We start from the raw sequence: 57671 nt of genomic DNA on the forward strand, positions 1-57671 counted from the left end.
TACTGAGATCAGAGGTGCAGCCAGCAAGTAGCGTAACGAATGGCAGTGATCCACAAAGGAGGGAACGGCGGTTCATAGTTGAATTATTCAAGATGAGATTATTATTGTTATGGTTTATTTGTATTGGTACTAATCATAAACGGTTACTGCTTCCCGATAGCCACGATTCTTCTCTAGAACAAATAACTTAGATCAATATTGTAATTATATTTACTAAGTAGTCAATATAATAGTCAAAAGCTTCGACGCAAGCTGAATTAATCAAATATCGTTTATATGGCGATACATACCCGTACATTATTAGTACCGTTAGTTTAGTTTAAATATATGCCCGATATCTACGCGCAAAATCTCGAAGGAAAAAGAGTTGCAGACACCAATGGAGCAGCAATAGGCTATTTACGAACTATCACAGCAAACCTTGCGACTGGTGAACTCAAACAGCTCGTCATCGATCCAATTGAGCAACCTAACAGGAATATTGATGACTTTCGTAACGACGGTGAAGACGTTGTCCGTCTCCCTATTGAGCAAGTAAAAGCAGTGAGAGATTATATCGTCGTTGAAGAGTGATAGGGTTCAATCTCGAAGACACTTGCACACCGTCTCCGTGAGCTGCCTCGGGGTTACGCCCCGAGGCACTCGCCCTGCTCTGCCTGTAGATCATTGCTCTTCCTCCGGAATACCAAGTTCGATATTGGAATCGGTCTCCATGATAAAGATACGAGCGCATACCCCTGTCTTTAGGCAGGGGTCAAGCGGACAATAGCCTACACTCCCACCAACGACGCCACGGCTGGATTTCCCACCGTTCTATCGGTAATATTAAGACGCCGACGAGCCATAGTGTGCAACACGGATGAAGACCACACGGCACGCGACCTACAACCTCAACTACCACATAGTGTGGGTGCCGAAGGACCGACAGTCGGTACTCGTCGACGAGGTCGCCAGTCGTGTCCGGTCCATCCTCCACGAAATCGCCGACGACAAAGGCGTCGAAATACTCGACCTCACCGTACAGCCCGACCACGTTCACCTGTTCGTCAGTAGCCCGCCCAAGAACGAACCGGCATTGCTCGCCAACTGGTTCAAGGGGATCTCCTCGCGCAAGTACAACCACAGATACGCCGACCACGATGGCGAGAAAATCGGATGGGAGCGAGGGTACTACGCAGGGACCGCCGGGCACGTTTCGAATGAGACAGTCGAGAACTACATTCAAGAACACAAGGAGGGCGATTCGTGACCGAACTCACGAAGACTCTGGAACTCAAACTTGTGGACCCGAACGCCCACAAGCGGAAGAAACTCCGAGAGACGCGAGAAGCGTACCAGAACGCCCTCCAAGACGCCTTCGACGCCCGATGTACCACGCAGACCGAAGCGAACGACATGGTGGTCAACTACGACCTGAGCGGGTACGCAAAGAACGCGCTCAAGAAGTACGTCCCGCAGTTGACGACGACCCACAACGTGGGCGAACTTCACGACGACCATCCTGTCCGCTTCACCAACGAGGGGCTACGGCTCGACCACAAGCCCGAGAACGCTATCGAGTGGTACGTCAAAATCCCGCACCACGAGGACTACCACCTCTGGATGCCAGCACAACCGAACCCCGAGCAACGGGACTGGCTGGAAGCGTTGAACGCGGGAGACGCCACGATGGGCGAGAGTCGGCTGTTCGAGCGGGACGGGACGTGGTATCTCCACGTCACCGCCACCCGCGACGTGGAGGAACGCTCCGAGGTGTCCGCCGAAGAACGGACGCCTATCGGAGTGGACATCGGGGAAGCGTCACTCATCACGGTGTGTCACCGCGACGACTACGGTTCTCCGACCGCGCCTGAACTGTGGGCCGACGAGGGCAGGACCGTCCGTCGGCTCCGCAAGACCTACTTCACCGCCAAGCACCGACTCCAGACGCGCGGAAGCGAGCGTATCGCGGAGTCCTTCGGAAACGACGTGTGGAACCAGATAGACGACGTGTTCCACACCGTCACCCGCGAAGTCGTGGAGTACGCTGAGTCCGTCGAGAATCCTGTTCTTGTTCTGGAAGACCTGACGTACATACGGGAGTCGATGGACTACGGCGACTTCATGAACCGGCGTCTCCACGGCTGGGGGTTCGCCAAACTCCACGCGCAGATACGCTACAAGGCCGTCGAAAAGGGTATCCCGGTCGAGACGGTGAACCCGCGCAACACGTCGAAGGAGTGCCACGCTTGCGGTGAGGTAGGATACCGCCCGCGACAGGCGACGTTCAAGTGTACGAACGACGCTTGCTGGATGGGCGAGTACCAAGCGGACGTGAACGGCGTGATAAACATAGCGGACCGCTACCTCAGTGGAGAGAGTCCTTCCAGAGAACACCCGAACGACAATGACTCGGCTGAGGATGGGGGGCGTTTGACCACCCCACAAGACAGCCAAGCCGATGCTACCCAGCAGGAGACGCTTGGAACGTATGCGTCTTGAAACCATAGGGCCACGCTCGGCCTGACATCCCGTGGTGGGATTCCCGCGTCTTTAGGCGCGGGAGGAGGTCAATGTCTGTGGCGGATACTTGAAAACGAAGAGGGCGAGGAGGAGTAGAAGAGCTGGGATAGCTGCTGCATTGCCGGCTTGGAGGGCCTGGGAGGGGGGACGTGTCCCTGGGGGTGTCGTCAGTATTGTTATGGCGAGCGTCAGCGAAGAAATGGCGAGAAGGAGCAGTCCAAGGCCTGCACTGATACGGAGAATGAGTGGCATTGACTGGGATTTCTTTCTCATATTATAATCTAATTTAGAAGGTTATAATAAATCATTGGTTGCCCAACAAATCTTATAGCGCTTCTGTACCAGGTGATGAATTGACATCCTCCCCGCCCTCAAGGGCGAGGCTTTCTCGCCTGAATTTACGTAAACTACCCTACCCCGACTTCGCTCACCCCATACGGGGTTCGCTCGTTGAGGGTAGGGCTTTGATGTGGACTCCCGGCAATCAGTCGCCAGCAATCGGCTGGTGACTCTCGCCGTTCACCATCCCACCATTCACACGCACGTTTACCCTACCTCACTCTTGTGAATATTTCTGCACGTCTGCCCTAGACTACTGAAGAGCGTGATCGCTTGAGTAACCATTTGTTACTCGTTAAAATTGCTATTCAATCACATCATAACGAAGTAAATCTATATTGTATTCTTCTTGCTATGAGAGAAACCAATTGCAAACAGGATACAGTAATTCGTAGAAAGGTTAGGAAACAAATAACGGCAACTGGAATCGACATCGGTGCTTCTGGAGGCCAGAGCATATGGTAGGATTGTTTGGGGCCTTTGGAGCAGGAAAGAATGGCTTAAGTGAGCTTCCAAGTGTACAAAACGGACCTGGGGAGCGAATCGATTCGTTCGCAGATGATCACGTCAGGGTCACAACCGCAGTCCACCCACCACTAGCCGAGAAACAACCAGTGCGGACCACCCGCGACACGTTGGTCTGGATTCAGGGTGATGTATACGGATTCGAACGTAACGGCTCGTACCGCTCTCGACAGGCAAACCTCGACGCTCCAACGTTCTGTGCAAACCTCTACGAGTCGTATGGCATCGACTTCGTCGAGGGAGTGAACGGACAGTTCGCCGGAATCATCTACGATCAAGACGAGCAAACCGTCTTCCTGATAACCGACCGACTCGGGTCGGTCCCGCTCTTTCACACTACCAGTTCTGAAACCGTGCTGTGTTCGACTGATATTCAGGCAGTTCCGGAATATCCAGGCGTCGAAGGAGAGTTCGACGACGAGTATCTCGCCGAGTACCTCGCATTCAAGCGGTCATTCGGGGTGACGACACCATTGGACGGCATAGAGAAACTCCGGCCTGCGACGGTCATGACCATCGACCTTGACACCATGACTAGTCAGTCTCGCTCGTACTGGCAGCCAACGTATACGCCGATAGATAAACCGTTCGGGTATTTTGTCGACCGATTCGTCGACCTGTTTCAGTGTGTCATTGACGAGTGGACGCACGAGGATCTTGAGTACGGGCTCCTGTTGAGCGGTGGGAGTGACTCCCGGCTGATTATGGCCGCCATGGATCAATCGCTCGTTGGCTTCCACATGAACGACTGGTCGAACCGGGAGGCAAGTGTCGCCCGCCGAGTCGCCACCGCCGCCGGAAACGAATTCGTCTCCCTGCGTCGAGACGACGCGTATCGACGGCGAACCCTCGACCGAAATCCCTCGCTCTCGAACTTCGACGGGTGGTACACACAGGGATATCCAACGGGATTCGCGGACAAAATCACGTCGTCCGTGGACGTTCTGCTGTCCGGATTGTACTCAGACACGCTGTTCAAGGGTAATACACTTCCGTCACCGACGGTATCGCTCGGTCCGCTCGGGAAAGTGACACTCCCACTCGAGTCGTCCATTGAGACGGTCGATGACTACATTGACAAACTGGCCGTGGAGACGCCGGCGTATCTTAATGCCGACGTAGACCTCGAAGCCGTTCTTCGTGAGAACATCACAGTGGGAGACGAGACCATCAACCATCACGGGGTTGAATACCCTTCGCTTCGAGAACTCGTCCTCTGTGGCGATTACTATCCGTTGTCGAACGACACCGAACTCATCTACACAAACAGCCTCCGGCAACTTTGTCCGTACCGAACGCCGTTTCTCGACAATCGTCTCATCGATCTTCACCTGACGATGCCGGTCAAATATCAACTCCGACGCAATATCATTCACCGAGCCATCGAACGACTCGACCTGGGTCTCGCGTCCATTCCTCATTCGGAATCGGGCGTCCCGATCAAATACTCCTTTCCGCTTGAATACGTAGGCAAACATCTCAACGCGCTTCGACGCAAGTTCTTCGATCAAAACCAGCCCCCGAAACCGTGGTTCACACACGGACCATGGTCTAACGAGGAAGCATTCATCAGAGAGAACGAGTTCGTCCGGGACACACTCGTCAGAAACCGGGATCTCGTCGAGGCCCTCCCGTCCCTCGACTGGGACGGTGTGAGGCGATGTTACCGTGATCATCTAGACGGCGCGGATAACACCGTCGAGCTCTACACGCTTCTGACCCTGCTTGAAATGCCTGTCACAGAACAATTTCGTGAAACTGAGCTGGCTGATAGTAGTAAACCAGGCGCCAATAAATTTGATCTGACCGCTTTCTCGGGCGATCATGACGCAATCACTACTGAGTATCCAGTACAGCTAGCATCGATTTTCAACGAAGGTGATGCATAGTGAGCGAAGGTGTGGAGAGAAACATGAGAAGCAAACGCGATAGACGACATCCGCAAGGCGACTGCAATGAACAGTCCACGTCAGCCGATTCAGATGGAATTCAGACACTGGTGATCGGTCTCGATGGTGCCTGTCTGCCCATCCTCGAATCGCTATTCGAGGATGTGGGGTTGCCACACATTCAGTCGATTTTCGACAGCGGCGTCACTGGAGCACTGGAGTCGCAGATTCCGCCGTGGACACCTAGTGCGTGGCCCTCTCTGTACACAGGGGTCAATCCCGGTAAACACGGTGTGTTCAGTTTTCTGGACTACAAGGGCTACGACTGGAGCGTAGTCAACGGAACGAACGTTCACGCCGACACCCTCTGGGAGCACCTCTCTCGACAGGGAATTACAAGCGTCGTGGTCAACGTTCCCGTCACACACCCGCCGCGCGAATTCAATGGAGCGCTCATTCCGGGCTACATGGCCCCCGAATCCCCGCGCTGTCATCCGTCCGGGCTCCTCACCGACCTTCAAGACACCATCGGCGAGTATCGCATCTATCCTGACACAACCGCGGCAAACGCGACGGAGGCTGTCACTGAGTATGGTGACGTCATTCAAATGCGAGGGGACGCATTCTGCTATCTCGTGGATCGATTTGACCCCGACTTCGGATTCGTGCAGTTCCAGCAGACCGATACCATCTTCCATGAATTCCCGGGCGATTGGGAGATAGTTCGAGCGGTGTACGAGGCAGTGGATGAACAGATCGGCCGAATCCTCGACAAGACCAATCCGGACACCGTCCTCGTCGTCAGCGATCACGGAATCGGCGAGATGAATAGTTCTGGGTTCTACGTCAACGAGTTTCTTGCAGAGCACGGTTACACGGTGGTTTCGCAGGGCGGTAGCGGAATGCCGTCATGGGTTCCCGTTCGCGAGTCGCAGCTGCGAAAGGGCGACGATTCGACGGAAAGTGAGAACTCATCCGAAGATACCGACCTGTTACGACGCTTGACCGCCGTCGCCGCACGATTTGGTCTCACGACGCATCGGGCAGGTACCCTGCTCGCGGCAGTCGGACTCCGCGATTTCGTGGCAGCGCACGTCCCTGGAAGCATCGTCCGGGCGAGCAATAGACAGGTCGATTTCCCAGCCTCGCAGGCGTACATGCGCGCTAGAATAGAGTGTGGCGTCCGCATCAATCTCGAAGGTCGGGATCCAGAGGGTGTCGTCCCGCCAGAGCGATACGAGGACGTTCGGTCGGACATCATCGACCTCCTTCGTGAGGTCGAGACGCCAGACGGAAAACCAGTGTTTGAGAAGGTCGCACGTCGCGAGAAGTACTTCGACGGGCCCGACGCCGAGGAAGCAGTCGACATCGTCACGGTTCCAACCGACTTCGACCACTTCCTCTCGGCCGAACTCGCCGGACAGATGTTCGCCGACCCCGGCCAACCGTGGAACCACAAACGTAACGGCGTGGTCGCATTGGCCGGCACCGGCGTCGACGGCTCACTCTCGGACGCCCACATCTTCGACGTGACACCGACCATTCTCTCGCTGTTCGATATCCCGAAGAGCGTCGAGATGGACGGCAACGTTTTCTCCTGCGTCGAATCGGTCGGCGAACGGGCGTACTCGACCCGACGCCAGGACACGGGTGATGAACCGACCGACATGGTGAATGAGCCGAACGAGTCTAACGACGAATCGATAGTGAACCGGCTGACAGCACTTGGATACTTGGAGTGAACTAAATGGCAATAGACGTACAAGAAGCGGACGATAACACGCTCGAACAATGGAACTCATTCGTGGACGATTCGGAACACACAACACCGTTCCATCGACGTGAAGCAATTACGCACCTTGCACAAACCGCCGACGCCGAGGTACGATTCCTCGTCGGCTACAAGGGACAGGAACCGGTCGGGATCTTCCCGGTTTTTGAGACAACAACCGGCCCCTTTCGGATGGTCTACTCGCCGCCCCCCCATCTCGAAGTGTACTACCTCGGACCTGCCCTGCTCAACTTCTCGAAGCTCAAACAACGGAAGGCGGAACGACGGCATCGAAAATTCATCGACGGCTGTCTTTCGTGGATCGAGGAGGAAATCGACCCAGATTGCGTCGACGTTCGAACCGTCAACGAGTACACCGACCTCCGGCCTTTTTCGTGGAACGGGTTCAACGTATCGCCATCGTATACGTATGTCCTCGACCTTACTGCGGACGACCTTCTCATGCAGTTTAGCCGCGATGCTAGAAGCAACGTCCGGAACCGTGACGACGACTGTACGATTCGGGAGACAGGTGTCGAAGGTATTGATGCGATCATCACGCAGATTCAACGGCGTCACGAAGAACAGGGAAAGGAGTATCGACTCGATCCAGCGTTCGTGACCGAACTGTACGAACGCCTTCCTGATGGATGTGTCAGGACGTACGTTTGTGAACACAACAGCGAAATTACTGGCGGAATCGTCACGCTCGAACACGGGAACACGATCTATCGTTGGCAAGGTGGCGCGAAGCAGGACGTTGATTGCCCTATCAATGATCTGTTGGACTGGCATATCATCCAGGATGCCCAGTCCCGTGGCCTATCGCGCTACGACCTCGTGGGCGCGAACCTCCCACGACTCTGTCGCTATAAATCAAAGTTCGGCCCGAAACCGGTCGCGTATCACACGGCCCGGTGGAAGACGACTCGCATGCAGGCGGTGACAGGCATCTATCGACGGCTCCCAGACGCACTCAGGGTGGTGTCCGAATGACACAGACCGATAGCGCATACCTCCGTCTTCAGGCGGAGGTCAAGCGATAGGCATAGTGTGTCAATCCACGAGTCCCGCCATTATTGGATTTCCCACGCTTCACTGAAGGTATTAAGACGCTGGCTCTCCATAATGTGCAGCACGGATGAAGACCACACGGCACGCGACCTACCCCCTCAACTACCACATAGTGTGGGTGCCGAAGGACCGCAACTCGGTACTCAAAGGCGAGGTCGCCGACCGTGTGCGAGACATCCTCCACGAAATCGCCGACGACAAGGGCTTAGAGATAATCGACCTCACCGTTCAGCCCGACCACATCCACCTGTTCGTTAGTAGCCCACCGAAGCACGCTCCGTCCCTTCTTGCCAACTGGTTCAAGGGCATTTCCTCGCGGAAGTACAACCACCGCTACGCCGGCCACGACGGCGAGAAAATTGGATGGGCACGGGGCTACTACGCAGGGACGGCGGACCACGTTTCCAGGAAACGGTACAGGACTACATCCAGCGTCACGAGGAGGGCGACACATGACCGAACTCACCAAGACGTTGGAACTGAAACTGGTAGACCCGAACGCGCATAAACGGCGGAAACTCCGTGAGACAAGGGACGCCTACCAGCAGGCCCTTCAGGAGGCGTTCGACGCTGGTTGCACCACCCAAACCGAAGCGAACGACGTGGTGGTCAACTACGAGTTGTCTTACCTCCCCATCATAACGTAATGACTCGTAGCTGACGTATATTGTTGAACGACAGGACAACAGTAGGGATTGACATCCTCCCCGCCCCGAAGGGCGAGGATTCCCACGGCACCGCACCGCTGGGGTGGGATGTTTACGGTTTGTAGCCACCGCGTTGGACGGCTACTGGCTGTGCCAACCAGCCGTTACTCCTCTCCCGGCAGGGGATTCGGAGGTACTTTTGCTGACTGCACCCCGAAGTCCCACCACAGAAAGAGGGTGCTTTCTGAGTGGAATCAGGGAATCCCGATATTGTCCGAGTAAGTGGGCGGGCAGGCCGCCTCGGTCGACTAATAGTACGGGATTGGGTGACTTAAAACAGCCGTCCTGCACATCGAACGTGGTCTGTGGTGGGGGTGAGGATTCATCCCCGCCGTAAACGGCGGGGCGTTCTCCTCGCACTTCCGTAACTTGAAACACCCCCGACCGGTGATGCTGGCGGTGGGGGTTTGTCGAATGCGGAATGAAGCGATGGTCTGCCCCTCAACGATTGAAATTGCCATGGAAGGAGCTATGAAATTTCCTAGGAAGGGGAGGGGAGAGAATGCCTCTTTCAGCTGTGGAGACGGTCACAGGCGCAGTAGCCTGCGAGGCCTCGCCAGATAACGCAGGTCGAGTATCTCGGCAGGTCTTCGAGGCGGTACACGCTCGTGTACCCGAACTTATTTTTTGGTCGAGTGAGTGAGAGCTACTTGTCGGGTGTCTCCTTTCCGGTGACTATCCCGGCATCCCAATCAGGATGGCGCATCCATTCAGGGAGCGTGGTGCTACCTACCCTACGTTCCTTGCCAATCGACGTGACATCCTGTCATAGTTTGTTAAGGTGGTCCTTTCCGGACTACCTTTCGAGAGAGAATAGGAGAGTCCGTGATATCTCGAATACTTCCATAATGGCGTTCGAAATGTAATTCAGCAGCTAGATAGCCCGACGTGCCATCTGTCTTGAGGTCAGTCAAGAAGTACAAATAGTCCAAGAGGGTTTTGACGGATTGTACAGACAAACCAATAATATATCTAATATACCTATTCTGTGATAGACAGAGGAGGCCTCTTGGTCGGTACTCACGCATGATCGCGAACTTCAGGCTTGTCTCGCCGGTTGAGGAGAGACAGTGCGTGCTATTCATCCGCGGTGGGCAGCGAGGCTTCCCTAGCGAGGCGTCAGACATATATAACTAGATAGAGCTTTAACCTAGGCCATTCTATATGATAGTATGGCTGAATTCAAGGACATTGTTACTGAAAGTGAGTTCGAAGAAGCCCTGGAAGAAATCAGTCAAGAAGAGCAAATAGAAGAATCAAGCCGAACAGAGCACGGAAACGATACCGATGAGAACGTTTCTACGGCCCCGTCCAAACATTAGTATTTCGCGTCATGACGACATGTTATCAAACATTCAGATAGTGGATCTCACCTACAAGAATAGAGAGAAATAAACGTTGCTTCATCAGGAACAGACGAGCGAACGCCGTTTGATAGATCATCAGCAGCCATCTGTGATCCAACCAGTCCTGCACCACCGGTTACTAGCACTTGTTTCCCGGAAAGTTCCATTCCACGTGCTATTTGTGATAAATACAAGTGTACTCCGAAATCACTCGTGCTCTTCTCTCCTGCACCCAGAGAATTGTAGGGCTCTGTCCATCTCAGTTACTGTCCTAGACTGACAAGCAGATACCCTCTATGTCGATTTCCTACTAGCATGCTCGAAGCCATGCATGAAGAAGTCGTCCGTCTCAGTGCGGCTAGCAAAGGAGCGTAGGCTTTCCCTACACCGTTCATCTATGCTAATTGTGAACTCGTAACAAAGGAGGTGGCAATATAGTACGTTTGTATGAGGGGAACAGACCCTACGAGCGAACAGATTTCCTCAAAGAAGGGAAATAATAGTACACTGAATGAGCCAAAAATAGATGCCGACAACGAACACCGGATCGCCACATTCTGGACGCGTCTCCTCTTCGCAGCAGTCTTCGGTCTCATTCTCTGGCTTGGTCTCGTAAGTGCACTATTAGGACTCGAAGGGATAAGCCTCTTACTCGGGGGAATTACAATCGTCCTTACTGTATCCACGCGCCGGTTACTGCCACTCTCCAACAGCTAACGACTTCGCCGTACGTTCTCCTCCCGTTTCCGTCCAACCATTCGTTTGAACCCCAGCGACCATACCTCGTTATCACCACACCCAAACACTCTCGCACCCCAATTCATAGCAGCCCCACCGCCAATCACGGCCGTCCAGCAACTGGTGGACACTTAATACTGTTCTAATTTTTGTTTGGAATTTGTATAGCCGATTTTAGATGGAGTATTTATTCTTTCTTTGATGGTATGAATACGAGGATACGCTAGGATCGAATAGCTACGATGTTCAGTAACCGCATATGGGAGAATCACCTCATTTATTCCCACTCAATTGGTCGATTTTCCAATTAATTTTCTCCGCTAGTTTTCCATGTAGATCCGACGCTACAGTAGTAGGATGCATCTAACGGTATTCAGGAAGTGTCTACGGTTAGTTCAAGCGCCAGATAACAAAGATGTATAGACGGGTTAACCTGGGTTGTCGATGACAGACAAGAAATCAAGTCCAGAGAAAGGCAACCAAAATGCCGAACTGACTGAAGACGATATAAGAACGTCACGTCGCTCGTTTATGGCGGGAAGCGGTGCGCTCGCTACGGGAGCGGCACTCGGTAATCCGAACCTATCCGATTCGACCCCCTCAGAAGAAGTAACTGATAGTGTTCCAGACGAACCTAAAAAGGGTGGTCAGGTGCGAAAATTCACGGTGCATGCGATTTGCGTGGACATTCCATACAACCGGTTCGGTCTCCACCAGCCCGAGGGCGTGATGTACGTCCTTGAGGAAGATCTCGAGGCCGCCCGTAAGGCATCTGGAACGTTCCCGGACGAGGCCTTTGAGGCAGCTGATTGTGATGAAGAACGCTTCGACTTCTACTCGAGCATCAAGAGAGGGAAGAAAAAGAAGAAAGGGAAGCGGAAGAGGAAGGAGAAGAAAAAGAAACGGAAGAAGGAGAAAGAGAAGCGGAAGTGTAAGCGAAACGAGTGCGCGGACACCGACGAGGTCGACGTTGACTTCGATATCACACATGGTGAGGACGAACGTCAGGATGACCCCCATGGGGACGTCCCGACGTCGGTCTTGCGCCCGCTTGTGATCCGCGCGAACGAGGGAGACATCGTCGAGATCGAGTTCGTCAACGATCTGGATCGGCGGGCATCGATTCACCAGACGAGTCTCCCCTACGATGTCAAAGAATCGGATGGGGCCAACGTCGGCTTCAATCCGGACACGACGGTCGCACCCGGCGACTCCATCACCTATCGCTGGTTCGCGAGCCATCAGGGTGGCCATTGCTTCTACGATCTCGCGAATCCCGCAATGGATAGTGCCGATGAACCGCCGCAAGAAGTGAACCTCCTCAGCAAGGGACTCTTCGGGACGATGGTCGTTGAGCCCAAAGGGGCGACGTGGACCGACCCCTTCACGGGCAAGGAGCTGCGGAGCGGGATTCAGGCCGACATCCACGATCCGGAGTTCATGGGGACTAGCTATCGCGAGATCGTCGCACACTACCACACGCCAGAGGGAATGGCTCCGGACCTGACGTTTCCAGAATCGGATACCCCCCAGACAGTTCATGCAATCAACTATCGGGCCGATCCGACTGGGCAACGAGTCAATCCGGACTTGCCGGAGGTCCCCGATCTCGACGTCGATACGTTGGAGGAGTTCTTCTATAACTCATGGGTGAACGGCGACCCCGGCGGCGGCGATAACATTTATCCTGTTTACAAAGGGGACCCTATGAAGTTCATCGCGGTCGGGGCCTCGACCGAGGAGAACCACGTCCACCACCTGCACGCTCACCGCTGGAAGAAGATCCCAGGTCGAACGGACTCGGACACGATTGACTCACAGACAATCGGACTCGGGGCGACGTACCCCGTCTACTTCGTCGCCGGACACGGCGAGGCGCGGGGGTCGGAAACGTCCGGACCTATTGAGACGGTTCGGCCGGAAATGACCTTCGAGGAGGCGTTCGAAGTCGGTGCCGGCGGTGCGCACGGGACGGCTGGCGATAACATCTTCCACTGCCACCTCTTCCCGCACTACGGCGAAGGAATGTGGGCTGGGTTCCGCATCTTCGACAAAGAACAATGCGGTCTCAAACCCCTGCCGAGTACGACAATTTCCGACGATCCCGTTCCCGACGAGCTACCGTTCCAAGAAGGGATTCTACCAGACGAATCGCCAATCCCCGGCTACCCGGATTTCATTCCCGCAGAAGCCGGGAGTCCACCACCAGACTCCCCCCAGGCGACAGGACCCAACCCGCCGGAAACCGGCCGTCAGCCAACCCAGAAGGAGAAGCAGGCGCTCGGCGACATCGAACCGGGAGCGCCGTACGCCGATCCGTGCGACCCGTTCATCGACAACACCGAGTTCGGCGGGCCGCCCGCTGGCAAGGACGCCCCGGTGAAGGAGTACAACATCGTCGTCCTTCCCACCGACATCGTCTACAACGACGACGGCGACCACGACCCAGAAGGACTCATCTACGTCCTCGAGGAGGATGCCGAAGCGGTGCGTAACGGCGACCTCAACCCCGAACCCCTGTTCATCCGCGCGAACGTCGGCGACTGTGTCAAGGTGAACGTCAAAAACGAGACGGACCGTCCGGTGTCCGTGCACCCCCACTTCGTCAGCTTCGATCTCCTAGGCTCAGACTCGCTCGCAATGGGTTTCAACTATGACCAAGACACAGAGCCAGGCCAACAGCGCACCTACCGGTGGTACGCCGACGAGGAGGGGCCGATATTCTTCCACGACCATATCTTCGGTATCGACGATGCGATGCACGGCGAGTTCTGTGCGCTGATCGTCGAACCGCAGGGCTCTGAGTACCTCGATCCGTACTCGGGCAAACCCATTAAGAGTGGCTCACAGGCGATCATCAAACGGCCGGAAGGAAAGGACGACTTCCGGGAGTTCTGCCTCCAGTACCAGGACTTCGCCCAACTCGTCAACCGCGACGGGGAGTTCATCAATAACGAGCAGGAACATAACGAGAATGCCGGGACAATGGCAATCAACCTCCGGAACGCGCCGACCTACAAGCGCGGCGATCCGGACCCGGCGTATTCGTTCAGTTCCGCCGTCCACGGCGATCCCGCGACTCCGCTGCTTGAAGCGTACTCGAACGACCCGGTCCGAATCCGGTTAATTCAGGGCGTCTGGGAGGAACAGCACAACTTCGAATTGCATGGTCGGTTCTTCGAGACGGCGGGGCTGGCTCCTGAGGACACCGTCTCGAACATCATCGGCACCTCCGAACAGCACACGTTCTTCCTCGACCCGCAGCACGAACAGAATCAGAGCGACTTCGAGCGGATGGACAATCCATATGGGCTTCCTGTCCGGGACCATCTCTACGGGTCGGGCATCGTCGACGATCTCTGGACCGGCATGTGGGGGATTCATCGCGTCTTCGGCGCAAAAACGCCCCATCTTAAACCGCTGCCAGACCGTGGCCCGCCGAAGGGCGACCGTATCACTAAGGACGACCTGCGTCGGATGGGTCACTTCGCGCCGTTCCTCGGCTTCGACCGACTCCGGCGTCTTGGTTACGACGCGAAGTTGCTGTACGACGAGAACGATGACCGGGCGTTCCCACCGGACAAGGACGCTCTTATCCTCAAGTTGGTCGACTTCGTCGAGGATAACGACAAACTGGGGGCCGTCGTACGCTCGAAGACGGTCAAGCAATTCGTCTTTCGGCGTCGAACGACGGTGGATATCGACAGTGCGGTCGATACAATCGAGGATGCGGTAGAGCACCTGGAAGCGCGTGTAATCCTGCCAGCAATTGACGTATTGAGTGTTAATGTCCAGGACGTTCTCACGCAATCGCTCAACCGTGTACTTCGCGATACAGGTCTTGCCCGCCCCAGACGGACCTAACAAGAGGGAGGTTTCACCCGGTTGGCTGTCCATGATCGGCCGAAGCGAATCGGAAAGACGGTTTACTTCGGGGTTACGATGCTCGATCTCGTCGGGGATGAACTGGGGTTGGAGTACGCGAGCATCGCGAATCATCGTCTAGTTATCGCTCTCAATGTCCAGTTATATAAACGGAAGAGGGCCGTTTCCGATTCTTCCGATTCACCGGAATCAGAGTCTCCCACTATACCTTGATGCTGCCGGAGCGCGTACAGAGAATATGTGTGGACGCACTGCGCTCTTTATCCAGCAACAGAATCTTAAGGACCGCTTCGACGCGAACATCGTCGCTGATGGCGGCTACACGCCACGCTACAATATCGCACCCGGCGAGCCGTTAGAAGTCATCACGAATGAGGCGACCGACGAGATCGACCAGTACCACTGGGGATTGGTTCCGTTCTGGGCTGACGAGCCCGAAGAAGGCATCATCAACGTGCGTTCGGAAACCGCCAGCGAGAAACGTGTCTTTGCCGACGCCTGGGAATCCCGACCGTGTCTCGTCCTGTCGTCGGGGTTCTACGAGTGGCAGAAACAGAACAGCGGGCCGAAGCAACCATATCGTGTCTATCGAGAAGACTCCTCTGCGTTCGCGATGGCGGGCCTCTAGGAAGGCTGGGAAGGTGACGGAGAGCAGATTTCGTGTGTGACTATCCTGACGACCGATCCGAATGAGGTGATGGAGCCAATTCATGATCGGATGCCGGTTGTGCTCCCGACGGATGCTGAAGAACAGTGGCTCACTGCTGCGCCAGATGAGCGCAAAGCGTTATGTCAGCCGTATCCCGACGACGATTTGAAAGCGTACGAGATCTCGACGCGAGTCAACAACCCAGCTAACAACGATCCGTCGGTGATCGAGCCACTCGACCATGAGCAATCTGGACTCGGCGAATTCAGTTCCGGGTGACGACCACCCTCATCTAGCCTGCACGTTCTCCGTCCGACGACTGATGCCCCAAACGCCTTTCTAATCGGAGTCCGATCTCCCTCTCATGACGATTCTTGCACTCGCAGAGACAGCGCACGCGCCCGACCCTGACTGCGATCTAAGCGAAGGTACTATTCGAGCCGGAGAAGAGAAGGACGCCGCCCCAAGCGAGACGGATCTCCGACTGTCCCCAGACTGTTTCCCCGAACAAGCGCCCTCATAAGTGACAGCATACCTGGCGATGAGAGCCGCATTCTCAGTCATACCTCACGCTAGCGAACGAGTATCGATAAAGGCCAGCCCGGAGTTAGTATAGTATACTAACTCAGTCAGATCTTCAGACTACAACAGTGTCCGCTTTCGACTACGATCACTGAAAATGATGCCTCAGCGTCGTCGGGCTGACTGTATCACCGTACGTGGGGTTAGGACTTGTATTTCGCGATGAGCGACCACAGCCCAAATCCCATGCCGGTCCCTGCTGCGGAGAACATCAGTCCCATCGACAGAAACGCCAGGGTTTGGGCGAACAGCACGACGACCGATGGAAGGCTCGTGCGAAGGGGGACGCTCGCCTCTTCGTCCCGAAGCGTCGGGATGAGAGATATCATGATGACGATACTTCCCGCGAGGAAGACGTACTCTTGCCACATGTGTTTCTCACCTCCTGCCGTACCCTGAGAGAGTAACCGGGCACTGGCAGGGACTATAGAGACATTGACTCGGAATCGAATAAATATCTCGATCCATGCCCAATACCTGGATAATTGTTCATCAAAAAGGCAGAGGACTAGTTCACATACAACTCATAGTCGTATCATCGCAACAACTGCAATCACTCCACATCCAACGATAGCGCACCAGGAAACCAGGCGGGCTCCAATAGGACGCCGAGTACGCAATCCAACGCAACGTTCTCGTCCTTGCCTCTCAGCTAGTTGGGAATCTGCTCGGGAGTCAAGTTCGTTGGGGGCTTTCGAATTACATCTAGCTCTACAAGTAAGGAGTGTCCTTGCCGTTCGATTTCGGGATCGTAGTGGCGACTGTCGTCCATCCAAAATCTGATAAACAGACGCTGAACACGCGGCTGTCGGAAGCGCAAGATGCACAATACACACGAACAGAGAACGAGAGACGGCGCTCCAAACTTGGTATTCCACCAAATTCAGGTTCTATTGACTACACAAGAAAGTTATATCTCCAGAGGCAGCTCACGTCGTTGAATCCGCTTGTCGATCTTCCCACCATCCGACGAAAAAGGCGACAACCCCGATTCCGAGGAGGATAGCTCCAACGACCGACGAGATCGGCTCTGGGAAGAAAAACAGGAAGACACCAAGGATGATTATCCATGTTACACTGACGCCTTCTAACCATTTTGCCCAGTTTGCCATATAGAGAAGAAACAGGGCGTGAACAATAAAATCTGTGGCTGCTAATACAACCTAATACTAAAAGTGAAACCAACAGCGTGACCGATTCGTTATAGAAGGGGACGACCAGCGTAGCGAACACGACAACCAAGACACTAGCCGCAAAATCCAGCGGTTCGCCTCCATGAAGAGCCAGAGCTTCACCCGACTCTGGTCAACCCGCTCGCGCATTGTGTCGGCAGGTTGCGAAGGCCCCTCCGACTCACCCATGGCTGAGGCAAAGTAGAGCTAGATCAATTACCCTCTTGTTGGCGTTCGGTAGCAACGACAGGCATAGCGTCCACGTTATCAAGAATCACGTGTAATTGATGGAGACGAGCAATGTGGCAAGCTTGCTGCGATTATCCGACAGAATAGTTGAAGTCGCACCTCAGGGTGTACTCTATTGCGTCAATCCATTCATTCGATTCAAGCGTACCCGTTCGTTAGGTGCTCAGCCAACCGCACTCTAATGTGGGCTGGTCTTCTCGGTGAGAGATGTTTTGGGTGATTACTGTTCGGCACTACTGCTGGTTTTGCATTCGCTATGCATCGCCCAGTAGATATTTTCCGCGTGGTTGCGAAAACGAGTCACGATGTATGACCGAATCCTCGTTCCGACCGACGGCAGTGAGGGGACAAAAACTGCAGTTGAACAGGCAATTACACACGCAACAACATACGATGCAGAACTGCATGTGCTCCATGTTGTCGGCCAGTCAGCAGTCGATCTTACTGCCGCACCAGCCGCAGACGGTATGACCACGGAGGTAATTCAAGAACAACTTGGTGAGCAAGGGCAGACGCTTGTTGAGGAAGTTGCGACACAAGCGGCAGATGCCGGCGTGCCAACCACAACCGAACTCGTCGAATTTGGGCAACCCCACGAAGAGATTCAATCATATGCGACCGAGCACGAGATTGATCTCATCGTCATCGGCACCCATGGCCGGTCCGGTCTTAACCGGCAGCTCCTTGGGAGCGTTGCTGAAAAGGTAATCCGAACAGTGGAAACGCCCGTGCTGGCTGTCCAGCTCGATGAAGAATAATTGGATTGTTAATTATAAAAATAGCATCCAAAATGACGGAGCCACAGTTCGTGCTATAACCCTGTTATAGCAGATGTGTGAATTGACGAACGCTCGTGAGATGTATCTAACCACGTACCAAGTCAGCGTCGCAGCATCAAGCATCCTCGATCAGCGTCGATAGTGCCGCAATTGGCAGCAGTATTATGATAAACCAACGGCCTTGGAAGACGATAATCTACGACAGGTCCGGACCACCATCAGGCACTGTCTAGTTGAGCCAGTTTGAGAAGATGAGGAGTTCTTGTTGCGAGTGTCCATGGCGCTCGAAGAACTCCTCAGCGATAGCTTAGACGCGGATTTAGAAGAATCTTGGGAGAACGAGCGGACGGCGACGCCCGTCAGGGCGTTCGCCGTCCGTCTCCATGCAATCGGTTGTTCACTCAGAGAGACAAGAGAAATACTTGCACTCTTCGGCATAGAACAGTCACACCAAGCGATTTTTCATTGGGTACATCGCGTCGCTGACAGTGTTGCCGACCCGCCGTCGGCTTCGCCGACGCGGGTCGCGGTCGACGAAACCGCTGTCAAAATCAACGGCGAGTGGTCGTGGGTGTACGCTGCAATCGACACCGAAACAAAGCTGCTACTCGATATCGCCGTGTTTGATCAGCATGGCACCGATCAAGCGACAACGTTTTTGGCTGGATTAGCCGAGAAACATGATCTTTCGGACGCTCTGTTTCTCGTCGATGGCTACGGCTATCGGACTGCCCTCTTTCGAATTGGGTTGAGCGGTCAGCTCGACTACACAGACCGAAACCTGATCGAAAAGTGGTTTCATACCCTCAAGCAACGGATCGACCGCTTCCATACGTCCTGGGTGGGCAGTCAGCCGAGCGTCCAGCAGTGGCTTGAACAGTTTATGCACTACTACAACCACCAACGACCACATCAAGCGCTCAACCACCGAGCGCCTGTCGAGGAGGAGCTAAACTAGACAGTGCCCGCTTGGGATTATCCTCAGAACGGTGACGCTAGCCATCGACATTCACCGACGGTGACCGCGTTCTCCGCATTGCGCTTTCTATACGAACCGATCGTTTGGATCAAGCAACTAGTCGCCCATATTCAAATGTGACTCAAGGAGAGTGTATACGTCCAATTTCACACCGCTCCATGCGAACGGTCAACGCGGAGTAACGGCTCAGACACTCAAATTCGCGTCGGAGTGCTGTGGTTTGGCGTTCCCCTCTTCGTCGCGATCGCGACAAGGGAGGGAGGAGTACGACACCTTTACAAATATGAATCTCGTATGAATTAGTATCATGCCACAGAACAAGCGGCGGGTCGGCGACCGCGGCCAAGTCACGATCCCCAAGTGGATCCGCGAGCAGGAGGACATCCACGGCGGCGACGAAGTGGTCGTCGAACGCGACGACGGCCAGATCGTAATTCGAAAAGCATCCGACGTCGACGACGACACGCTCGCGGACGCCTATCGCGACCACGCCGACGACGCGCGTCGCATTAACGACGAGTGGCAGAACGCCTCGCGTGAGGCCGACGATCGCCTATGAGCGGGCGCGACGTCTCGGTCCGCCGTGGCGACATCGTCCTGGTCGGCCTCGATCCGACCGCGGGCGCAGAAATGAAGAAGACGCGACCGGCGGTCATCATCCAGAACGACCGCGGGAATGAGTATTCACCGACGACAATCATCGCGCCCATGACTTCGACACTGTCGGACTATCCGTTTGTTGTCACACTCTCCGCGGACATCGAGGACGTCACAAAAGATTCGGCCGTGTTGCTCAATCAGATTCGGACGGTCGATATCGACGCCCGGATCGAACGAACGCTCGGCCAGGTGAGCGACGAAAAGATGGACGAGATTGACGACGCTCTCAAAGTCAGTCTGGGATTGGACTGACTCCGGATCGACGACCAGAAGCACAGAATTCTAGTGGAGTGAGCTATTCTGCTAATCCATCGTATAGTGCCGGCCGGGAATCAGTTCGTGCACCCGCTCAGTCGCCGCAAGTTCGCCATCCTGCTCTTCAATATAGCCTTCCTCGATCGCTTCCGTGATTGCAGCGTCGAGGTCACCGTCGAACCAGCCGTGATTGTCTGCAATGTCTCGACATGCTCATGGTGGATCGTCGGCCAATTCTTCCCATTTCTGTTGTGCAAGGAGTGGCGTGTCTTTCAGGGCTGGTGACTTCTTATTGCGACGGTAGGCAAAACGAATCTGGTTGAGACAGGCTTCTCGATGGTACTCGTACGATCGATAGCTTCCAACTCTGGTTAGCAACAATTTCTGTCGTCTTGGATTTGGTGACTGTCGCCGTCGGTCGGTCATTAGTCGTCCTCTTGGCCGGCTGTAGTCGGGGGATCTAGCTCCATGCGTGTCATACCCATACATGATTTTCGACTAACATATTCGGGGCGGGATTTATTCGGGTCACGTGGTAACCCATACGCGATGACAGACACACTGTACGATCAACTCGGCGGAGAAGACGCGATCGGCGCCGTCGTCGACGAATTCTACAACCGCGTCATGGCCGACGAGCAGGTCGCACACTACTTCGAGGACGTGGACATGCAGAAACAGCGCGTCCACCAGACCCAGTTTATTAGTTCGGTCACTGGCGGGCCGGTCGAGTACACGGGCGGGGAGATGGAATCGGTTCACGACGGCATGGGTATTGGACACGACGACTTCGATGCCATCGCGACCCACCTCGACGACGCACTGGCCGAGTTCAACGTCGACGACGACGACCGGAAAGCCGTCCTTGAGGCAATTGACAGCCACCGAGACGCGATTGTCGTTGCGGCGGACTGACGCGAGTAGGATGAAGATGCGTTTTCGACCGTTATCGACGCCTATAGCCTCAGGTAGCGTCCATCCGGACCTTGTGGATTACGAATTGCCAGACTCGTAGTTGCAATACTTTTGGTCGTGTCGCAAAGTCCTCGAGAGTTCAGTAGCAACTCACTCCCATGAGGGCTGGGTCACCTCTGGTAACCATCCCAAGAGATGCCCCATGCACGCCACAATTGACGTGTGGTTCTCGATTAGCATCGACGATGAGGGTGTCGTAGAAGAGTTCACACGCCTGCCGTATAGCGATCGCTGTTAAGAGTAGCACCAGTTTTGGACACTGTTTTCCGCACTCAACCAGCTAATCACTCACGCACACTGGCCACTGCTACGTCGTCTTTCTTACGCAGTATGTTGCTTCACTGCCCCAACCCTCGTTCTAGAGGAACACACCCCCTCTACCGTCGAAATTTCGACCACCTACATCAATCGTTCTGCACCGTAAGTCGTGGCGATGACTGATGCCCCGAACGCCTTTCTAATCGGAGTCCTACCCCTCTCTCATGACGATTCTCGCACTCGCAGAGACAGCGCACGCGCCCGACCCCGACTGCGATCTAAGCGAGGGTACCATTCGGGCCGCAGAAGAGAAGGACGTCGCCCCAAGCGAGACGGATCTCCGACTATGTCCAGACTGTTTCCCCGAGCAAGCACCCTCATAAGTGACGGCGTACCTGATACCGAGGCCCTATACGATTATGAAGTGTGCTGCGCGTCTTTTGCTCCGCGAACGGTGTCCTCAACTGCCTCGATACCGGTGTCATGGAGCAAATCGCCGACAATGACCGTGTCAGCGACACTCGCCATCTTGTACGCCGAGTCATAATCGTGAATTCCACCCCCATAGAAGAGCTGCGCTGACGAGAGCACATCACGTACGGCAGCGACAACACTTGGATCGCCGAGAGTGCCGGAATACTCGAGATAGACGATCTCCTGGCCGAGGACCTGTTCGGCGTGTTCAGCATAGGCAACGACGTCATTCACATCTAGATCGCAGTTCGACTGCGTATACATCGCGACTGACGACGCTGGGTTGAGCACAATGTACGCTTCTGGATACACGTATTCCCACTCTGGATCGGATGAGCGAGCCTATTCGTGATGAACACCTATAATCCATATCGTGTCATCGGTATTCAGGACAATCGGAACGAGGTAGCCGGAGAATTGCTCAGTCTGGAACCGCGTCGGGCGATAGGTCGGCTCGACGAATATCGGGATCTCCGTCGAAGATAGTGCAGCGAGAATCGGTTGTACACGTGCTTCTGTGACGTTTGTAGTGCCACCGATAATGATTGCATCTGTTCCTGTGTCGGCAATGCCAGCGTAAGTATCTCCGTCGCGAAGTGCTTTGTCTGGGTCGACGTTCGTCACGTGATCCTACTGTGCCCACGCAACCGCCATAGCTCACTGTAGTGCCATCACACGCAAACCGCTTTCGCTCTGTTTGCATCGACGGACAAAACACCGTGAGTCTTGATCGGAATTATCGGAGCAATCCAGAGTTTTGCACGAATTCTTTCTAGACGTTGATAGAGACAACGCGCAAGTTGACCATATGAAAAGGGCGACTCTATAGGACCGGAACTACTAATGCACATTTATCTAAAGTTCTTTTGTATGGGGATAGAAACGAATCGAACAGCCCTTACTTTCCTCATTGCCGGTGGAAAAATGTCCGTCTTAGCACTCGTGGTTACGGAGCTTTTTGCGAGGTTTTCTTCGCCGACCCACTGGTTTACGATATTCAACGGTCACTTTCGGTAGCAATTGGCACCGGCTTATCGTGGGGCGCAGGTTTGTGGTATGATTCAACGGAGAAGTGAGAGAAAGCCGCTGCTGAACTCATCCTCTGTATCACGCACGCCGATTTCAACAAGACGACAACCTGTGATGTGAGAACGCTGAAGTGCAGTGCGAATTCCTATGAGTCGCGCGTACAACACGAAGTTCATTTGGTCAGGCTATCCGGCAATGGTATGTGGTCACCCCAGCGCTTGTGCTGGAAAAGGCCGGCGTCTCCGTCACGTCGTTACCCACATCGGTTCTAACCCATCGAGTAGCGCCGACCACGAAGTAACGCGTCTACTCGCTCGGTCGCCACAAGTTCAGATGGCTTCAAGCGTTAAGTTTCTCCGCCTGAAGGCGGAGGAGAATATGACTTGCCGAAAGCGAGACAGCGTCGCAGATCTAGTCAGTCGCTGATGGACTCGGCAGCGTCGGCGGATTGGTCTTCGTCCTCCTGAGTGCAGGCATATCGCTCCAACAGTTCCTGCTGGACGTTCTCAACCGGGAAGTAGCAGGCAGCCTCGTGGTCGCCGTCCTGGTAGGCGGAGCGCTCGGGGTCAGCCTGACGGCACTCTTCGCTGGCCTTGGGACACCGCGGTGCGAAGTTACAGCCCTTGGGGAGGTCGACGGGGTTGGGCGGTTCACCCGGCAACAGTACCCGCTGGCGGTCGGCATCGGGGTCGGCTTTCGGTGACGCAGCCAGTAACGATGCGGCGTAGGGGTGTTTCGGGTTCCGGATAACTTCCCGGGTGTCCCCGAATTCGACGATGCGGCCGAGGTACATCACCGCTAACCGGTTAGCGATTTGCGAGAGGCTCGCGAGGTCGTGGGAGATGTAGATGATTCCGATATCGCGCTCGTCGGCCATCTCCCGCAGGATATTGAGAATATTGGCCTTCAGCGAGACGTCGAGCATCGACGCCGGCTCGTCGCAAATGAGCAGCTGTGGTTCGAGCACCAGCGCTTGGGCGATGGCGACCCGCTGGCGCTCCCCGCCGGACAGCTGAGTCGGGAGCTGGTCGAGGTACTTCTCCGGCGGGTTGAGGCCGACGTCGGAGATGGTCTCGCGGACCTGGCGGTCGATCGTCTCCTGGTTGTACCCCTGGATCTTGAGCGGTTCGGCTACGGCAGCTCGGACCCGCTGGCGCGGGTTCAGCGAGTCGAAGGGGTCTTGGAAGATGAACTGGACCTGCGAGCGGAACTGCTTGGTGCTTTCGTCAAGTAGCTCGTCGACCGTCGTCCCATCGACGCGTATCTCGCCGCCAGTCCGGGACTGAAGCGCGGCGACCACCTCGCCGAGGGTGGACTTGCCACAGCCGGACTCGCCGGCAACACCGACGATCTCGCCCTCGCGGACCGTCAGGTCAACACCGTTGACGGCTTTGACGTGGTCTGGTTCCGTACCGCGCAGGTCGTCGAAGATCGATTGCGTCTGCTCGAACCATTTCTCGAGGTTGTCAGTTCCGAGGATGACGTCGCCGACCTCACGGGCCGCCTCGCGGTCCTCCCCAGCGTCGACGCCCCACGTCTTGGGGTCGGCAGCCGCCGCTCGCATCTCGTCGGCCTCGTCGGTGTAGTAACAGGCCGACAGCTGGTCGCCGTTCTCCGTCAGCGGCGGATGGCCCTGACTACACTTCTCGGTGGCGAACGGGCACCGGTTACGGAAGACACAGCCTGTCGGCTCCTCGGTGAGGTCCGGCAGTGATCCCGGGATGGAGATGGCCTGCTGGTCGAACTCGTCGACCTCCGGGAAGGCGTTCTTGAGCCCCATTGTGTAGGGGTTCGTCGGGCGGTCGAATACGTCGTCTGTCTCACCCTGTTCCATCACCTTTCCGCCGTAGAGAACCGACACACGGTCGCAGGTTTCGGCAACGACGCCGACGTCGTGGGTGATGAGCAGCATCGAGCTGTCGATTTCATCCTGGATCTCCAGCAGCTTGTCGACAATTTTGTCCTGGACGATGACGTCGAGGCCGGTCGTCGGTTCGTCGGCGATGATGAGGTCGGGGTCAAGCACCAACGCCATCGCGATGGTGACGCGCTGGCGCATCCCGCCCGAGAACTCGTGGGGGTAGTCGCTCGTTCGGGCCGGGTCGAGGCCGACGATTTCGAACACCTCCGCAACACGTTCGTTGGCCTCCATTTTCGAGACGTTCTTATGTTTGTGGATGGCCTGCCGGATCTGGGCGCCGACGGTCATCACAGGGTCTAGCGAGTCCATCGCACTCTGGGGGATGTACGAGATCTCGTTCCAGCGGACGTCCTGCCACTCCGTCTCGGAGAGGCCGAGTAGTTCGCGGCCCTTGAACCGAATACTCCCAGATTGGACCTCGCCGTTGTCGTCGAGCAGGCCCATAACCTTCTTAGCGACGGTTGACTTCCCGCAGCCGGACTCGCCGACCAGCCCATAGTTGTCTCCCTCGTCGATGGAGAAGGAGACGTTATTGACGGCGTGGACGTCCTTGTTGGTGGTTCGATACGTGATCTTCACGTCGTCGACTTCGAGTAGACTCATTCTTGCTCCGTTTGCAGATCGGGGTTGACTATCTCCTCAAACGCCCGGCCGACCAGGAAGACCGCGGTGGTGACGGCGGCAATGCCGATAGCCGGCGGCAGGACCCACCACCACGCGACGCGTATCGCGCCCGAGCGGAACACCTGCTGAAGCATCCGTCCCCAGGAGGTGGTTGTCGGGTCGCCGAAGCCCAGGAAGGCCAGCGATGCGCCAGCGACGATGGACCATCCAACGGCGTAGGCGGTGTAGAGGAAGCCGATACCGAGTACGTTCGGCGCGACGTGCAGGAACATCGTCCTCAGGTGGCCGGCGCCGCGTGCCCGGGCCGACTTTACGAACGTCCGTTCCTTGACCGTCATTACCTCGGAGCGGATGACCCGCGCGGGCATCTTCCAGAGGAAGACGACCAGCACGGCGGTGATGAGCCAGATACTCGGCGTCATGAACGACAGGATCAGCAGCGCCATCGGCAGGAACGGGAGCGCGAACGTCAGATCAGTTAGCCGCATCAGCGCCTCATCGATGCGGCCGCCGAAGTACCCACTCGTAAGGCCGACCAGGAAGCCCAGCACACCGGTCCCGACGCCACCGAACAGGCCGATAATGAGCGTTGGACGCGCGCCTGCGAGAAACTGACTCAATACGTCCTTGCCGAAGGAGGTTGTCCCCAGCGGCGCAGTCGAACTGGGACTCTCGAGTCGCATTATCGAATAGTCGACTCGTACCGTGTATTCGATAGGGTCATGGGGTGCCAGGTATGGTCCGAACACTCCCAGAAAGACGAACGCCACGAGAACGGTGAATCCGACCTTCGCGGCGTCATCCTTGAGGACGACCCCCAGCATGTGGCGCGCTCGCGAGAGTGCCGCGAGGAAACGGTCCTTGCTCGTCTCGATGTCGAAGTTGTACCCCGACATCAGACGTCACCTGCCGTAACCGTCGGGTCCAGTTTCGCGTAGGCGATATCCGCCGTGAGATTCATCACGATGACCGCCAGCGCCATGATGAACACGGCGGCCTGGACAGTCGGGTAGTCCTGGTTGAGGATGGCCTGGATGAGCGCGCGGCCGATGCCCGGCCACGCGAAAACCACCTCCAGAGTGATGACGCCCTGGAAGAGCATCCCCGTCCGGAGCGCAAAGTACGTCACCAGCGGGAGTAGCGAGTTGCGGCCCGCGCGGGCCAGTTGCTCCATCTCGGAGAGTCCTTTGGCGCGGTGGAGCATCAGGAACTCCGAGCCTTTGCGCTCAACGACCGAGTTGCGCGCGAGCATCAGGAAGTCTCCGCTGTAGAACAGCACTGTGGCGGTAAAGGGGAGGAGGTAGTGTTTCAGGAAGTCGACCGAGAGGTACGTCTGGAGGTACCCCTTAGGGCTGGCCGTCGGGTTGCGCATCCCGAAGGCCGGGAGCCAGCCCAACCCATACGAGAAGATGATGAGCATGAGGATACCCGTCACGAAGATCGGGGTCGCCCGGAAGAACGTCGTGGTGATAATGCCGGCCTGCTCGAACCACGAGCCCCGGTTCCAGCCGGCGTACATGCCGGCGATGGAACTGATGACGGCGGTCGTGATTAGCGCCGGGAGGAGCAACACCAGCGTGTTCATCAGCGCCGGGCCGATAATAGCACTTACCGGCCGCTGCTGAGTGAGTGAAACCCCAAACTGGAACGTGAACAGGTTCTTGATGTACTTCAGGTACTGCACCCAGATCGGCTCATCGAGCCCGTACATCGCGCGCAACTCCGCTACCTGCTCGGGCGTAAGCGCACCCGAGGCGACCAGCCCGCTGAACGGGTCGCTGGGCAACAGCCGCAGCGTTGCGAAAATGACGCTGACCGCGACCAGTGTCAGTACTGCGGCGATCGCTGTTCGCTTAATCAGGAATCGTCGAAAGCTCATAGGTGGGGAAGTGTGGTTTACGAGAAGTCCGATTGGTTGAGTTCAGAGCGTGTCGCGTGGCCGTTCTCGACACGTTTGGCGAAGGCTTTCCAGGCGTTGCCCTTGGGCCAAACGAGCATATCGTCACCGTTGAATGTGTAGCCCGCCTTCTGGAGCATTGTCCGACCCTTCTTCGGATTGTACTCGTATGGCTCGGTCTCGCCGTAGTACGGTTTGAGTTGTTGCGTGATGAGATTCTGACCCTTGATCGCGGTGCCGCGGCCACCTAGAACACCCTTGACGAAGCCCTGCTTGTCGACAGCATGGCTTAGCGCGACTCGGAACGTCTTGTCGCGGAACAGTGGGACGATGTGGTTGAGGTGGACGTCTGTCGGGACGAAGTTCCTGGACCGCTGTTTCTCAACGCCGTTGCCCTTGGCCGCTCGCTTTGCCTGCTCGTTGGAGACGGTGGTTCCGATGGCATCGATGTCGCCGGACTGTATCGCGCCGATGAGCGTCGAGACGTTACCAACATTGGTCTCGACCAGTTCATCGATACCGTCGCCGGGGACGAAGTGTTCTTCGCCGATGAATTTTCGGCGGGTCTTGTCGTCCCACAACCAGTGGTCTTCGTGCTTCGAGAGACGCAGTTCCTGGCCCTGCGACCAGTTTTTGAACTTGAATGGGCCGGTCCCGATTGGGTTGTCGGGGTTGTGTTTGCCGGGGCTGTCGACGTCCTGCCAGCGATGCTTCGGAATAATGGCGCTTCGGACGGCCCGCTGGGTGAGGAACGACGCGTCGGCTTCCGTGAGCTTGAACCGGACGCGTCCGCCACCATTGTTCGACAACACCTCAACGCTGTCGATGGTCCGGTAGAACGGGCCCTGCTGGGGCGCCGTGTACTGCTTGTACATCTCGACGCTAAATTTGACGTCCTCCGGACCGAACGGCTTGCCGTCGTGCCAGGTAACTCCCTTCCGAAGGTCCATCTCGACGGTGGTATCGTCGACTACCTTATGATTGGTCGCCAGACCGGGGACGATTTCGAGTTGCGGCGAGGCATCGTACAGTCCGTCGTAAACGTTCAGCAGACGTTTTTCCTCCTGGCCGCCACTCGACCAAGGGAGGTTCGTCCCCTGCATGCCGGAGGTGACACCTTTAACCCACGTCGTCGAGTTACCCTTGGGCTGGAGGTTCACCTGCGTCCAGATGAACGAGTCGCGGGTCGTCCCATTACCTGGAGTCGGAACGTATCCCTCCCAGTCAGCGGTGTTGGCTACGTTGATGACATCCGGGAAATTGGTGGTGATGATGTAGGCGTCTTTGCTGAGTTTGCGTTGAATCTTTTTACAGATCTTGGCACGCTTCTGCTTGTTCCCGATTTCCTTGGCCTGTTTGTCGAGCAATTTCGTGATCTCGTCGTTCTTGTAGTTGTAGTAGTTTCCGCCGGTCTCGGGGTGGGCTCGCATCAGGAACGGGTTTGGGTCGAGGCCGCGCTGTGGGTCCGGCCCGTGGAGGTTCATCGTCACCGGCACCGGATGACCGATGTCGGCACGCCAGAATTCCCCGTACCGCGTGCTGGGCTGGACATTCTTCAGTTTGACTGGGACGCCGATGGATTCGAACGAATCCTTGATCATCAGCGCGTGCTCGCGCATCCACGGTGTCTCAGCCTTCGCGAAGTGCGTCGTCACCTTGGGCACGGTCTGGCCCTCGACCGCGGTGTACTCGAACTTGACTGCCTGATTGTTGGCGTCGGTACCTTTGGTGTCGACCGGCCACTCTTCCCAGAACTTCGTCTCGATGGACCGGCCATCGCCGCCACCGCCGTCACCGCCATCGTCACCACCCAATATGCCGCTACAGCCTGCGAGCGAGGCTGCCCCGGCAGTCCCTGCTATGCGGACGAATCCACGCCGCGATTTTCCTTTCTCGATCTCGAAGGTCAGGTCGTCGGACATACGGGTCGCTCTCTTTGTTACAGGGGCCTGAACCTACCCCCGAACTTCAGTAATAATCATCGTCCTTTATATGGGAATGTATCTCACACCAGTATTGCAACCGGTCACCCCTTAGGTATCCTCGAGTGCGTCGGCGAACTCGCCCGACGCGAAGACGAGATCCAATAGTTGCTTCTCCGCGATGCGCAGACGTTCACTGAGCGTCGACTGCGCAATTTCGAGTTCCGTGGCGATATCATCAGCGGATGTCTCACGCGGCACGTCGAAGTACCCCATTTCGTGAGCCGCCTCAAGGACGTCGAGTTGTTCCTGAGTGAGTTCGTTTTGGAGGACCCGTGAGAGTTGGCCGCTCCCAAGCGGCTCGCCGGTCGTGTCTACTTCGCTGACGCTGCGGAGTTCAAACTGACCGAACTGCTCCTGGATCCGGTCGGCCAGCGAGCGGAAGCCTTCCCACTCCTCGACAGTGACGACGGCGTTGAACTGGCCGTGGCGCAGGACAAGCCGGTTAGGAATGGCTTCTGCTCGGAGGATGACGCCTAACAGGAACGGGTACGGCTCGTTTGCGATAACCACGAGCCGGTAGCTCGTCCGGTGAGACTGACTGTCCGAAACATGCTGGGAGTGATACAGCTCGGCCCGTGAGAGGTCCGAGAGGGCGGTCTCTGGGTCGAACTGCTCTGACGTCGAGAGCAGCAGCGACTCGATCCAGGTGCCCTCGTCAGCGTAGAAGGCGTTCTCAAAGTCTATACTCCGGACCCCCGGGAGCTGTGCCCCCATATCATATACCACTCCAGAGGGAGCGGTCTGGAATTCAATGCGGAGGATACGGATCACCTGGCGCCGTCAAAGTAGAGCGTATTCGCCGTTATAACAGCGACGGCTGCGGCAGACATTAACATCCCCTGACGCGCCGCGGCCGTCCAGCGGACCGGTCGCTCACCGGACTGGACGGCCGTGTCGGCTCACAGGCGCGACCGCAGGTCGTTGACGACGGCCTCAGTGCCAGCGTCGCCTCCGAGGTCGGGCGTCCTCGGAGCTGAGTCGTCGGCGAGCTGGTCAGTAACGACGTCCCAGAGGGCATTGGCGGCAGCCGTCTCACCGAGGTCTGCAAACAGCATTGACCAGGAGAGGACGGTCGCCAGCGGGTTCGCGACACCCTCACCGACAATGTCCGGCGCGCTCCCGTGGACAGGTTCGAACATCGAGGGATATTCCTCGCCAGGATGAACGTTGCCCGACGGCGCTAGGCCCATGCTCCCGGTTATCTGGGCGCCGATGTCGGTCAAGATGTCTCCAAATAGGTTCGAGGCGACAATGACGTCGAACTCGTGGGGACGGCGGACGAGGTCCATCGACGCGGCGTCAACGAGTAACCGCTCAACAGTCACGTCGGGGAACTCATCGCTGATGTCCTCGACCACATCATCCCAGAATACCATGCTGTGGGCCTGTGCGTTTGACTTCGTGATGCTGGTGAGAGACCCCTCCCGCTCTGTGGCGGCCTCGAATGCTGCCCGGACGATGCGTTCGGTCCCGCGACGGGTGAACAGCGCCGACTGGACGGCCGTCTCGTGGTCGAGCCCGCGGTGTTCGCGGCCGCCGACGTTGGCGTACTCGCCCTCTGTGTTCTCACGGTAAACGACGAAGTCGATGTCGCCGGACTCGTAGCCGCGGAGCGGACTCTCGATGCCCTCGAAGAGAACGTTTGGACGCTTACAGATGTACTGGTCGAACCCCTTGCGAATCGGCAGCAAGAGACCGTGGAGTGTCACGTGATCGGGCACCTCAGGATGGCCGACAGCGCCGAGGAAGACGGCGTCAGCGTCGGCGAGACGCTCAAGGCCGTCTTCCGGCATCATCTCACCGTGGTCCAGGTAGTTCTCGGTCCCCCAGTCGCGGTGGGTTGCCTCGAAGTGGAATCCGTGATTATCGGCGACGGTCCTGATGAGGGGAAGTGCGGCGTCGACCACCTCCGGGCCGATGCCGTCACCGGGAATCAGTTCGATGTCGTACTTCGTCGTAGTTCGTTTGTTGGTAGTCATGGCTGCGAATATCGAGTGTTACGTGTAGTTTTCCGAATGATACCGTTTCGCTCGTGGTACGCGACGAGAACCAGCATCGACCTCAACGCGCCTCGCCGAACAGCACCGTCGGGTCCACCAGCACCTCTCATCGGCCGACGAAGACAGGCCTTCGACGACAGTGACGGGTTTCGCCGGTCGGCTGTGATGCGTCTCATCGGTCGAACACCCACAGGAGCAGAATCAGCGAGGTTGCAACGCTCAGCGTGGCCGCGAGGACGGTGAAGGCCGCTCGAAACCCGGTCACCTCAGAGAGGTAGCCGACAACTGCTGGAGCGACGGCGCCCGCTGCGACGAGCAGCGTCCGGACGACCCCCAGCGTCCCCTTCGCGACTGTGTCGGGGAGCACGGCCATTAGGTAAGCGCCACGTGCCGGCCTGTACCCGTGGGCACCGATACCGAACACGACCACCGAAGCGCCAAGCCCCAGCGGACCCGCGGTACCCGACAGCGCAACCAACCCGACGAGACCCACGGTTGCGGTCACGAGCGTCCCGGCGAGGAGGAGCAGGACACCGACACGGTCGCTCGCCTCGCCGGTCACTAGCTGGACCAGGCTGACTGCGAACAACCCGCCGAACAGCAGGTTCGCAGTCACCTGGGATAGTTCCCCCGCCCCGGTGAGATATAGCGGGAGGAAGGCTATGAGCCCGTTGTACGCAAATGAGGACAGGACCGTCACGATGACGAATGCCGAGAATCGTGGCCGCCGGAACAAGCGAAGATGCTTGTCGATCGACGGCGCGCCATCGCGCTCGTCGGTGACAGTCGGCCGATCGTCGAGGTGACGCGGCACGCGGATGGCGAATACGACGGCGACTGCCAGCACCGCGACGCCGCCAGCGAGGAAGAGCGTCCGCCACGGTGGGCCGAACACGCCCGGGAGGGCGCCGCCGGCAATCACCGCCGCGGGCGCCGCGACACCCGCGAGACTGCCGACCGTTTCGAACACGCCCAGTGACCGCCCGGTCTCGGCCGGATAGATCCGTGACAGCAGCTCTACGGCGACCGTTTTGTACGTCCCCGTACCGGCGCCGACAAGCAACATCGCCGCGGCGAGCACCGCGAATGACCTGTTCACGACCAGTGCGAGTGCGCCGAGGGCGGTTATCGCGCCGCCGGCCGTGATGACGCCTACCGACCCGAACCGGTCGGCGACAAGTCCCGAAGGGAACTGCATCGTCGCGTACACCAGCATGAGGCCAGTGAACGCCACCCCGAGTGCGGTTCTCGAGACCCCATAGACGGCCTCGAACCGACCGAATAGGGGCGGGAGTGCGTACCGCAGGAACTTACCGAGGAACCAGACCAGTGCCGTCAGCACTAGCGCGTCGTACCGCTGGAGTTGCGATCCGAAGACGGACTCCCCAGTAGTGACATCGTCGGCCGTCATGGCGTTAGTGCGTAGGGTCGGCGAGCGAGGCCTGTGGCTACGAGCATCCGTCGATCGGAGTTTGTGGCTGCCGGGAATCGACAGTTGGAATCGGATTGCATTGGTCGCTACTCGTAAGTTCGGACGAGGACATCGACAGCGACCGGACCGTTCTCAGTGACGACGACGGGGTTGAGGTCCAATTCCGCAACATCGTCGACCTCCCCCGCTAGTTCGCCGACGTTCACGAGGAAGTCGACGAACGAACCGAGGGACAGCGAGGGTCCGTCGCGACTATCTCGGAGGAGCGACCCGAGAGCAGTGTCTTCGACGGCAGTTCGCGCGCTACCCCGCGAAAACGGCGGCACGAGCGTGGCGGCCTCGTCGAGCGCCTCAACGAGGACACCACCGGGGCCGACGGACACGAGCGACCCGAACACATCGTCAGGGGCGATTCCGGCAATAGCCTCGACGCCATCGCCAACCATCGGCTGGACCAACACGCCCTCAACATCATCGGTATCAGCGGCCGCCAGCGCGGCGTCTACGACCTCCGCGTAGGCGTCGCGGACCGCCTCGGCGGAGTCGACACCGAGGCGCACCGCGCCAACGTCGGTGCGATGCGGTAATGCCGGCGAGTCGACCTTGAGCACGACCGGGAACCCCACTTCGCGGGCCGCTGCTGCGGCCTCGTCAGCGTCAGTCGCCAGCCGCGTCTCGACAATGGGGATGTCGTAGGCATCCAGCAGCGCTTCAGACTCTTGCCAGGTGAGTACCCGGCCACGCGGGAGGTCGACGTCCGCATCGGAAGCGTCGGCGGCGAGGGCAGCCCGCGTAGGCCGGTCAGTTAGACGGTCATGTGTAGCAACGAAATTGGTCATCGACGCCACGGCGTCCATGCATCGGCTCGGATCCTCGTATACGGGGAAAGACTCCCGCAGGCGGGCGTATGGCGGCGTCTCAGTTGGATCGCCGGGGTCCTTACGCCCAGTCCAGAGCACGAAGACGGGATCGTCGGCTTCGGCGGCGATGGTTTCCAAATCCTTGGCGATGGTAGCTGCGCGTTCGTCGACGCCCGGGAGACCGATTGCGAACACATACGCATCGAAGGCGTCGTCGTCGAGGACCGCGTCGGCGATTTCAGGGAGCACGTGGGCGCCGTACCCGCGGATATCGGCCGGGTTGTTGAACCCGCCGTAGGTCAGCAGTTCCTCGATGGCGAGCAGTTCCTGTTCGGTCTCGCCGTCGATATCGGGAAGTGCGATGTCGCGCTCGGCGGCCATATCCGCCAGCAAGCTTGCGAGGCCGCCACTGGTCGAGGCGACGCAGACGGTGTCGCCGTTGGAATCGTCGTAGGTGGTGTGGGCGCTCGCGCGCGCCACCAAGTCCGGAATATCGGGGACACGCTCGATGCCCACTTGGTCGAAGGCGGCCTTCCAGGCGTCGTCGTCGCCGGTGAGTGACCCAGTGTGTGACAGCGTCGCCGCCTCCGCAAGGTCGGAGGAACCAATCTTCACAGCAAGGACGGGGGTGCCGTTGCGGACGGCCTCCTCGGCGACGCGCAGGAACCGCTCGGGGTCGTCAACCCCTTCGATGTAGGTGCAGACGACATCGACTTCGTCCTGTTTGGCGAGGTAGGCGACATAGTCGGCGGTCGTCAGGTCGACTTCGTTACCGGTCGAGACGATGTGGCTGAAATGGATATCGGTGTCTGCTGCTCGCTCGAAGAATGTCGTAAACGCGAGCGCGCCCGACTGGCTGACGAGGCCGATGCCGCCCGGTTGCGGTTCACGCGAACACGTCGAGGTTAGCGTCGCACCCTCGCTGGCCATCACGCCGATGCAATTTGGGCCGACGACGCGGATGCCGGCGTCGGCGGCTGCCGTAGCGAGGTCCGCCTCGAGGTCTGTGCCAGCCTCGTCGGCCTCGGCGAACCCCGCGGTTAGCACTAGGGCGACGGGGACGCCGCGCTCGCCCGCCGATTCGACGACTTCGACGACGTACTCCCGGGGAACGCTGACGACCACTAGATCGACCGTCTCAGGGACAGTCTCGATGTTGTCGTAACAGCAGCGGTCCCAGACCGTCTCGCGATTGGGATTAACGGGGTAGAGCGTCCCGTCGAAGCCGTAGTCGAGGAGGTTCTCCACGAGGTTGCCCGAGTAGAACGAGTCGGGGCTCGCGCCGACGACTGCGACGGATTCCGGGTCGAATAGGGGGTCGAGGTCAGGGACCGACAGCGATTCTCCGGGCGCGCCGGCGCTATGGTGTCCGTTGTCAACTGTCATGTAAGTTGGTTCCCCTCCAAAGGGCAATATCGTACCCCCGAACCGAGACAATAACCATCATCACTTATATGGGGATGGATTCCGTGGCGATCACGGTCGACCAGTAGACGATGACGGTGTCCGGGGTCAAACCGCGTAACCGGATGAAGATTTATCCGACAACCTCACGGACGCCTGCGCATGGAAATCAGACAGGTAGAGGCGATTCCGCTCCGTCGTGAACTGGACGACCGATTCGCCAACGCCCAGAAGTGGATTTCGTCGCGGGAGTACTGTCTGGTCAAGATTGAGACAGCCGATGGGAGCGTCGGGTGGGGGGAGTGCTGGGGGCCAATCGCGGGCAACCGGCAGCTTCTCGACGACCGCGTCACGGATTTCCTTCGCGGGCGGGACGCGACCAGGGTCGAGCGCGTCCACAAGGACCTCCTCTTCGACCTCCGGTCGGCCTATCACTCGAGCGTCCCGGCTGGGGTCGTCAGCGGCGTCGACATCGCGCTGTGGGACCTGCGCGGAAAAGCAGCGGATACCTCAGTCGCGACCCTGATAGGTGGACGCCGCCGAGATGCCGTCCCCGCCTACGCGACCGGTCATTTTTGGCCGCCAGCCGACGAATTCGACTCCGTCAAGCAGTCTGTCGTCGCGGAGGCGCAGTCGCACGTCGACGCCGGATTCGACGCACTGAAACTGAAGATCGGTCTCGAACGACACTTTGGATGGGGGCCTGAGTACGACGTGCGACTGACCAAGGCGGTCCGTGAGGCCGTCGGCGACGACGTGACGCTGATGGCTGACGCCAACCACGCATATGACCTGCCCACAGCCCGCCGCGTCGCCGATGGCCTGGCCGACATAGACGTCGCGTTCTTCGAGGAACCGCTGGCGCCCGATCGGTACGACGCCTGGGCGCGGTTGCGCGAACACAGCGACGTACCTATCGCGGGCGGTGAGTGCTGGGCGTTCGCACCCGAGTTCCGGCGGGTCGCCGACCTGGGTGTTGCCGACGTCCTCCAGCCGGACGTGACCAGTGCTGGCGGACTCACATCTGCCCGCCGCGCCACAGACATCGCCGACGCCGCTGGACTCGCCACGTATCCGCACGTGTTCGGGAGCGCTGTGGCGCTGGCAGGCAGCCTGCAACTTCTCGCGACGCTCCCCTCTCCGGTTCGTCTCGAGTTCGATCGGACACCAAACCCAATCCGCGAGGAACTCGCTGCCATCCCTATCCGCAACGAGGGTACCGCGGTCCCCATCCCCGACGGCCCCGGACTCGGAATCGAGATCGACCGCGAGATGCTCGCTGAGTTCCGCGTCGACTGACAGAGATTGCGGGCATCCGAAGACACCCGAAAATGGGGGAAACAGTCGCCGACTGTTTTATAGCTCCAGTCGGAACGAGGGACGTACATGCCCCGCGAGATTGCGACCGGCCTGCACTGGATATACGAGGCCGGGCCGGACAGAACAGAGTCGTGGGACCTCCTCGACCGCGACCCCAACTGGTACCAAGAAGGACGGGAGGCGTACGTGCCTCAGTGCGCGTACCTGATAGAGGGCGACGAGAAAACATTACTGTTCGACACGCTATCGCCGGCCAGCACCGACCAGATACTCGATGCCGTGGACGACCTCGTGGGCGACCGCGGCCTCGACTACCTCGTTGTCTCCCACCCGGACGTCCCCCACGCCGGCAATACGATGCCCATCCTGAACGAACATCCCGAGGCGACACTCGTCGCACCGGCGTATGGCAACGACCACGAACTCTACCACCTCGACGAGGGGATACACGTCGCCGAAGGCGACAGCATCGACCTCGGCGGCCGAGTCGTCGACTTCCACGAGGCAACCTTCCTCGACGCGCCCGTCTCAGTGTGGATGTCCGAACGCGAAACGGAGACGCTATTCCCGGTCGACTGGATGGGGTTCATCCACCTCGAGGACGAAGCGCTGACGTTCGTTGACGAACTCAATGGCGAATTCGACACTAGTCGTCTCGTGGAATTCCATGGTCGCGTACTGTTCTGGTACCAGTACGTCGACGTCGAGAAAACCAACGCCGAAATAGACAACCTGATTGAGACGTTCGACCCGGAGATGATCGCGCCAGCTCACGGCCTCGTCATCCGGGAGAACGCGACAGACTACATGGCCATGATGAAAGACGTGACCCGCACCGTCGACGAACAGGGCCGGATCGGCACGCTCGGGTAATACCATGACAGTACAAATCACTCCAACGGTCGAGTGGATCAACCAGTGTTACGACCACGATGGGAAACACGAGCACGTGTCGTTGTACCTCGTACGCGCTCCCAAGGGGACGGTCCTCGTCGACTCCGGATCGTTCTACCACCGCGAGCAGATCACTGAAGCCGTCGACGAAGCGACCGACGGTGCTAGTCCCGACGCGCTCGTGCTGTCGCACTCGGACTACCCCCACTCGGGGAACGTCTCCTCGCTCGGCGCCGACACGGACGACGTAGAACTCGTCGCTTCCTCGGGGGCGCCCGCCCAGCAAGGCCTCCCTGACGCCCGCAAATGCGACATTGGCAGTTCCCTCGAGATCATGGGCCAGAAATTCAGCTTCATCGACCCGCCGCTCGCCGACCGATCGCACACGACGTGGATCTACGAACACGGCGACGGCGTCCTCTTCACAGCCGACGGGTTCGGCAACTACCACGACCCCGGCCAGTGCGACTACCTTTCAGGAGACTTCCCCGAGATGACGCCAGCCGAAAAGATATTCGAATACCACCGCGACAACCTCGTTTGGCTGCGCTACGCCGCACCGGAGAAGATTGCGCGGACGCTCGACGACATTTTCGCGGAGTACGACGTCACCGCCGTCGCGCCCGTCCACGGGAATCCGATCGAGGGCGACGACCTCGACACCTACCGAGACCGCCTGCACGATGCCATGATCCGCATCAAAGAGGAGTACGTCGTCGCGTAACCCGGCCGTAGCGGAGAATCTCGTTCGCGACAGCCGAGCGGGTGGCCCCCGGTGGCAACGTCGAAAACGGCGAACTCATGGGTGTCAAACCGGTTCGATCCGCCCTATTCGTGGCGGAGGCGCTCTGGACGATGGTACGACCGGACGCGCCAGACGGAGGTGGTGACCGGAGCGCAAAGCACGGTCTGAATGTCCTCATAGCGGCAGCACTGCTACGCACCAGTCTTGTCGACGCCGTTCAGTTTCACAGCAGTTGGCGGCTTCCTCCCACGACTTCAGCCGTGGGGTCCCGCCTCGAATCTCCATGAACCGCCTTAGGGTCAAGCATCGAGGCACTCGGTCTATTCAGCCTGTAGACCTATTTCGTGGGCTTATCCTTGGTGTGTCGGACGTGCAAAAACGTCCCAGCGTGGGCGACGTGAATCGAAACGACGCGAAGAGGCGGTTAGCGAATCCCGGCGGCAGACGCCCGTTCGAGGATGGTTCGGGCGCGCTCGACCAGCGGCGGGTCGATCATCTGCCCGTCGACGGTAAACACGCCAGTCCCCACCTCACTGGCCTGTTCCTGGCCCTCAATTACTTGCTCAGCCCACTCGACCTCGTCGGAGTCCGGCGTAAACGCCCGATTGATGACGTCGACCTGACCTGGATGGATCGCCAGTTTACCGTCGAACCCGAACCCGATGACGGTCTCCGTCTGCTCGCGTAGGCCGTCGGAGTCCTCGATATCAGTGTAGACAGTGTCGAGGGCGTCGACACCGGCCGCTCCCGCGGCGGCAACGATGCGCTGGCGAGCGTACAGCGACTCCGTCTTCTCGTCGGTGACGGTCGCCCCGACGTCGGCCGTGTAGTCCTGGTCACCGTAGGCGATGGCGACGACACCCGGCGCGGCCGCTATTTCTTCGGCGGCTACCAACCCCCTCGCAGTCTCGATCAAAGGGATAACGTCAACTGACTCAGCGCCGATGTCCGCAAGATGGTCGGTCAGCTCCGCGACCGTCTCATAGCCGTCAACCTTCGGCAGAACGACGCTGTCGGGGAGCGACTCACCATCGCTGACGACAGCGTCGATGTCCCGCGGCCCGTCGCGGTCATAGGGGTTAATCCGGACGCTAATTGAAGGGTCGGGCTCAGTGAGCGCGTTGATCGTCTCTCTGACCGACCGGCGGGCGTCGTCGCGCGCTACCGGGGCGACCGCGTCCTCAAGGTCGAATATCACCGCATCGGCTCCCGATTCGACCGCCTTCTCCATCATCGCTTGCTCGTCGCCCGGACAGTATAGTAGCGAACGGCGAACCATAGACAAACGTCACCATCGAGGGTAAAAAATCCCTGTCCGTCGGCCACTCTTCACTGTTCGACCAAGCATAGGGTAGGATCGACGAGAGGCACAGAAAGCGGTTAGGTGCGTTGTTCGACGCGTGCCCCGAGGCATGCTCGAAGGATCGCGTCCACCGGATAGGCAACGGATCTCCACGAGTTCTTTGACGGCGTTGAGCGGCTCGAAGACCCCGGCTCCAGCGTCGAAGCCTCGTTCGTCGTCACGAAGCTGCTTGACTACGAGGACCGAATTGCGAAAGTCGACACTCTGGCAGCGAATCACGCCTACCTAGCGGCTGTATGCCAATTTCATGCTCCCAGCCGTGGCAACACACGGATCACAGGACGGGGCGCCGTGGTCAGTCAGTCGTAACGTCGGTGAATTCCGGGATGTCTCGGTCCGGGAACGAATCCTGGCCTGGAGCGAAACAGGCCGCCTGATGATCATCGCCGGTCCAGGTGTCGAGGTCGGGGTCCTCCATTCTGCATCGGTCGGTCGACAGCGAACAGCGCGATGCGAACCGACATCCTGTGGTCGACGGTTCGTCGTCGGACGGGTCCTCGTCGAGGATGACACGCTCACGGTTCGCCGTCGGGTCTGTCGCCGGGACAGCCGAGAGGAGTGCCTCCGTGTAGGGATGTTTCGGGTCCGCGACGACGCGGTCGGCGTCGCCACGCTCGACAAACCGGCCGAGGTACATGACTGCCAGTCGGTCGGCGATCTGGGTAAGGCTCGAAATGTCGTGGCTAATATAGACAACGCCGATGTCCTCGCTGGTGGCTAAGTCCCGGATCAGGTCGAGTATCTCCGCCTTCAGAGAGATATCCAGCATCGACGCTGGTTCGTCGCAGATGAGGAAGTCGGGGTCGACAGCAAGTGCCCGCGCGATGGCGACCCGCTGGCGCTGACCGCCCGACAGTTCGTTGGGGTACTTATCGAGGAATCGTTCCGGGGGCGTCAGTCCGACCTGTTCGAGCGTCTCGGCAATGGCAGTCTCGCGCTCGTCGCTGCGGTAGTCGTGGATCGTCAGTGGCTCGCCGACCAGGTGTTCGACCCGCATCCGTGGATTCAGCGACTGGTAGGGATCCTGAAAGACGATCTGAAGCTTCCGGCGGAATTCCTTGAGGTTCCCGTCCCGGTAGTACTCGTGTGAGCTGCCGTCGAACTCGAAGCCGCCACCGGTCGGATCCTCCAGCAGCGCTAGTGTCTGGGCGAGCGTCGACTTGCCACATCCTGACTCGCCGGCGATGCCGAGTATCTCCCCGCGCCGAACCGTCATCGAGACGCCGTTGACGGCGCGGACGAGCGAGTCCTCGGTGTCAAGCACGTCGCGCAACCCCGCCGCGCGCTGGTCGTACCACTCCCGCAAGTTGTGGCGAAGCCCGGAGAACGACAGCGAAAGACCGTCAAACGGGACGTACTGGAGCCATGACTGCGACCGCTCGTAGTATTTACTCAGTTCGTCGACTTCCAGCAGAATCTCGCCGTCCGTCGACGACGAGATAGGGGCGGTCCGCCCCCATGTCCCCGAATTGGCCGCCTCGCGGCGCATCTGCTCGGCGCGTTCGACTCTGTGACATGCCGTATAGTGGTTCCGGTAGGGTAGTTTCTCCAGCGCCGGCACGCTCGTCTCGCACTCGTCCGTCGAGAACGGACATCGCGACTCGAAGACGCACCCCGTCGGTGTCGTCGCCAGCTCGGGCGAGGAGCCCGGAACCGATACCAGTTCGTCGCCCTCCTCACTAAAGAAGGCGCTCGTCAGCCCCATCGTGTAGGGGTTTGTCGGGTTGAGCAACACGCTGTCGAGCGCGCCGCGTTCGAGTATCCGTCCGCCGTAGAAGACGGCGAACTCGTCGCAGGTCTCGGCGATCACACCTAGGTCGTGGGTAATGAGAAGCAGCGAGCTGTCAGTCTCCTCTTGGATTTGGAGGATATTGTCAACGATTTTGTCCTGGACGATAACGTCGAGGCCAGTCGTCGGTTCGTCGGCGATGATGAGTTTCGGATCCAGTGCCAGCGCCATCGCGATGACAATTCGTTGGCACATCCCGTCAGAAAACTCGTGGGGGTAGTCGTCGACGCGGTCAGGGTCTAGTCCGACGGTCTCGAACAGTTCGCGGGTACGCCGGTACGCGCTCTCTGTGGTGACCTCGCGGTGGGTCTGGATTGTCTGCCGGATCTGGGCGCCGACGGTCATCACAGGGTCGAGTGCATTGACGGCCGTCTGGGGGATGAACGCCACCTCCTCCCAGAGGAAATCCCGGCGCTCCGCTGCAGTGAGCGAGCGCAGGTCCTGACCGTCGAACTCCACGCAATCCGCCTCGATCTGCGCGTTCTCGGGCAACAACCCTAGGATGGTCTTCGCTATCGTTGACTTTCCGGAGGCTGACTCCCCAAAGAAGGCGAGGTTGTCGCCCTCCTCGATAGAGAACGAGACGCCGTTGACGCTGTGTACCGGACCATCCTGTTCCTCGTAGGTCACCGCCAGATTCTCGACTTCGAGGAGCGTCATCTCAATCTCCCATCCGGCAGGCGCCAGTTACCGCTCCGGGCCAATCACCGCTCGGAGCGATTCCCGTCGGTAGTTCGCGACCGTTCTGTCGGACGATACCAGATACACTAGGGTGTCGGAGCCGTCCTGAGGCATCATTGCTCGTGACACTACTGATGACTACGTCACACGACGAGGAGGCTAGGGTCGGTACGATTTCTGATCACCCACGTGGTTCTTTTCATTATATAAACTCATATCGTATAAAGCCCCTGTTTCAGTCACCCACACCCAGTAAGCGTCGGCGGCCGCCCAGTCGTCGCCTCGGGGGGCGTCGTCACTTAGAACGTTCCGGATAACGTGGTCGTCAAGGAAACCCCGCCGAGATAGTGAAGGAACTTGACTAGCGACTATGGACCATCGATGATTCACAGAACGCAAACCCGAGAAACCGTCACCTCCAATAGAGGAAGAGAACTGAACGATAGTGCATCCCACAAACCGATCGGCGTACACGACTGATACGCAATACGGCGATTACGCAGTTCGAAGATCGTCAATCGCCTGTGACCGAACGGCAGCTGCCGCAACCTCGTCGGCCCGTTTGACGACCTCCGCTTCTATCGTCGCCGGCTCAACTGTTGTCCGGCTCGTGTGCGAGAGTACGATATGTGCAAGTTCGACCGGTAGGTCCGCCGCTGCGACGACGTGGACACCGTAATAGGGGTGACCAAGCAGGTCGTAGATCTTCGTCTCGTTCATCCCGTCGAATTCAGCGAGCTTGCTTACGTCGTGGACGAGCGCACCGGCGATGACAGTGTCCAGCGAGAGGTCGACCTCGCGCCGCTCGAGGAGCATCTCCGCGAGCGCAACCGCACCAGCAGTCACGTCCCGAACGTGGTCAACCAAACGCTCGTCGTCCAACCCCAATTCGCGCTGTGTCGGGGGCAGCCACGGCACCTCGGTCAGATCGCCAATATTGTTTTCCGCGATGGCAGTCGCCCAGGCGCTGACCACGCCCGCTCGAAGGTCGTCATCCTCGATAACGTCGAGTTCAGGGAACGCCGTCCGGACCGCATCCTCACTCATGCTCTCGATATTGTATCGGTCGATAAAATACCTGCTGTGCCGCAACGCCGAGTTCCACTACAAACTCCGCATAGATCGGGACGAAGGTCCCGGGGTTGAACCACTTCCGTTTATCGCCGTAAGCAGAAGTGTATTCTCGATGTCTTCCACAACGTGATTCCTCGGTGCGGGCGCTGTACCTATCGAAAAAGGCAATACGAGATTTTATAAACTACATACAGCGATATGAAATTCGCACGCGTGGAAGTTGAGACTACACCGGGTTTAGCAGGCCTGCGATGCGTGGTTTCGGACGAATCGAAGAGCAGAAACTGCATCAGATTGCTCTCCAAACAGGCGAATTTATTGCATAGTCAACTAATTCGGAGCATTTCCGAGACTCCGGATAGTGTAGCCACTCAGACACCGCGCTATCACGGGGGGAAACCTCACTATCCAATTCCCGTTTCCTTCTTCAACAGCGTCAGCGTATTATCGGCTGTCACAATGGGCGAATGCTCGTATTCACTGGTCAATTCGGCCTGTACCAGCAGATCGACCGCCCGCCAGATTGAGTACAATAGACAGGCGAACGCGAAGTAGAAGAACCGGAGGCCAAAGTCCTTCGAGGTCGTCGCGGCCATGAATCGCTTGATTGACTTGTAGCCGCTCTCGATCTCCCACCTGTACCCGTACTCAGTAAGAAGGCCACTGCCTCGGTTCGTCATGAACACCGAGTACTGTCTGTGGTCGTCATGCTCGGAGTTCTCTTTCCGACGGTAGATCAACGTCGTCGAATGCCATTCGTTGTCGCCCAAGTGCAGTTTTCGATCAGTCTCGTAACGATCCTTCCCTCGCTTGAGAAGCCGCTTTGCTTGGGCTTTCTCGCTGGTCTGCATCCCCTTCGGAACCACATACGAAAGCCCGCGCTGGCTGAGCATCTCCAGAATGTGCTGACTGTCGAACTCCCGATCCATCAGCACGTTATCGATGTGAACGAGAGCCTGAGCGGAGTCGAGCAGGTCTTCAACGATCTCCTTGCGTGACTCGCCTCGTCGAACTGGCCGCGCATCAAGTACGAGTGGGACAGCGTTACCGACTAGCTGGACTGTCGCCCACTGGTAGGCGTACTCGTCGTTCTTCTCCTTCGTCCCGATAATCTCGTCCTCGTGTCCCGTGCGGTCGCCCGTAAACGAGTCGTCCTCGGTGATGTCAATCGCGACAATACCCGCCCGGAAGAACTCCTCCGTCTCCGCGAGCTCGTCGACGAGTTGCCGGACCGCCTGTCGGTACATCTCGCAAGTTTGCTCGGGTATCCGAGAAGTCCACACCGCCGAGCATCCACACAGTTATCCGAATCGGACGCCTATTTCAAAGGATGTCAGACGACAACCGGGACCGAGACGAGAATCCAGACGACGAACAGCGACAACAGCCAGAGCGGAAGCGAGAGGATGTACGCGACCGCGCTCACGAAGACCGAGCGATGAGCGGTGACCCTGGTGGAAGACTTGGTGACCTTGATGAAGTACTCGAAGCCCAGAACTATCCAATCACGACGGATGAATTGGTCAAGGCCTATGGCGACTACGAGATAGAAACCCAGGGCGGGACGGAATCCCTCGAAGAAGTGCTTGCCCCAACCGAGAATCAAACGTACGACTCCGCTGACGACGTTCGAAGCCGGTTACTGGGACTGATACATCGATAACCGCTGTCATCTTGGTCTCGATTGTTGCTCGCCGCCTCTCTGTTCACTCTTAACTAGCTCCCACCCGACGCTTCGGGTATGGCCTCGGAAGTCAAGACGTTATGTTTGTGAACCTCGTTACCCGAACAGCACACTTGGGAGGACTGTCGTAAAAAAAGCGAACGAGACCGAGGTAACGTTCCTGACAGCAAGTATTGCATACTACGCGTTCGTGGCGTTAATCCCCTTGCTGTTGATTTTATTTGTGGCTGCAACGGCGCTCTTTGGCGAGGAAGTTGCGGATGGGCTGATAGGATTGACACAGGGGTTTCTCACACCGCTGGGCGAGGAGACTGTGGTGGATGCAGTGTCCAATGCGGCCGGTCGTGGTGGCATTACACTTGTCGGTGTGGCACTGTTATTCTGGACCGGCTTGAGAGTTTTCCGGGGTCTGGATATCGCCTTCTCGATGGTGTACGGTGTCAGAATGGAGCCCAGTTTTCTGAGAAAGCTCTGGAACGCGACAATCGCGTTCGTCGCGGTGGTCCTGGCGATAAGTGGAATGCTCCTCCTTGGGACACTTGTAGCGCTTTTCCCGAGACCACCTCCTCTCATGTTGGCGACTCCGGTTGTACTCTTCCTCACGCTAACGGTCGTGTTCCTTCCGCTATTCTACTTTTCCCTGGAGTTCCGATGACCGTCCGAGAGGCGGCTCCGGGCTCGATTGTCACCGCATTTGGGTGGGCTCTCCTGGATTCGTTCTTTGGACTGTACACTGCGAACGCAGCCCAATTTGGCATTTATGGCGTTATTAGTGGTGTCCTATTGCTTGTCACATGGCTCTATATCGGAGCAATCGTGCTGATCAGCGGAGCCGTCGTCAACGCTGCTCTCTCCAGAAACGAGATTCCGGACAAAGATAGAACAATCACGGTACACGACGATCTCGATGAGAGAAGCCATCAGGTAGACGTCATGGGTCATCTCATGTGGTGTGCGTGCCCCGATTGCGGCGAGGACATTCATGAGGATCTGATCTCGAGGGGGAACTGTTGACTGTCTGCATTGTGGAGCGGTATTCGAGGTAGACTTCCGACTCATCAAGAGAGACGCTGAGTAACGATCTCGTTCCCATCCGCGAAACTCGGAGCTGAACTGACTGGGTTTCGTCCAGCGCATCATACGCCATTGGCACGCATGGACAGGTAGTCGCTTCCTCGTGAGGCCGTACAGCGACGCTCAAGTGCCGTCCCGAGGGGCCGGTCCACGTCGGGTCCCTTCGTTATCCCGCCAATCCGCCTGCTTCACTCGCTCTGTGGGATGCATCGTCCGCCGTGACGTTCTCGTGAGAGCCGGTTCTCACTGGAGACCGGGTCCGGAGGTCGGTTGGCCGAGTGTCTGTGGCGGCCCGCCACTCTGAATGACGTTGAACGCCCGCATCATGTCTGTCCGAGAAATGATTCCAACGAGATCACCGGCCTCGTTGACCACTGGCAAGCGGCCAACATCGTTCTGCTGCATCTGCTGGAACGCGGTCATTGCGTCGGCGTCGGGGGTAATCGTATGGAGGTCGGTTGACATCACGTCCTCAACGCGATATGCATCGCGTTCGGCTTCTTCGACAGCACCTGCATCGTCCAGCGTCACTATCCCAACGAGATTGCCGTTTCGCAGTACTGGATACCCGATATGGCGCTCGGTGAACATCCGCGCGAGGAGATCAGAGATAGTAGTCTCCTCGGAAACGGTCTTGAGGTTCTCTTCGGACGTCATCACGTCGCTGACGGTGATGTCTTCGAAAGCTGCCTTGATCGTGGTCTGTTGGGCCTCGCCGGACGCGGCGATGTAGATGAAAAACGCCAGTACGATGAGAAACAAGTTGGTGAACAACCCGAAAAGGCCTAGGCCGAACGCGAACACTTTCCCGACGGCAGCAGCCTGTTGGGTTGCTTTCGCGTGTGGCTGGTTCCGAGCGAGGAGTGCTCGGAGAATACGTCCACCATCCATTGGAAAGCCGGGGAGCAGATTGAACGCAGCGAGCACGATATTCAGGATTGCGAGATAGCCGAAGACGAACCGGGCTGCGTCGACACTCGACGGGAGACTGGTAAAGGCCACGTAGGAGCCCACGCCGAGGAGGACGCTCACGATGGGGCCAGCGATAGCGATCACCAGCTCGTGACGCCAGTCTTCGGGGAACTCAGTGAAGCTAGCCACGCCGCCGAGTAACCAGAGTGTAATCGAATCGATCTCGTATCCGTATCGCAACGCGACCAACGAGTGCCCGAACTCGTGCAACAGGACGCCTCCGAACAGTCCCAGCGCCGAAGCCAGTCCCAGCACCCACGGAAGGGTCCCGTCCGTCAACTGGTTCGGGTTCATCGTGGCGCCGAACGTCTGGTTTATCACCACTACCAACTCAGCGATATCCCAGGCGATGAAGACGGCGAAGAGCGGAAGAACGATCAGGAAGGTCCAGTTGAGCCGGACCGGAATACCGAACGCCGAACCGATTCGGAGCCCTCTCATGTATGAGTATTTATCCGCGAAGCAGGTTAAAACGGCCGGGTAGTCAGATCAAGCGGCAGCAGTAGGACAGTGAGACGCCCCCCTCGACCTCATCCATTTTCCTGCCGGACAGGCGTACGGCGTCAGGACCAAAACGGACGGATTCTACACGATATGGGAGTTAACCCATCACGTGACAGGAACTCTTCCGGGAGTTCGACACGACCGCAGATACCGGGACTCAGGGAACCGGTACCCGACTTTATTGTTCTACCGGTGGAACGGTTTGTATGGCACTCGATGTAGCGGTTCCGGAACCACCGGACCTCTCGAACCGAGGGATGCCGCGCGAGTTCGAGTTGCAGGAGGAGACGCTCGGGTCAGAGGACTTCTACCGCGAGGATCTCGAAGACCTGCTCCAGGAGGGTGCATGGAAGGAGGGGTTCAACGAATGGGCCGAATACACGGACCTCGACGAAGAGCACGTTCGAATCGTCAGCGACCTCGGCCTGTTCCAGGCGTTCGACTTCTACTGGGACCCGACCGAAGACCGGCTTCGCTTCGACACCCCGACGATACCAGACGACTGGCGGGAGCGAGACGCGACCGAATCGCTCGATTCGAGCACGGTTTCGAGGATTAACGTCGCGTTACGGGATCTCGGCCGAGCCGTATACGAGATGCTGGAGGACTACCTCGAACGGAACGAGGAAGCCACCGATTTTGGCTGGGGAAAAGAAACGTACGGTAAACGAGGCGAGTGACCCCTGCGTGAGTACGTGCTACCGCGAACTGTAGATACCAATAGAGGAACCCATGTACGACCACATTCTCATCCCGACGGACGGAAGTATCGAGACCGAACAGGCCGTCAGCCACGGGCTCGGCCTCGCCCGGACTTACGACGCGACGGTTCACGCGCTGTACGTGACCGACGAGAGCGAGTTCTCGGCCGTCACAGACGCCTCGGCGCACGAGCAACTGCGGTCCGCAGCAGAGAAGCTGGGCGACGAGCGACCACCGACATCGCCGAGACGGCCGCCGAGTTCGATCTGACGGCCGAGCACGAACTCCGGCAGGGAACGCCCTACGAGGAGATACTCGACTACGTCGACGAACAGGACATCGACCTCGTGGCGATGGGAACGCACGGTCGGGCCGGAGTCGGACCGGACCTCGGCAGTACGACGCTCAGAGTCGTTCGAAACGTCGACGTGCCCGCACTGACGGTCCGATTCCAGGAGAACGTCGACGTCGATGTGGCGAACCACTACGAGATCTACGACGACGTCCTCGTGGCAACTGACGGGAGTGACGGGTCGATGGTCGCCGCCGAACAGGGCATCGACATCGCCGAGATGTACGGTGCAACGGTGCACGCCCTCTACGTCGTGGACACGAACACCTACGCCTACGAGGACGTCCCCCGGAGCATCGTCGGACTCCTCAAAGAGAGCGGAAACACCGCGCTCGAGGAGATTGCAGCAATGGGCCGAGAACGAGGAGTCGACGTCGAGACGCCGATCCGGCGTGGACGACCGTCCCGAGAGCTCCTCGACTACGTCGACGAGAACGACGTGGACCTCGTCACGCTGGGCGCACATGGTCGCACGAGCGAGGTCCATCTCGGGAGTACCACCGAGCGCGTGATTCGAACGTCTAGGCAACCAACGCTCTCGGTCCGATGAGGGGATCATGTACTGTTATGAGTGGTCTGCTACACAGCTGCCGAGAAGGGTGTGGGAATTCACAGGAGCACGATTTGCGCCAGTCCGAGGAAAATAAAGAATCCGAGGACGTCAGTCGCCATCGTGATGAAGACGGTCGCAGACGTGGCCGGATCGTAGCCGAGTCGATCCAGTCCGAGCGGAACGAGCGCGCCGAAGAACCCGGCGATAACGAGATTCAGCACCATCGCGATGCCGATGACCAGTCCCAAGAGCGGACTCTGGTTGACCAGGGTGGCGATGACGGCCACGATACTACCAGTAATCACGCCGTTTGCACCCCCCGCAAGCACCTCGTTGCCGATGGCGCGTCTCCCTGTTCGAAGCGAGATTTGATCCAGTGCGATTCCGCGGACCGTCACGGCCATCGACTGCGTGCCGGCGTTCCCACCCATCCCGGCCACGACCGGCATGTAGATCGCCAGCAGCGTCAACGCCGCGATCGTGTCCTCGAATAGCCCGACAGTCGCCGCAGCGAGAAAGGCGGTCCCGAGGTTGATGATGAGCCACTTGTACCGCCGACGAACCTTCTCGAGGGCGCCATCGAGAACGCTCTCCTGCTCGTCGACACCGGTGAATTCATAGAGCGTCTGGCCGGCCTCTTCCTCGATGGCCCGCAAGAGATCGTCCGCGTAGATGACTCCGAGAATGCTGTCGTCTTCGTCGAGAACGACGATTTTACTCTGGGGGTTTGCCCTGAACACTTCGATAACCTCCGAGTCGGGCTGTTCGTATCGAACCGTTGGGGCGGAGCGAAGATACTCGGTGATGTCCACCGGCCCGTGATCAGTCAAGGCCAAGGTATGGCCAGGTAACTCCCCCAACACCTCGTCGCCATCGGTGACGAAAACGGTAGGAAAGCGCCCAGTACGGCCCTCGTAGCGTCGGACGAGCCGTGCCACCTCCTCGAATCCCTGGTCTTTGTCCACGGTGACGTAGTCGAGATCCATCATACCGGCGGCGCTGTCCGGACTGAACTTCAGGAGGAACTCGATCCGCTCTCGTCGATCTGCATCGAGCTGACCGAGCACGGCCTCCTGGGTTTCTCCGTCGAGCAATCCAATCACGTCGGTCGCATCGTCGGGGTCGAGTCGGCGGACGAACTGTCGTACTTCCTGGCGATCCATGCCGTCGAGTACGTCTCGCTGAATCGACTCGGGTAGCTGGAAGAACACGACTCGTTGTCGTGTCCACGGCAGTGCCTGGAACTCCGCCCCCGGTGTCTCCGAAATAGCTATCTGCTGTTGGACGTCAATCGTGGATTCTTGCATACGATTACTTCACCTCGCGTCGCACGAATTCAGGAAACGGACGTGACGTAGCGGAGTGCGGGGGATTCGAACCAATCTCGAGAGATACGTCGCGCATCGCCCTTCCTACCCTCAAGATCGCTCGTGTTCTAGGGCGAGGTTGAGAAACACGTCGTCGTCTGTCCCACATTCCGGACAAGTATGCACGAAGTGAAGGCCGTCCTCATCACGTTTTTCTATCCGCCACTCCGACCGGGCGCGGGCGACGTTCCCACATTCTGGGCAGCGTTTTGGATGATCCTGAAGGTACGTCTGCATGAAGTCGATGAATGACTGCGTACCGTGGCGGTGCGTCGGCATACTTTGTTCATTCGAGGTGTAGTCCTATCAGCGTGTTCACCCCTTTGGCATTCCTTCTGCTCACCCAGTCGTTACCTAGCGGTAGGAAAGCCATCGTGAGGTGGACTGAACCGCGTGGATTCACCCACCGAGCCACCAGCCGTAGAGCTGTTCCTGCTCGTCTGTGTCGGGATGCTTCTTCGACTGGCCGTAGGTCTTCCCCTTGAGGAGTTGACGTTCGACAGCGTTCGCAGCCAGACGGAGGGCGTGGGCGGCACCGTACCCCTCTCCATCGGCAGTGAAGTAGCCGCGGTCGGTGACCAGTCGAATCCGTGCCAGCACCAGCGGCACGCCCCGGGTCTGTTCCTTGTGCTCCTGCAGTTCGATGCTGGCCTTGATTACGCTCATCTCACCGTACTTCGAGGCCATGCTCTCGATCAACGCCGAGACGTCGTCGTAGGTCATCCCCTCCAGCAGGTCGAGCCCGAACACCTGCACGGCGTTCCGGTCGTCGCGTTCCCAAGTGAGCGCCTCGATAACGTCCGTCTTCGTGATGATACCGATCGGCTTGTCGGTGTCGTCGGCCGTGACGACGAGCGATGAAATCTCCCGCTCGAACATCGTCTCGACGACCTCGTCGAGCGGTGCGCTCCGCTCGACTGTCACGACTGCGTCGGACGTCAGGTTCCGTACCGGCAGGTCAAGCATCCGGTCGGCATCGCCCTCGCGCGCGCCGAATCCACCACGGGTCTTCCCGCCACCGCCGCGGCCACCGAAGCCGCTCGACGACCCGCCCTGGCTCTTGCTGCCACCTCGTGTCGTGAACTCGATGACGTCGTACAGACTCAGTAGCCCCACGAAATCGTCCCCGTCGACGACCGGGAGATGGGCGATCCCGGCCTCTCGAAGCATATTGAGCGCTTTCCCGATCGTGGTTTCAGGGGTCGCACTGATCAGCTCCGCCGTGTAGGCGTCGTCGACGACCACCGCGTCGAGAAATGGACGGACAGCCTCGAGGATGGCATCGCCAGTCACCACACCGACGACACGGTCATCGTCAAGTACGGGAAGCGTTTTGGCGTCGCTCCCGATCATGAGCCGCGCGACCTCGCGGACGTCCTCGGTGCGGTCGACCGTCGGGACGTGTTGTACCTGTGAGCCGACCTTCGCAGACGGCTGGTTCGACGAGGACGCCAGCTGTCGGCGACTCACCACGCCACGGTACTCCTCGCCATCTGTTACGATGACAGCATCGAGTTCCTGATTCTCGAACGCCCCAGCGACCTTCGAGAGCGGTGTACCGATATCGAACTCCGTGAACTGTGTCGAGAGGATCTCTGAGATATCCATGTGTGACTCTCTACTAGGAGGGGCGCTGGACGGTTATGCCTGTTCCACGCTTGATCTTGGAAGGAGAGGTATGCTGAGTACTGACTGGGTTATACGATACGTTTCTGAGACAGACTCGCTATGCATTGATATCCCCAGTCTCAACTCCTGTGAGCGGGTGGGGAGTTGAGACTACAACGGATTTAGCAGGGCTATGATGCGTGGTATCGGACGAAGTAGTCAGCGGAAACTGCTCCGGAATGTCTCTTAAGCGTCCTTTCCTGTCGTGCTAACAACTATTCTGACGGTTTCCTGATATCAACAACAGCGTTGCTACTCAGAAAGTCAGCGTTCGACCAGGTTGAGCGTCCTTCTACCCGATTCCAGTCTCCTTCTTCAGCAGCGTGAGCGTATTATCAGCTGTCACTATCGGCGAGTGCTCGTATTCGCCCGTCAGTTCGACCTGGACGAGTAGATCAACTGCTCGCCAAATCGAGTACAGAAGACACGCGAACGAGAAGTAGAAGAACCGGAGCCCGAAATTCTTCGAGGTGATCGCAGCCATGAACCGCTTGATACTCTTGTAGCCGCTCTCGATTTCCCAGCGGTGATTATACTCCCTCACGGCTCCGGCTGGAGAATTCGTCATGAACACGGCGTACTGCCAGTAATCCGTCCGATCACTGTTCTTCTTCCGCTTATACACCATCGTCGTCGGCAGCCACTCGTCGTTGCCGAGATACAGGTTCCGATCCGTGGTGTAGTAGTCCCGATCCCGCTGGAGCAAGCGTTTCGCTTGGGCTTTCTCGCTGGTCTGCATTCGCTTGGGAACGACATACTTCAATCCACGTTCGGAGACCACTTTCAGGACGTGTTGACTGTCGAACTCGCGATCCATCAGTACCTCGTCAGCGTGGACGAATTCCTGTACCGAATCCAGCAAGTCTTCGACGATCTCTTTTCGCGTCTCGCCTTTTCGTACGGGCCGAGCATCCAGCACAATCGGAACGGCATTCCCCACTAATTGGACAGTGGCCCACTGATAGGCGTACTCGTCGGTGTTCTCTTTCGTCCCAATGATCTCGTCTTCGTGGCCGCTTCTGTCACCCGTGAACGGGTCGGCTTCGGTGATGTCGATCGCGACGATCCCAGCCCGAAAGAACGCCTCAGTCCCTGCTACCTCGTCTAACAGACGACCTATTGCCTGCCGATACATCTCTCGGATCTGCTTGAGAGAGACTGTGAAGGTCTCGCGATGGACGTGTCCCCACGGAGTGCGATTCCGAGTTGATTCGTGGATGAAGCTTCGAGCGCCTTCGTTAGCGGCCAGATTCTCTCGCAGACCCAGATACGTCTATAAGTCCCAGTAGGCGTTCTCGTAAATTTCACAGCCCTCTCCACGATCCAGAGAGAACGCCGGGAAGACAACGCGGCTGACATGGTCGGTGATCTTCTCCGCCTGATTCAGGACGGTTAAATCGTCAAGTGTCTGTTCTTTTGCGTCGCCATCTTGGTGTTGGATGTTCCGTTCCGGATCACGCGGGATCGTGATACCCGCATTCTGAGCCTTGATGAGGATTGTCCGAGCAGCCGTCTTGACTGTCTCGCATAGATCTCCTGTGAAGCGCTTGTTCCAGCTGCGCCACAGTGTCGATTGATCGGGGATCATCTCGAAATCCAACTGCTCGCAGAGTCTAGGGTGGTGAGGGAGATATTCGACCAGCGCGGTCTCGTGGTCCCATCCGTGGAGCTCTTTCAGTACGAATACCCGAAAGAGTGTGTCCATCTCGTAGCGAGTCCGACCTCCGTAGCGGTCGTGCACCTCGAAGAGAAAGTAAGTCAGCGGGAGTGAACAGACGAACTGCTCGACCGAGTCATGAGCGTCATGTCCGAACCACGTTTCCGAGACGACACGGACATCCGATTCCAACCCGGCGAGTGAGGTTCGATCGTACAACGGCGTCGAGTCATAGACTGGCCACTTGACGTACAGCTGTTGGGCGATTCGTCGAAAGACGGTGCGTTGAGACTCACAAGTCGTAGCCACTACGAGATGCTGGCCACGACACACTCAAGAATCCGTCTAACGGCTCAGTATAGAGCCTCTAGTCAGCACGGCCTCAGCGAACCGTCAGCGATTGAGAATTCCAACAGAGCCACTTTGATTGCATTCAATGATAGCGTCACAAAAAGCTCGCAGACAATTTATTTCAATCTAATTTGGTTGAATCATCCGGTAAGCGGATGTGCGTATCGATCGCTGAGGGTTCTGACAGTTCTGATAGTTGTTCAAGTAGTCGTGCAAGCCCAAAGCGCGCACTCAGCAGCAAATCGATTACAGGACCAGGTTACTCGTCATGATCGTCATCAATCTGTTCAAGAAACCGACGTACCTCGTCGGATTTCATTCCTCGCCGTACCTTGTCTTCGAACCTGTCGAACTCAACAAGCCCCTCATCCGATAATTCGGGAAGTAGGACGTGATGGAGTTCGTAACAAATCGTGAGGTACTCCCCGGAGTTGAGAGTCTCTCCCTTACGAAGAATCGGGTCAGCAGACATCGAACTCTCGTCGAGGAGCGCACGTAATACTCGCCGCTGTTGCGCTGAGAGTACCCGTTTGATGCGATCTTGGTTACAGCGTTCGTCACTCACAGGTCAAGTAGTTGCTACCGATCCGGCCACGCTCGTAGTCGTTCACTCCGAATGCTCGTTCTTTTCGACTTTGGTGACGATCACGTCCCAGTCAGGATGTTCGACCCCATTCCGACATTCGAATCCGCCTTCCACATCGATTCCACTCTCGTAGGCCCTGCGAAGGAGGGCTTTCAGCTCCGCGTTCAATTCCTCCTTTGACGTAAGCGAGGCCTCCTCAGACGTCATCTTCCCTCGCCCCTTTCGTATTTCTCCGCTGTGAGCTCGTGTTCTGGTGTGATGGCGACCACACCGTAGCTGTGTACGGTTATCGCGTGCCCCTCGTGCGTGAACGTAACGTGGGTATCTCCGTTCGCCCCGTTGCGAACTCGGACGAGCGAATCTAACTCTTCGGGGTCAACAGTGGACCGGAGCGGGGTCAGATCAACCGGCTCAGTGTCTCTTACATCTGCCAACGTTGCGATAACAGCCATACTCGCAGGTGTCTTCTCCTGATCGAACTGAGTGCGAACAGTCCCAGATTCCTGAGCGTACTCAACCGCTTCTACTCCAACCCCAGATATCGTTGTGCCCATCTAGCCTGATTCTAGCCGTCTGAGTCGGTTCAACAGGGATACTGATAATACAGTAGGTTTAAAAGGCAAACTATCCGAACGGTCACGACGAACTGCTGAGTGTCGCTCCAATGAGGCGTCGATGCCCGCGTCGAAGGCGTGACGAGAGCGATTGCTGGGTGATGCCGAGCTCGTCGGCGATCTCTTCGAGCGACGCCTCGCGTGGGGAGTCGAAGTAGCCCCGTTCGTAGGCTAGTACCAGCGCCTCGCGTTGGGTCTCGGTCAACTCGTAGCCCTCTCCCTGGATCGGAAGCATGGCGTGGACGGCGGTGATTGCTATCGGAATATCGTTTTCCTGGCAGTATTCTCGAAACTCAGCGAGCGTCTCCTGACTCTCACCGCGTACCTCGAACCGCCATTCCTCTTTCGTTCCAATCCCGGAAAGCACGACGACGTTGGCCTTGGCAAGCGCACTCAGGATGCCGAAGTACTCTGACTCCCACTCGGCACGCATGAGATACTGGTCTTCGACGCTATCGACCACTCGAATGTTGCTCACGCCGGAATGTGCCTCGAACGCAGCTTCGATATCCTCCGTTTCTACATCACGCACCCAGAAGTACGGGATAATCAGCGTCTCGTGTGGAATCAATCGCTCCAGTTCAACGGTCACACCCGGCAGGTTCTCGAACACACTTCCCAGCGGAAACTCCGCTACCGGACTCGTAAACTCCATTACAGTCGCCATGCGGAAGACTTCGTCTGGCAGACGAATAACCGGCATGGGTGGTGTATCATTGCTTCGAGACGAGCCAACGCACAGTTGTTGGCCGGGATAGTGTATGCTGCGAGCGGGGTGTACCTCTGGCACACGGATGGCCATGGTGCACCATGCTATCTCCTTTTGTGCAACCGGACAATCTAGTCTTACAAGCGAGTATGAGTGTGATAACGGAGGTTCGCATCCCATCCGATGATTTTGAACTCGGGCAAATCCTCAGTCTAGAGCAAGCCTCGGCCATCGAACTGGAAACGCTCGTCCCGAGTGGGGACGTGACCGTGCCGCTCTTCTGGGTCTACGAACCGGTCGAAAACGGCTTTCTCGAGGCCGTCGAACGCTATCCAACTGTCAACAGCGTCACAGAGGTGGACGTGTTCGACGACAGGACGCTAATCAGGCTCGACTGGGATGCGAGCCAGGACCACTTTTTTCAGTGCATCTTGGAACACGACGGGCAGATACTGGGTGCGACTGGATCGTCGGAAGGGTGGAATTTCGAGATACGGTTCTCAGACCGCGAGGCATTGAGTCAGTGCCAGGACTGCTGTGAGGCCGCGCACATCTCTCTGGAGCTAACCCGCATATATAATCCGACGGACCCTGAGGCCGGTCCGTGGTACGGCCTGAGTGAGCCCCAACGAGAAGCGTTGACGCTTGCCATTCGAAGGGGATACTACGACATTCCACGAGGGTGTACGACCGCAGAGTTAGCTGACGAACTCGGAATTTCCGATCAAGCAGTGACGGAGCGACTGCGTCGTGCCATTGGGACGTTCGGGAGGTACGCACTTCTCACGCCCGAGTCAGCAGCGGAAATGGACTGACTGTTTCCATTATGCACCATGGGACAGAGCCAGGCAGATGGGACTACGCTATGTGAATATGGATGAGAGTCGAGAGCTGGGGACACGTGATATACAGTCAATTGATGAGGATACCGGTTCTTCGGGGCGTGAGAGATCGATCTCCCCCGATACGATTCTGTCGGCAGTAGCGAGCGAACACCGACGCGCCACCCTCAACGCGTTGGACAACGCTTCCGAGAAGACACTAGAATACGATGTGCTCGTAGATCGCGTTGCAGACCGGGTTCGGGACGAAGATGCGAACCTGGAGTCAGTCGAACACCGACAACGCGTCCAGATCGCACTTCACCATACCCATCTTCCAAAACTGGACGAGGCTCGGATAATCGACTATGAGGCTGAAACGGGACACGTCCAGTTTGTTGGCGGCGAACTGGAACGAGATCTCCTGACGCTGATCCAGCCGTACGACGTCCACGTGTGAGAGATAGGTGTGATTGAGGATGAGTAGCTTCAGCTTCAAACTCATTTCGTATTCTTATTGCCGTCGAGGGAGTAGTGAGAACTGATACCCGAAGAAGAGCTATTCAAAACCGAGGAAGAGGTTCCAAGAACCGAGGTTGCTGAAGCGTTACGCGATGCTGCAGATCAGATCAGATTAAATCCGGTGATGTCACGTTAGTGAGCGACGCAGAAGAACAAACCGTGACTGTGCCGGAACGTCCTCGATTCGAAATCGAACTCGAACGACTTACGGATTCAGAAACCGGTGAACAACGGTACGAACTCGAATACGAGATTAGGTGGACGAAATAGCACCGTTGATATGCTGCATCCACCCTCTGTATTCACCACGACCGCTTAAACCGATCACCGATTGAGGGCTTCAACAATCCGAAATATTCTCTCCACCTCGGTGGTGGAGCAGGGTATAGAGGGATGCAGTAGCTACTAGTAGTGATGTCCGGATCAGAAGCGACCCAATGGGAGTACGAGACGCTTCGCCCGCCGCGCGATGAGACCCAAAAAGAAGCAGAGGATCCAAAAGCAGAGTTGAATCAACTCGGTGCAGAGGGCTGGGAGTTTGTGGAGACGATCGACTACGAGGGAGGCGGCACCAAGTACCTCGTTTTCAAGCGACCTGTCCGATCGAGTGAGCCAGTATGACTGACGAGACCGACATCAGCACGGCCAACACGATGCGTGAGCGCGCGGGGGAGAGTCGGATAAAACTCTGGGTGCTGCTACGCGCGAA

General features: G+C 57.8%; 46 protein-coding genes and 10 pseudogenes (1 of these 56 only partly in view). 29 read left to right on the top strand and 27 right to left on the bottom strand.

Translation table 11 applies throughout. The annotated features are described in order from the left end of the window. The first annotated feature begins 327 nt into the window (after positions 1-327). The 3 genes from ACRYA2_RS19625 (at position 328) to ACRYA2_RS19635 (ending at position 2481) form a co-directional block, all read left to right on the top strand. Positions 328-573, top strand: a complete 246-nt coding sequence (locus ACRYA2_RS19625; protein ID WP_433632069.1) for a PRC-barrel domain-containing protein — start codon at positions 328-330, stop codon at positions 571-573. 286 nt (positions 574-859) lie between these two features. Beyond that, positions 860-1249, top strand: coding sequence for an IS200/IS605 family transposase (gene tnpA / locus ACRYA2_RS19630; protein WP_433632072.1), 390 nt, complete (start codon positions 860-862; stop codon positions 1247-1249). Further along, complete coding sequence (locus ACRYA2_RS19635) at positions 1246-2481, top strand: RNA-guided endonuclease InsQ/TnpB family protein (RefSeq protein WP_433632074.1); 1236 nt, start codon at positions 1246-1248, stop codon at positions 2479-2481. The genes tnpA (ACRYA2_RS19630) and ACRYA2_RS19635 overlap by 4 nt, the downstream gene beginning before the upstream one ends. A gap of 51 nt (positions 2482-2532) precedes the next feature. Here the strand turns inward: ACRYA2_RS19635 and ACRYA2_RS19640 are convergent, their stop codons facing one another. Further along, positions 2533-2775, bottom strand: coding sequence for a hypothetical protein (locus ACRYA2_RS19640; protein ID WP_433632077.1), 243 nt, complete (start codon positions 2773-2775; stop codon positions 2533-2535). 524 nt (positions 2776-3299) lie between these two features. Here ACRYA2_RS19640 and ACRYA2_RS19645 point away from each other — a divergent pair. The 6 genes and pseudogenes from ACRYA2_RS19645 to ACRYA2_RS19670 all read left to right on the top strand — a co-directional run bounded on the left by ACRYA2_RS19645 (position 3300) and on the right by ACRYA2_RS19670 (position 10129). Beyond that, positions 3300-5255, top strand: a complete 1956-nt coding sequence (locus ACRYA2_RS19645; RefSeq protein ID WP_433632079.1) for an asparagine synthase-related protein — start codon at positions 3300-3302, stop codon at positions 5253-5255. Positions 5256-5278: 23 nt separating this feature from the next. Continuing rightward, positions 5279-6997 carry an alkaline phosphatase family protein gene (locus ACRYA2_RS19650; protein WP_433632082.1) on the top strand — a complete coding sequence of 573 codons (1719 nt, stop codon included), beginning with the start codon at positions 5279-5281 and terminating at the stop codon, positions 6995-6997. 5 nt (positions 6998-7002) lie between these two features. Then, a complete protein-coding gene (locus ACRYA2_RS19655; protein ID WP_433632085.1) occupies positions 7003-8022 on the top strand; it encodes a lipid II:glycine glycyltransferase FemX in 1020 nt (339 codons plus the stop codon). A 145-nt stretch (positions 8023-8167) separates the two neighbouring features. After that, positions 8168-8556, top strand: a pseudogene (tnpA, locus tag ACRYA2_RS19660) (IS200/IS605 family transposase). Next, a pseudogene (locus tag ACRYA2_RS19665) lies at positions 8553-8726 on the top strand (RNA-guided endonuclease TnpB family protein); the annotation flags it as partial. The pseudogenes tnpA (ACRYA2_RS19660) and ACRYA2_RS19665, both read left to right, overlap by 4 nt. Before the next feature lie 1253 nt (positions 8727-9979). Then, positions 9980-10129 carry a hypothetical protein gene (locus tag ACRYA2_RS19670; protein ID WP_433632088.1) on the top strand — a complete coding sequence of 50 codons (150 nt, stop codon included), beginning with the start codon at positions 9980-9982 and terminating at the stop codon, positions 10127-10129. Between the two features lie 68 nt (positions 10130-10197). Here ACRYA2_RS19670 and ACRYA2_RS19675 read toward each other — a convergent pair. Further along, positions 10198-10320, bottom strand: a pseudogene (locus tag ACRYA2_RS19675) (UDP-glucose 4-epimerase); the annotation flags it as partial. Between the two features lie 1300 nt (positions 10321-11620). On the opposite strand from ACRYA2_RS19675, the pseudogene ACRYA2_RS19680 reads away from it, so the two are divergent. Further along, a pseudogene (locus tag ACRYA2_RS19680) lies at positions 11621-13675 on the top strand (multicopper oxidase domain-containing protein); the annotation flags it as partial. Between the two features lie 798 nt (positions 13676-14473). On the opposite strand, the pseudogene ACRYA2_RS19685 reads toward ACRYA2_RS19680, so the two are convergent. Continuing rightward, positions 14474-14890 (bottom strand): annotated as a pseudogene (locus tag ACRYA2_RS19685) (Cdc6/Cdc18 family protein); the annotation flags it as partial. Between the two features lie 124 nt (positions 14891-15014). Here ACRYA2_RS19685 and ACRYA2_RS19690 point away from each other — a divergent pair. Continuing rightward, positions 15015-15704, top strand: a pseudogene (locus ACRYA2_RS19690) (SOS response-associated peptidase). A gap of 446 nt (positions 15705-16150) precedes the next feature. On the opposite strand, the gene ACRYA2_RS19695 reads toward ACRYA2_RS19690, so the two are convergent. The 3 genes from ACRYA2_RS19695 to ACRYA2_RS26675 all read right to left on the bottom strand — a co-directional run bounded on the left by ACRYA2_RS19695 (position 16151) and on the right by ACRYA2_RS26675 (position 17368). Then, the gene (locus ACRYA2_RS19695) at positions 16151-16378 is read right to left on the bottom strand and encodes a hypothetical protein (RefSeq protein WP_113277917.1); all 228 of its coding nucleotides are present in this window, start codon (positions 16376-16378) and stop codon (positions 16151-16153) included. Between the two features lie 558 nt (positions 16379-16936). Further along, entirely contained in the window at positions 16937-17119 is a 183-nt protein-coding gene (locus tag ACRYA2_RS19700) for a hypothetical protein (RefSeq protein ID WP_433632090.1), read from the bottom strand. A gap of 57 nt (positions 17120-17176) precedes the next feature. Beyond that, positions 17177-17368 carry a DUF7972 family membrane protein gene (locus ACRYA2_RS26675; RefSeq protein ID WP_472850133.1) on the bottom strand — a complete coding sequence of 64 codons (192 nt, stop codon included), beginning with the start codon at positions 17366-17368 and terminating at the stop codon, positions 17177-17179. Positions 17369-17733: 365 nt separating this feature from the next. On the opposite strand from ACRYA2_RS26675, the gene ACRYA2_RS19705 reads away from it, so the two are divergent. From ACRYA2_RS19705 to ACRYA2_RS19725, 5 genes are all read left to right on the top strand, one after another. Continuing rightward, positions 17734-18186: a universal stress protein gene (locus tag ACRYA2_RS19705; RefSeq protein WP_433632093.1), complete on the top strand. Its 453-nt coding sequence runs from the start codon at positions 17734-17736 to the stop codon at positions 18184-18186. A 298-nt stretch (positions 18187-18484) separates the two neighbouring features. Further along, positions 18485-19165: an IS6 family transposase gene (locus ACRYA2_RS19710; RefSeq protein ID WP_433632096.1), complete on the top strand. Its 681-nt coding sequence runs from the start codon at positions 18485-18487 to the stop codon at positions 19163-19165. A gap of 328 nt (positions 19166-19493) precedes the next feature. Beyond that, positions 19494-19745, top strand: a complete 252-nt coding sequence (locus tag ACRYA2_RS19715) for an AbrB/MazE/SpoVT family DNA-binding domain-containing protein (protein ID WP_433632098.1) — start codon at positions 19494-19496, stop codon at positions 19743-19745. Continuing rightward, positions 19742-20098: a type II toxin-antitoxin system PemK/MazF family toxin gene (locus ACRYA2_RS19720; protein ID WP_433632101.1), complete on the top strand. Its 357-nt coding sequence runs from the start codon at positions 19742-19744 to the stop codon at positions 20096-20098. Before ACRYA2_RS19715 ends, ACRYA2_RS19720 begins: the two co-directional genes overlap by 4 nt. A gap of 552 nt (positions 20099-20650) precedes the next feature. Beyond that, positions 20651-21016, top strand: coding sequence for a group I truncated hemoglobin (locus tag ACRYA2_RS19725; RefSeq protein ID WP_433632104.1), 366 nt, complete (start codon positions 20651-20653; stop codon positions 21014-21016). A gap of 735 nt (positions 21017-21751) precedes the next feature. Here the strand turns inward: ACRYA2_RS19725 and ACRYA2_RS19730 are convergent. The 9 genes and pseudogenes from ACRYA2_RS19730 to ACRYA2_RS19770 all read right to left on the bottom strand — a co-directional run bounded on the left by ACRYA2_RS19730 (position 21752) and on the right by ACRYA2_RS19770 (position 34942). Beyond that, positions 21752-22432 (bottom strand): annotated as a pseudogene (locus ACRYA2_RS19730) (geranylgeranylglyceryl/heptaprenylglyceryl phosphate synthase). An 820-nt stretch (positions 22433-23252) separates the two neighbouring features. Then, the gene (locus ACRYA2_RS19735; RefSeq protein ID WP_433632107.1) at positions 23253-25361 is read right to left on the bottom strand and encodes a dipeptide ABC transporter ATP-binding protein; all 2109 of its coding nucleotides are present in this window, start codon (positions 25359-25361) and stop codon (positions 23253-23255) included. After that, the gene (locus ACRYA2_RS19740) at positions 25358-26278 is read right to left on the bottom strand and encodes an ABC transporter permease (RefSeq protein ID WP_433632110.1); all 921 of its coding nucleotides are present in this window, start codon (positions 26276-26278) and stop codon (positions 25358-25360) included. The genes ACRYA2_RS19735 and ACRYA2_RS19740 overlap by 4 nt, the downstream gene beginning before the upstream one ends. Then, the gene (locus tag ACRYA2_RS19745) at positions 26278-27261 is read right to left on the bottom strand and encodes an ABC transporter permease (protein WP_433632113.1); all 984 of its coding nucleotides are present in this window, start codon (positions 27259-27261) and stop codon (positions 26278-26280) included. Before ACRYA2_RS19745 ends, ACRYA2_RS19740 begins: the two co-directional genes overlap by 1 nt. Before the next feature lie 17 nt (positions 27262-27278). Then, positions 27279-29201: an ABC transporter substrate-binding protein gene (locus tag ACRYA2_RS19750; RefSeq protein WP_433632116.1), complete on the bottom strand. Its 1923-nt coding sequence runs from the start codon at positions 29199-29201 to the stop codon at positions 27279-27281. Between the two features lie 111 nt (positions 29202-29312). Then, the gene (locus ACRYA2_RS19755; protein ID WP_433632225.1) at positions 29313-29978 is read right to left on the bottom strand and encodes a helix-turn-helix domain-containing protein; all 666 of its coding nucleotides are present in this window, start codon (positions 29976-29978) and stop codon (positions 29313-29315) included. A gap of 185 nt (positions 29979-30163) precedes the next feature. Continuing rightward, positions 30164-31243 (bottom strand): isocitrate/isopropylmalate dehydrogenase family protein, encoded by a 1080-nt coding sequence (locus ACRYA2_RS19760; RefSeq protein ID WP_433632119.1) that lies wholly within the window; start codon positions 31241-31243, stop codon positions 30164-30166. Between the two features lie 193 nt (positions 31244-31436). Beyond that, a complete protein-coding gene (locus ACRYA2_RS19765; protein WP_433632122.1) occupies positions 31437-32675 on the bottom strand; it encodes an MFS transporter in 1239 nt (412 codons plus the stop codon). A gap of 107 nt (positions 32676-32782) precedes the next feature. Continuing rightward, positions 32783-34942: an acetate--CoA ligase family protein gene (locus ACRYA2_RS19770; protein WP_433632125.1), complete on the bottom strand. Its 2160-nt coding sequence runs from the start codon at positions 34940-34942 to the stop codon at positions 32783-32785. A gap of 180 nt (positions 34943-35122) precedes the next feature. Here ACRYA2_RS19770 and ACRYA2_RS19775 point away from each other — a divergent pair, with 180 nt between their 5' ends. The 3 genes from ACRYA2_RS19775 to ACRYA2_RS19785 all read left to right on the top strand — a co-directional run bounded on the left by ACRYA2_RS19775 (position 35123) and on the right by ACRYA2_RS19785 (position 37898). Then, a complete protein-coding gene (locus tag ACRYA2_RS19775) occupies positions 35123-36259 on the top strand; it encodes a mandelate racemase/muconate lactonizing enzyme family protein (RefSeq protein WP_433632127.1) in 1137 nt (378 codons plus the stop codon). Between the two features lie 87 nt (positions 36260-36346). Beyond that, positions 36347-37153 carry an MBL fold metallo-hydrolase gene (locus tag ACRYA2_RS19780; RefSeq protein WP_433632130.1) on the top strand — a complete coding sequence of 269 codons (807 nt, stop codon included), beginning with the start codon at positions 36347-36349 and terminating at the stop codon, positions 37151-37153. A 4-nt stretch (positions 37154-37157) separates the two neighbouring features. Next, complete coding sequence (locus ACRYA2_RS19785; RefSeq protein WP_433632132.1) at positions 37158-37898, top strand: MBL fold metallo-hydrolase; 741 nt, start codon at positions 37158-37160, stop codon at positions 37896-37898. 445 nt (positions 37899-38343) lie between these two features. On the opposite strand, the gene ACRYA2_RS19790 is transcribed toward ACRYA2_RS19785, so the two are convergent. From ACRYA2_RS19790 to ACRYA2_RS19805, 4 genes and pseudogenes are all read right to left on the bottom strand, one after another. After that, entirely contained in the window at positions 38344-39198 is an 855-nt protein-coding gene (locus ACRYA2_RS19790; protein WP_433632134.1) for an HpcH/HpaI aldolase/citrate lyase family protein, read from the bottom strand. Between the two features lie 379 nt (positions 39199-39577). Continuing rightward, a complete protein-coding gene (locus tag ACRYA2_RS19795) occupies positions 39578-41731 on the bottom strand; it encodes an ABC transporter ATP-binding protein (RefSeq protein WP_433632137.1) in 2154 nt (717 codons plus the stop codon). Positions 41732-42247: 516 nt separating this feature from the next. Further along, complete coding sequence (locus tag ACRYA2_RS19800) at positions 42248-42799, bottom strand: HD domain-containing protein (RefSeq protein WP_433632140.1); 552 nt, start codon at positions 42797-42799, stop codon at positions 42248-42250. A 431-nt stretch (positions 42800-43230) separates the two neighbouring features. Continuing rightward, positions 43231-44088: pseudogene (locus tag ACRYA2_RS19805) on the bottom strand (transposase); the annotation flags it as partial. A gap of 68 nt (positions 44089-44156) precedes the next feature. On the opposite strand from ACRYA2_RS19805, the gene ACRYA2_RS19810 reads away from it, so the two are divergent. Further along, complete coding sequence (locus tag ACRYA2_RS19810) at positions 44157-44489, top strand: DUF5789 family protein (RefSeq protein WP_433632143.1); 333 nt, start codon at positions 44157-44159, stop codon at positions 44487-44489. 211 nt (positions 44490-44700) lie between these two features. After that, positions 44701-45524, top strand: a pseudogene (locus ACRYA2_RS19815) (YihY/virulence factor BrkB family protein). 303 nt (positions 45525-45827) lie between these two features. Here the strand turns inward: ACRYA2_RS19815 and ACRYA2_RS19820 are convergent. Next, positions 45828-46997 (bottom strand): M50 family metallopeptidase, encoded by a 1170-nt coding sequence (locus tag ACRYA2_RS19820; RefSeq protein ID WP_433632146.1) that lies wholly within the window; start codon positions 46995-46997, stop codon positions 45828-45830. A 269-nt stretch (positions 46998-47266) separates the two neighbouring features. Between ACRYA2_RS19820 and ACRYA2_RS19825 the strand changes: the two genes are divergently transcribed. The 3 genes from ACRYA2_RS19825 to ACRYA2_RS19835 are packed head-to-tail and all read left to right on the top strand — an operon-like array spanning position 47267 to position 48664. Then, the gene (locus tag ACRYA2_RS19825; protein ID WP_472850134.1) at positions 47267-47740 is read left to right on the top strand and encodes a DUF7992 family protein; all 474 of its coding nucleotides are present in this window, start codon (positions 47267-47269) and stop codon (positions 47738-47740) included. Positions 47741-47792: 52 nt separating this feature from the next. After that, on the top strand, positions 47793-48032 hold the full coding sequence (locus ACRYA2_RS19830) for a universal stress protein (RefSeq protein WP_433632230.1): 240 nt from the start codon (positions 47793-47795) through the stop codon (positions 48030-48032). Beyond that, positions 48029-48664, top strand: coding sequence for a universal stress protein (locus ACRYA2_RS19835; protein WP_433632232.1), 636 nt, complete (start codon positions 48029-48031; stop codon positions 48662-48664). Before ACRYA2_RS19830 ends, ACRYA2_RS19835 begins: the two co-directional genes overlap by 4 nt. A gap of 59 nt (positions 48665-48723) precedes the next feature. Here the strand turns inward: ACRYA2_RS19835 and ACRYA2_RS19840 are convergent, their stop codons facing one another. The 7 genes and pseudogenes from ACRYA2_RS19840 to ACRYA2_RS19870 form a co-directional block, all read right to left on the bottom strand. After that, on the bottom strand, positions 48724-49974 hold the full coding sequence (locus ACRYA2_RS19840; RefSeq protein WP_433632148.1) for a magnesium transporter: 1251 nt from the start codon (positions 49972-49974) through the stop codon (positions 48724-48726). Positions 49975-50433: 459 nt separating this feature from the next. After that, positions 50434-51642, bottom strand: a complete 1209-nt coding sequence (locus ACRYA2_RS19845; protein WP_433632151.1) for a CBS domain-containing protein — start codon at positions 51640-51642, stop codon at positions 50434-50436. Positions 51643-51994: 352 nt separating this feature from the next. Next, a pseudogene (locus tag ACRYA2_RS19850) lies at positions 51995-53668 on the bottom strand (transposase). Between the two features lie 301 nt (positions 53669-53969). Beyond that, entirely contained in the window at positions 53970-54182 is a 213-nt protein-coding gene (locus ACRYA2_RS19855) for a hypothetical protein (RefSeq protein ID WP_433632154.1), read from the bottom strand. A 135-nt stretch (positions 54183-54317) separates the two neighbouring features. Continuing rightward, positions 54318-54503 carry a hypothetical protein gene (locus tag ACRYA2_RS19860; protein ID WP_433632156.1) on the bottom strand — a complete coding sequence of 62 codons (186 nt, stop codon included), beginning with the start codon at positions 54501-54503 and terminating at the stop codon, positions 54318-54320. Beyond that, entirely contained in the window at positions 54500-54850 is a 351-nt protein-coding gene (locus ACRYA2_RS19865) for a HalOD1 output domain-containing protein (RefSeq protein WP_433632158.1), read from the bottom strand. Before ACRYA2_RS19865 ends, ACRYA2_RS19860 begins: the two co-directional genes overlap by 4 nt. Before the next feature lie 82 nt (positions 54851-54932). Continuing rightward, positions 54933-55577, bottom strand: a complete 645-nt coding sequence (locus ACRYA2_RS19870) for a helix-turn-helix domain-containing protein (RefSeq protein WP_433632161.1) — start codon at positions 55575-55577, stop codon at positions 54933-54935. 191 nt (positions 55578-55768) lie between these two features. Between ACRYA2_RS19870 and ACRYA2_RS19875 the strand changes: the two genes are divergently transcribed. From ACRYA2_RS19875 to ACRYA2_RS19895, 5 genes are all read left to right on the top strand, one after another. Further along, on the top strand, positions 55769-56434 hold the full coding sequence (locus ACRYA2_RS19875) for a helix-turn-helix domain-containing protein (protein ID WP_433632235.1): 666 nt from the start codon (positions 55769-55771) through the stop codon (positions 56432-56434). A gap of 58 nt (positions 56435-56492) precedes the next feature. Next, complete coding sequence (locus ACRYA2_RS19880) at positions 56493-56900, top strand: DUF7344 domain-containing protein (protein ID WP_433632164.1); 408 nt, start codon at positions 56493-56495, stop codon at positions 56898-56900. A 227-nt stretch (positions 56901-57127) separates the two neighbouring features. Further along, positions 57128-57232: a hypothetical protein gene (locus ACRYA2_RS19885; protein WP_433632237.1), complete on the top strand. Its 105-nt coding sequence runs from the start codon at positions 57128-57130 to the stop codon at positions 57230-57232. A gap of 144 nt (positions 57233-57376) precedes the next feature. After that, a complete protein-coding gene (locus ACRYA2_RS19890; protein ID WP_433632167.1) occupies positions 57377-57583 on the top strand; it encodes a DUF4177 domain-containing protein in 207 nt (68 codons plus the stop codon). After that, positions 57580-57671, top strand: partial view of a DUF7972 family membrane protein gene (locus ACRYA2_RS19895; protein WP_433632170.1) — the 5' portion only. Its footprint extends 925 nt past the window's final position; only the first 92 of its 1017 coding nucleotides appear in the window; its start codon is at positions 57580-57582; the stop codon falls past the right edge of the window. Before ACRYA2_RS19890 ends, ACRYA2_RS19895 begins: the two co-directional genes overlap by 4 nt.

The organism is Halomicrococcus pelagicus, assembly GCF_050954125.1.

Bases quoted from the DNA above. Each gene is read 5' to 3' on its own strand.
- ACRYA2_RS19625 (WP_433632069.1), top strand. From the start codon at position 328: ATGCCCGATATCTACGCGCAAAATCTCGAAGGAAAAAGAGTTGCAGAC.
- tnpA (WP_433632072.1), top strand. From the start codon at position 860: ATGAAGACCACACGGCACGCGACCTACAACCTCAACTACCACATAGTG.
- ACRYA2_RS19640 (WP_433632077.1), bottom strand. From the start codon at position 2,775: ATGAGAAAGAAATCCCAGTCAATGCCACTCATTCTCCGTATCAGTGCA.
- ACRYA2_RS19645 (WP_433632079.1), top strand. From the start codon at position 3,300: ATGGTAGGATTGTTTGGGGCCTTTGGAGCAGGAAAGAATGGCTTAAGT.
- ACRYA2_RS19650 (WP_433632082.1), top strand. From the start codon at position 5,279: ATGAGAAGCAAACGCGATAGACGACATCCGCAAGGCGACTGCAATGAA.
- ACRYA2_RS19655 (WP_433632085.1), top strand. From the start codon at position 7,003: ATGGCAATAGACGTACAAGAAGCGGACGATAACACGCTCGAACAATGG.
- ACRYA2_RS19670 (WP_433632088.1), top strand. From the start codon at position 9,980: ATGGCTGAATTCAAGGACATTGTTACTGAAAGTGAGTTCGAAGAAGCC.
- ACRYA2_RS19695 (WP_113277917.1), bottom strand. From the start codon at position 16,378: ATGTGGCAAGAGTACGTCTTCCTCGCGGGAAGTATCGTCATCATGATA.
- ACRYA2_RS19700 (WP_433632090.1), bottom strand. From the start codon at position 17,119: ATGGCAAACTGGGCAAAATGGTTAGAAGGCGTCAGTGTAACATGGATA.
- ACRYA2_RS26675 (WP_472850133.1), bottom strand. From the start codon at position 17,368: ATGGGTGAGTCGGAGGGGCCTTCGCAACCTGCCGACACAATGCGCGAG.
- ACRYA2_RS19705 (WP_433632093.1), top strand. From the start codon at position 17,734: ATGTATGACCGAATCCTCGTTCCGACCGACGGCAGTGAGGGGACAAAA.
- ACRYA2_RS19710 (WP_433632096.1), top strand. From the start codon at position 18,485: ATGGCGCTCGAAGAACTCCTCAGCGATAGCTTAGACGCGGATTTAGAA.
- ACRYA2_RS19715 (WP_433632098.1), top strand. From the start codon at position 19,494: ATGCCACAGAACAAGCGGCGGGTCGGCGACCGCGGCCAAGTCACGATC.
- ACRYA2_RS19720 (WP_433632101.1), top strand. From the start codon at position 19,742: ATGAGCGGGCGCGACGTCTCGGTCCGCCGTGGCGACATCGTCCTGGTC.
- ACRYA2_RS19725 (WP_433632104.1), top strand. From the start codon at position 20,651: ATGACAGACACACTGTACGATCAACTCGGCGGAGAAGACGCGATCGGC.
- ACRYA2_RS19735 (WP_433632107.1), bottom strand. From the start codon at position 25,361: ATGAGTCTACTCGAAGTCGACGACGTGAAGATCACGTATCGAACCACC.
- ACRYA2_RS19740 (WP_433632110.1), bottom strand. From the start codon at position 26,278: ATGTCGGGGTACAACTTCGACATCGAGACGAGCAAGGACCGTTTCCTC.
- ACRYA2_RS19745 (WP_433632113.1), bottom strand. From the start codon at position 27,261: ATGAGCTTTCGACGATTCCTGATTAAGCGAACAGCGATCGCCGCAGTA.
- ACRYA2_RS19750 (WP_433632116.1), bottom strand. From the start codon at position 29,201: ATGTCCGACGACCTGACCTTCGAGATCGAGAAAGGAAAATCGCGGCGT.
- ACRYA2_RS19755 (WP_433632225.1), bottom strand. From the start codon at position 29,978: ATGGGGGCACAGCTCCCGGGGGTCCGGAGTATAGACTTTGAGAACGCC.
- ACRYA2_RS19760 (WP_433632119.1), bottom strand. From the start codon at position 31,243: ATGACTACCAACAAACGAACTACGACGAAGTACGACATCGAACTGATT.
- ACRYA2_RS19765 (WP_433632122.1), bottom strand. From the start codon at position 32,675: ATGACGGCCGACGATGTCACTACTGGGGAGTCCGTCTTCGGATCGCAA.
- ACRYA2_RS19770 (WP_433632125.1), bottom strand. From the start codon at position 34,942: ATGACAGTTGACAACGGACACCATAGCGCCGGCGCGCCCGGAGAATCG.
- ACRYA2_RS19775 (WP_433632127.1), top strand. From the start codon at position 35,123: ATGGAAATCAGACAGGTAGAGGCGATTCCGCTCCGTCGTGAACTGGAC.
- ACRYA2_RS19780 (WP_433632130.1), top strand. From the start codon at position 36,347: ATGCCCCGCGAGATTGCGACCGGCCTGCACTGGATATACGAGGCCGGG.
- ACRYA2_RS19785 (WP_433632132.1), top strand. From the start codon at position 37,158: ATGACAGTACAAATCACTCCAACGGTCGAGTGGATCAACCAGTGTTAC.
- ACRYA2_RS19790 (WP_433632134.1), bottom strand. From the start codon at position 39,198: ATGGTTCGCCGTTCGCTACTATACTGTCCGGGCGACGAGCAAGCGATG.
- ACRYA2_RS19795 (WP_433632137.1), bottom strand. From the start codon at position 41,731: ATGACGCTCCTCGAAGTCGAGAATCTGGCGGTGACCTACGAGGAACAG.
- ACRYA2_RS19800 (WP_433632140.1), bottom strand. From the start codon at position 42,799: ATGAGTGAGGATGCGGTCCGGACGGCGTTCCCTGAACTCGACGTTATC.
- ACRYA2_RS19810 (WP_433632143.1), top strand. From the start codon at position 44,157: ATGTCAGACGACAACCGGGACCGAGACGAGAATCCAGACGACGAACAG.
- ACRYA2_RS19820 (WP_433632146.1), bottom strand. From the start codon at position 46,997: ATGAGAGGGCTCCGAATCGGTTCGGCGTTCGGTATTCCGGTCCGGCTC.
- ACRYA2_RS19825 (WP_472850134.1), top strand. From the start codon at position 47,267: ATGGCACTCGATGTAGCGGTTCCGGAACCACCGGACCTCTCGAACCGA.
- ACRYA2_RS19830 (WP_433632230.1), top strand. From the start codon at position 47,793: ATGTACGACCACATTCTCATCCCGACGGACGGAAGTATCGAGACCGAA.
- ACRYA2_RS19840 (WP_433632148.1), bottom strand. From the start codon at position 49,974: ATGCAAGAATCCACGATTGACGTCCAACAGCAGATAGCTATTTCGGAG.
- ACRYA2_RS19845 (WP_433632151.1), bottom strand. From the start codon at position 51,642: ATGGATATCTCAGAGATCCTCTCGACACAGTTCACGGAGTTCGATATC.
- ACRYA2_RS19855 (WP_433632154.1), bottom strand. From the start codon at position 54,182: ATGTCTGCTGACCCGATTCTTCGTAAGGGAGAGACTCTCAACTCCGGG.
- ACRYA2_RS19860 (WP_433632156.1), bottom strand. From the start codon at position 54,503: ATGACGTCTGAGGAGGCCTCGCTTACGTCAAAGGAGGAATTGAACGCG.
- ACRYA2_RS19865 (WP_433632158.1), bottom strand. From the start codon at position 54,850: ATGGGCACAACGATATCTGGGGTTGGAGTAGAAGCGGTTGAGTACGCT.
- ACRYA2_RS19870 (WP_433632161.1), bottom strand. From the start codon at position 55,577: ATGGCGACTGTAATGGAGTTTACGAGTCCGGTAGCGGAGTTTCCGCTG.
- ACRYA2_RS19875 (WP_433632235.1), top strand. From the start codon at position 55,769: ATGAGTGTGATAACGGAGGTTCGCATCCCATCCGATGATTTTGAACTC.
- ACRYA2_RS19880 (WP_433632164.1), top strand. From the start codon at position 56,493: ATGGATGAGAGTCGAGAGCTGGGGACACGTGATATACAGTCAATTGAT.
- ACRYA2_RS19890 (WP_433632167.1), top strand. From the start codon at position 57,377: ATGTCCGGATCAGAAGCGACCCAATGGGAGTACGAGACGCTTCGCCCG.